General features: G+C 45.7%; 33 protein-coding genes and 1 tRNA gene (1 of these 34 running past the window's edge). 12 read left to right on the top strand and 22 right to left on the bottom strand.

What is annotated here, in order from left to right; genetic code table 11:
- From DXD25_RS09740 to DXD25_RS09730, 3 genes are all read right to left on the bottom strand, one after another.
- On the bottom strand, positions 1–992 hold the 5' portion of the coding sequence (locus tag DXD25_RS09740) for an ATP-binding protein (protein WP_117663318.1). 775 nt of this gene lie to the left of the window's left edge; 992 of the gene's 1,767 nt are visible here — the first part of the coding sequence; the start codon lies at positions 990–992; its stop codon lies off the left edge, out of view.
- A gap of 125 nt (positions 993–1,117) precedes the next feature.
- The gene (locus DXD25_RS09735) at positions 1,118–3,016 is read right to left on the bottom strand and encodes a GH32 C-terminal domain-containing protein (RefSeq protein WP_117663316.1); all 1,899 of its coding nucleotides are present in this window, start codon (positions 3,014–3,016) and stop codon (positions 1,118–1,120) included.
- A gap of 127 nt (positions 3,017–3,143) precedes the next feature.
- Positions 3,144–5,444, bottom strand: a complete 2,301-nt coding sequence (locus DXD25_RS09730; RefSeq protein WP_117663315.1) for a TonB-dependent receptor — start codon at positions 5,442–5,444, stop codon at positions 3,144–3,146.
- 245 nt (positions 5,445–5,689) lie between these two features.
- On the opposite strand from DXD25_RS09730, the gene dinB reads away from it, so the two are divergent.
- On the top strand, positions 5,690–6,811 hold the full coding sequence (dinB, locus tag DXD25_RS09725) for a DNA polymerase IV (protein ID WP_117663313.1): 1,122 nt from the start codon (positions 5,690–5,692) through the stop codon (positions 6,809–6,811).
- A 532-nt stretch (positions 6,812–7,343) separates the two neighbouring features.
- Here the strand turns inward: dinB and DXD25_RS09715 are convergent.
- Together DXD25_RS09715 and DXD25_RS09710 are read right to left on the bottom strand one after the other, a co-directional pair.
- Entirely contained in the window at positions 7,344–9,617 is a 2,274-nt protein-coding gene (locus DXD25_RS09715; RefSeq protein ID WP_117663309.1) for a GH92 family glycosyl hydrolase, read from the bottom strand.
- A gap of 54 nt (positions 9,618–9,671) precedes the next feature.
- Positions 9,672–12,473, bottom strand: coding sequence for a substrate-binding domain-containing protein (locus tag DXD25_RS09710; RefSeq protein ID WP_117663306.1), 2,802 nt, complete (start codon positions 12,471–12,473; stop codon positions 9,672–9,674).
- 282 nt (positions 12,474–12,755) lie between these two features.
- Here DXD25_RS09710 and DXD25_RS09705 point away from each other — a divergent pair, with 282 nt between their 5' ends.
- Positions 12,756–14,174, top strand: a complete 1,419-nt coding sequence (locus DXD25_RS09705) for an aspartate ammonia-lyase (protein ID WP_117663305.1) — start codon at positions 12,756–12,758, stop codon at positions 14,172–14,174.
- Positions 14,175–14,308: 134 nt separating this feature from the next.
- On the opposite strand, the gene DXD25_RS09700 is transcribed toward DXD25_RS09705, so the two are convergent.
- Together DXD25_RS09700 and DXD25_RS09690 are read right to left on the bottom strand one after the other, a co-directional pair.
- Positions 14,309–14,974, bottom strand: a complete 666-nt coding sequence (locus DXD25_RS09700) for an AraC family transcriptional regulator (RefSeq protein WP_187360466.1) — start codon at positions 14,972–14,974, stop codon at positions 14,309–14,311.
- Positions 14,975–15,427: 453 nt separating this feature from the next.
- Positions 15,428–15,501: transfer RNA gene (locus tag DXD25_RS09690), tRNA-Met, on the bottom strand.
- A 257-nt stretch (positions 15,502–15,758) separates the two neighbouring features.
- On the opposite strand from DXD25_RS09690, the gene DXD25_RS09685 reads away from it, so the two are divergent.
- The 9 genes from DXD25_RS09685 to DXD25_RS09645 all read left to right on the top strand — a co-directional run bounded on the left by DXD25_RS09685 (position 15,759) and on the right by DXD25_RS09645 (position 25,903).
- Positions 15,759–17,648 carry an LptF/LptG family permease gene (locus DXD25_RS09685; protein ID WP_117663299.1) on the top strand — a complete coding sequence of 630 codons (1,890 nt, stop codon included), beginning with the start codon at positions 15,759–15,761 and terminating at the stop codon, positions 17,646–17,648.
- A 20-nt stretch (positions 17,649–17,668) separates the two neighbouring features.
- Positions 17,669–18,880 (top strand): bifunctional 3,4-dihydroxy-2-butanone-4-phosphate synthase/GTP cyclohydrolase II, encoded by a 1,212-nt coding sequence (locus DXD25_RS09680; RefSeq protein WP_117663297.1) that lies wholly within the window; start codon positions 17,669–17,671, stop codon positions 18,878–18,880.
- Between the two features lie 113 nt (positions 18,881–18,993).
- Positions 18,994–20,187: a pyridoxal phosphate-dependent aminotransferase gene (locus DXD25_RS09675; protein WP_117663295.1), complete on the top strand. Its 1,194-nt coding sequence runs from the start codon at positions 18,994–18,996 to the stop codon at positions 20,185–20,187.
- Between the two features lie 265 nt (positions 20,188–20,452).
- A complete protein-coding gene (locus DXD25_RS09670) occupies positions 20,453–21,289 on the top strand; it encodes a MotA/TolQ/ExbB proton channel family protein (protein WP_117663293.1) in 837 nt (278 codons plus the stop codon).
- Positions 21,290–21,319: 30 nt separating this feature from the next.
- Positions 21,320–21,964, top strand: coding sequence for a biopolymer transporter ExbD (locus DXD25_RS09665; protein ID WP_089544800.1), 645 nt, complete (start codon positions 21,320–21,322; stop codon positions 21,962–21,964).
- The gene (locus DXD25_RS09660; protein ID WP_089544801.1) at positions 21,965–22,612 is read left to right on the top strand and encodes a biopolymer transporter ExbD; all 648 of its coding nucleotides are present in this window, start codon (positions 21,965–21,967) and stop codon (positions 22,610–22,612) included.
- A gap of 33 nt (positions 22,613–22,645) precedes the next feature.
- A complete protein-coding gene (locus tag DXD25_RS09655; protein ID WP_089544802.1) occupies positions 22,646–23,494 on the top strand; it encodes an energy transducer TonB in 849 nt (282 codons plus the stop codon).
- A 4-nt stretch (positions 23,495–23,498) separates the two neighbouring features.
- Positions 23,499–24,458 (top strand): PstS family phosphate ABC transporter substrate-binding protein, encoded by a 960-nt coding sequence (locus DXD25_RS09650; RefSeq protein ID WP_089544803.1) that lies wholly within the window; start codon positions 23,499–23,501, stop codon positions 24,456–24,458.
- A 23-nt stretch (positions 24,459–24,481) separates the two neighbouring features.
- Positions 24,482–25,903 carry a tetratricopeptide repeat protein gene (locus DXD25_RS09645; protein WP_117663291.1) on the top strand — a complete coding sequence of 474 codons (1,422 nt, stop codon included), beginning with the start codon at positions 24,482–24,484 and terminating at the stop codon, positions 25,901–25,903.
- Positions 25,904–26,060: 157 nt separating this feature from the next.
- Here the strand turns inward: DXD25_RS09645 and DXD25_RS09640 are convergent, their stop codons facing one another.
- Entirely contained in the window at positions 26,061–26,228 is a 168-nt protein-coding gene (locus DXD25_RS09640) for a 4Fe-4S binding protein (RefSeq protein WP_006849139.1), read from the bottom strand.
- Between the two features lie 228 nt (positions 26,229–26,456).
- On the opposite strand from DXD25_RS09640, the gene DXD25_RS09635 reads away from it, so the two are divergent.
- Positions 26,457–27,203, top strand: a complete 747-nt coding sequence (locus tag DXD25_RS09635; RefSeq protein ID WP_089544805.1) for a porin family protein — start codon at positions 26,457–26,459, stop codon at positions 27,201–27,203.
- A gap of 1 nt (position 27,204) precedes the next feature.
- Here the strand turns inward: DXD25_RS09635 and DXD25_RS09630 are convergent, their stop codons facing one another.
- From DXD25_RS09630 to DXD25_RS09560, 14 genes are all read right to left on the bottom strand, one after another.
- Positions 27,205–29,343 carry a family 43 glycosylhydrolase gene (locus tag DXD25_RS09630; protein ID WP_117663289.1) on the bottom strand — a complete coding sequence of 713 codons (2,139 nt, stop codon included), beginning with the start codon at positions 29,341–29,343 and terminating at the stop codon, positions 27,205–27,207.
- 118 nt (positions 29,344–29,461) lie between these two features.
- A complete protein-coding gene (locus tag DXD25_RS09625) occupies positions 29,462–31,825 on the bottom strand; it encodes a glycoside hydrolase N-terminal domain-containing protein (protein WP_233522258.1) in 2,364 nt (787 codons plus the stop codon).
- A 46-nt stretch (positions 31,826–31,871) separates the two neighbouring features.
- On the bottom strand, positions 31,872–34,847 hold the full coding sequence (locus tag DXD25_RS09620) for a family 43 glycosylhydrolase (RefSeq protein WP_370453414.1): 2,976 nt from the start codon (positions 34,845–34,847) through the stop codon (positions 31,872–31,874).
- Between the two features lie 519 nt (positions 34,848–35,366).
- Positions 35,367–37,973, bottom strand: coding sequence for a xylan 1,4-beta-xylosidase (xyl3A, locus tag DXD25_RS09615; RefSeq protein WP_117663285.1), 2,607 nt, complete (start codon positions 37,971–37,973; stop codon positions 35,367–35,369).
- A gap of 50 nt (positions 37,974–38,023) precedes the next feature.
- Positions 38,024–39,514, bottom strand: coding sequence for a family 43 glycosylhydrolase (locus DXD25_RS09610; RefSeq protein WP_117663283.1), 1,491 nt, complete (start codon positions 39,512–39,514; stop codon positions 38,024–38,026).
- 16 nt (positions 39,515–39,530) lie between these two features.
- Positions 39,531–40,235 (bottom strand): acetylxylan esterase, encoded by a 705-nt coding sequence (locus tag DXD25_RS09605; protein ID WP_117663281.1) that lies wholly within the window; start codon positions 40,233–40,235, stop codon positions 39,531–39,533.
- Between the two features lie 183 nt (positions 40,236–40,418).
- Complete coding sequence (locus tag DXD25_RS09600) at positions 40,419–42,221, bottom strand: RagB/SusD family nutrient uptake outer membrane protein (protein WP_117663279.1); 1,803 nt, start codon at positions 42,219–42,221, stop codon at positions 40,419–40,421.
- A gap of 18 nt (positions 42,222–42,239) precedes the next feature.
- On the bottom strand, positions 42,240–45,272 hold the full coding sequence (locus tag DXD25_RS09595; protein ID WP_117663277.1) for a TonB-dependent receptor: 3,033 nt from the start codon (positions 45,270–45,272) through the stop codon (positions 42,240–42,242).
- A gap of 327 nt (positions 45,273–45,599) precedes the next feature.
- A complete protein-coding gene (locus DXD25_RS09590; RefSeq protein ID WP_117663322.1) occupies positions 45,600–47,462 on the bottom strand; it encodes a sialate O-acetylesterase in 1,863 nt (620 codons plus the stop codon).
- A gap of 210 nt (positions 47,463–47,672) precedes the next feature.
- A complete protein-coding gene (locus DXD25_RS09585; RefSeq protein WP_233522257.1) occupies positions 47,673–49,895 on the bottom strand; it encodes an endo-1,4-beta-xylanase in 2,223 nt (740 codons plus the stop codon).
- 50 nt (positions 49,896–49,945) lie between these two features.
- Positions 49,946–50,929 (bottom strand): DUF5627 domain-containing protein, encoded by a 984-nt coding sequence (locus tag DXD25_RS09575; RefSeq protein ID WP_158556323.1) that lies wholly within the window; start codon positions 50,927–50,929, stop codon positions 49,946–49,948.
- 31 nt (positions 50,930–50,960) lie between these two features.
- Positions 50,961–52,754, bottom strand: coding sequence for a RagB/SusD family nutrient uptake outer membrane protein (locus DXD25_RS09570; RefSeq protein WP_117663273.1), 1,794 nt, complete (start codon positions 52,752–52,754; stop codon positions 50,961–50,963).
- Between the two features lie 22 nt (positions 52,755–52,776).
- Positions 52,777–55,611, bottom strand: coding sequence for a SusC/RagA family TonB-linked outer membrane protein (locus tag DXD25_RS09565; protein WP_117663271.1), 2,835 nt, complete (start codon positions 55,609–55,611; stop codon positions 52,777–52,779).
- Positions 55,612–55,665: 54 nt separating this feature from the next.
- Positions 55,666–57,627, bottom strand: coding sequence for a RagB/SusD family nutrient uptake outer membrane protein (locus tag DXD25_RS09560; protein WP_117663269.1), 1,962 nt, complete (start codon positions 57,625–57,627; stop codon positions 55,666–55,668).
- Positions 57,628–57,671 lie beyond the last annotated feature (44 nt).

The following is a 57,671-nucleotide window of genomic DNA, read 5'->3' as shown; positions in this document are numbered from 1 at the left end:
TTCATCTTGCCGTAATCGGTACGGGTATTCGGGTCTATCATCTGACGAGGAGAACATCCGTAATCCATGTAATTGCGAAGGTAATAAAGAACCATATCACAATTAAACATACGAGTTTTCTTCTTCAATGCTTCTTCTGCAAAGCAATAATTGTCATACCATGGCTTCATATCATTGACGATGGCATCAATATCACTATCAGCAGGAATACTACCATGTTCTTTATAATAGGTAAACATTTCCATCACATCAGTGGTAGAGAAGCCCAGCATCTCATCAAACTCCGGCTTGATAGAAATGTTCCAACCTATATTGAATCCACTCGTCACATCATCCAGGGTTACAGGGCTCACACCCATCATGAAGATACGCTCAAAATTACCCTTGAACTTCTTGAAGACATCACGATAAAAGCCGTCGGCATGGGTAATCGCATGATACACTTTCTCACCACGTTCGTTGAGTATGACATTCGTGAAGTTGTCATACTCATCTATGATGAGATACAGATGATACTGGTGCGCCTTGGCAGCCTTGAATATCAGTTCCATCTTTTCCTCGAAATCTTCCTGCGCCAGGATTTCTTCCATCTCTGCCTGGTAATATTCTGAGTATTGACGGACAAAAGCATCAAGGTTGATGCTGAGATAAGAATTAAACTTTGTCTCAAGCTTGTCGATATTACCCGTAATCTGGGAGAAATCGAGGAACAGCACCTGATACTTTCCCTGCAAAGGAGTAGGATGCTGGCCTATCCACAGATTTCCAAAAAGACTCTGGAACTTATGGCTCTGCGTACAGTCATAGTAAGAATAGAGCATACTCAAGAATATGCTCTTACCAAAACGACGAGGACGGATGAAGAAGAGATTGCGAGGCTGCTTCTCCAGCTCCGGGATAAACATCGTCTTATCCACATAATATAGATTCTGCTCTATTACCGTAGCAAAATCTGCCACCCCATAAGGTAGTAGTTTTACTTGCTGTTCCATGATAATCTATCTTTAAAAACACTATCTGTGTGCAAAGATAGCATAAAAAAACGAAAAAGCCACAGTTTGCGTTTACAAATTGCGGCTTTTATTATATTTTATCCGAAACACACGATTTTACGTGATTACAATCCAAGCTTATGAACCTTCAGGTTCTTGAACTCAGCCTTACCACCCTGGGTGTAGAGCTTCACATTCTCGTATGGAGCTACTGGGAAGACGAGGTTGGTCATGGCGATGCGACCGCCATCTACGAAGAGCTCAACAGATGACTTATCTACGAAGATATCAACATGATAGGTCTTCTTGCCATCCTCACAAAGACTCAATGGTGCCCAAGTAGCCAGAGCGAAATCGTTCTTGTAATTGATGGAGTTGGTGATGCGGGCAGGCTGTTTGCCTTCTGCAGCCAGCTGCTTGTCCCAAGCCAACTCGATATCGTGAGGAACTGCCTGCTTGCCAAAATCGGTCAAACCGCTCTCTGTTCTATCCATAACCACCTTGCCCTGCTTCATATCGAAATAAATCAGGGTGCGCTCACGCTTGTTGTTAGAAATCTCAATACCGGCAATGCCGTTGGCATCTGGAGTTACATCTGCCTCAATCTCGAAAGCTCCCTCCATATTAGCTGCAACACCAGCAAGCATCTTTTCGCCGGCAACAGAAGCATCTGCTACATTCTTGGTGTCCTTACGCAATGCATAAACCTCTGGAGCTACATCTTCTGAAATATAATACTTACCGTTCTTCTCGTAAAGTTTCAACTCTCGAGGCAAACCATTGGCACCACGGTTCTGCTTGAACGGAGTAAGGTTGGCATACTGCCAGTTGCTCATCCAGGTGATACCCAGGACTCGGTCGCCTGTGTTTGAGAAGGTAACGGTAGCATAGTGATCCTTACCCCAGTCGAGCCACTTTACTTCGTTGGCATCAGGACAAGTAAACTTCTTGCCATCGAAATCGCCTACGAAATACTCAGTAGCGCTGCCACCAAACCAGCAGCCTGGATTGATATTCATCGTCATCACCCACTTCATCTTCTTCTTATCACCATTTACAGGCAACTGGAAGAAGTCAGGACACTCATACTGACATGGCTGCTGACCTATACCTTTACCGAAGGCACTAACATAATTCCACTTCTTAAGATTCTTTGACTTGTACAAACGCATCTCCTTATCGGCAGAAACAATCATATACCAGCATTTTCCCTTCTCATACCAGAACACCTTAGGGTCACGGAAATCCTTCAAGCCATCGAATGGAGTCAACACAGGATTGCCCTCGTACTTGGTAAAGGTACGACCATTGTCATTGCTGTAGGCAATGCACTGCACCTCATCGTGGTTCACACTGTTGTTGGTATAGATAGCGATGATGGCATCCTTGCCGAAACCTGCCGTATTCTTCTTGTCGATGACAGAACTACCAGAGAAGATATGACCTACAGGGTCGCGGGCGATAGCTGGATCGAGATGCTCCCAATGAACCAGGTCCTTGCTCACAGCATGTCCCCAGTGCATATTGCCCCACTTACTTCCGTATGGGTTATACTGGAAATAGAGATGATACTCTCCATCCTTATATACCATACCATTAGGGTCGTTCATCCAACCATAGAGCGGAGTGAAGTGATAAGATGGACGATAGTAATCGGTATTGGTTGTATCGAATGTATTGCTGAGTTTTAGTAAGTTCAGTGCCAAAGCATCTTTCTTCAGACCTAGAATCTTGACGGTAGCAGTCTTACCCTTGCCCAAAGCAAAAGGCACATAGTAATCAGAACCATTCTGAGCCAGGCGAACGTCCATCCAGGTATCATCCTTAGAACCTGTATCGAGCAAAACCTGGGCCTCATCCTTCTCTTCCTGGATAGGGAGAAGAAGATACTTGGTAGGATTCTCCACCTTGATGATAGTAGTATCACCCTTGTGTTCGATATTCATCTTCTGTGCAAAGGCAGAAGTTGTAGCTGATGCCATCAACATGAGGCAGGCAGCCTTCAACATTTTGTTTGTTTCCATTGTAAAATTATTGTTAATTGTTATTGTTTATATCTATAACGTATTATTGTTTGTCTTATTACCGACAGCCCTATACATTATATTATATATAGGAGCTGTCGATGATGTTTATTGATATTTATATCGCTTAGAACTTCAAAGAAGCTGTAAACTCTACAGTGAATGGACGGAGATAACTTCCCGTCATAATCTGATTCTTGATTCCCTTAGCCTCTTCCTTGGTAATCAGCTCGGCACCTGCGATACTACCCTTGGCACCAGTCTGATTCAAGAAGTTGACCACCGTGCAACCGAGAGCCAAGCGCTTGGTTGCCTGCCAGTTCAAACCACCAAAGGTCTCCCAGTGACCATTGAAGTAATATGCCTCGTTGATATTGGCATAAGTCTTACTGAAGTAGCGGAAACTTGTCCAAAGCTTGATATCCTTTGTAATCATGTAGCTTGGATCCAACTCGATGAGAATCTCAGGAATCTCGGCAACGATATTGCCAGTGGCATTGATGTTGCCAACATAGCCATCGCTGAAGGTGATGCTGGTTTCATACTTCTTGTAAGTTGGCTTCTGATAAGTGAAGAGGAAGTGGAAATCGAATCCCTTGAAAGGATGAGCCACAGCATCGGTTGTCCAACCCCATGTCTGGATATCGTAAGTCATTGGCGCAGCCTTGATCTCCCTGCCATGCTGCAGGTTCAGAGTTGAGTTGTTGTTGGTCTTTGAGATGTAAGAGAACAACGATGTCAAACTCAGCCAAGAGTTGTTGTAGTAGATACCTGCACGACCGAGTGGCACAGAAATCTTACCTGTATTTGGCAATGTAGCTGGAGCAAAGGCCTCGAACTTAGGATGCTGCACAATGTAAGTGAAATCGCCCGTGAAGCCGAAGTTATCGGTCAACTTATAGGTTGCTGCTACAGAGAAATCGTAGTTCAACCAGTTGTAACTCAAGTCTGCTGGTGCAATCTTGGTTCCATCTGCTGCCGTAGCACCGAGACAATAATCGGCAAAACGACCTACGAAATCACCGTTTGCATTCTTCACTGCTGCATTTTCACCCTTCAGCTTCTGCCACTCCAAACGTGCACCATAGTAGAGGTTCAACTTATTGGTCACGTCCCAATCGTGGGTGAAGTAGAGAGCCAGTTTATTTTCGCTTCCCTTGTAATACTCAGAGGCGTTCTTGTTGAAATCGTAGAAATAGCTGTTGCGCTGGTTAGCATCCCAGACACGCAACGCATAACTGCCATCAGATGGAACGCTCTGATCATACATGGTTGTATTTGAGCAATAATCAATATGGTAGAACCACTCGTTCATGCCGATGCGGAAGGTGGAAGTACTGAATTTCTTGCTGAGTTCGGTGGTGAAGAGAGCCTCATCGAGGGTTCCGGAATTGAGGCAAGACATACGGGTCTGCACATACTGACCATCATAAGACTTGGTTTGTCCATCGATATCACGATACATATAATTATATACGCCCTTATTGGCATCGCTCTTCAAATCGATGATAGACATCGGAGTCTGATAAACCATCGCACCACGAGAATGGTCGTACTTCAGGGTTGCCTTCCAGTTCAAACCGTTGTCAAAACGGTAGTTGTTCATCAGGGTAACCTCGCTTGCCTTGTTCAGACAGGCATCATAGAGAGAAGTCTGCTCCAGTTTGCCGGTACGCATATTGCGATAAGTCATCTCGTTATCAATAGGAAGATAAGAGGTGGTACCGAGCTTGAAGTCACCATACTCCTTCACGCTTCCATCACCTACATAAATGAATGGAGCACTCTGGGTGGCATAGTTATATACATTATGACTGTTGGCATACTTATACATAGCGGTAAATTCACCACGGTTGCCGTTATACTTTTTGGTGAGGAGCGCCTTATAAATCTGAGTACGGTCCTGATAAGGAGTTGACTTGATTTTGAAGGTTCCCGGGTCGAAATCCTGATACATATTAAAGCTGTAGTACCAGTCCTTACCCAAATCACCATTCATATTCAAAGAGAATTCCTGCAATCCAAAGTGATTGCTCTTATAGTTCAGAGTACCATTGAATCCTTTCTGTCCCTTCTGGGTAAAAGAGTTCACGGCATAACCAATGTTACCGGTAGTGATGGCTGTCTCCGCAATCTTGAGCAATCCCTGATGGCTTAAACTTGCATCACCACGCCAGATGGTATTCACAGAATGAGGATTGGTTGCGTAAGTAACAGGCAAACCATTCTCCAAAACGTTGACATCGGCAGAAGGCAAGCCTATCTGAATCTCACGAGGACCATTCGCACTGGCTGCATTGAGCATCACATTACGATTACCCTCTTCCTTCGCACTAGAATTATCATCCTGTGCAAAAGCTGCTGTAACATTTACCAATGAAAGTGCAAGCATCATGGCTGCGCTCTTTCCATTTAAAAAGTTGTTCATACTTTAAATGTTTAATTTGTTAGCGTTAATGTTTTGATTTCTGCTGCAAAAATACATAAAGGTCTGAACAGCGGCTTAAAAAATCATTTCATAAGATACAAAAATTCGTTCAATGAAACATAATTACCAGCAGATGAACGAATATTAATAAGAATAAAAGAAAAGATTTGCATAAGAAAGAAATAATTCGTATTTTTGCAACAAACAAAGCACGCAATTAATAAAAAGTGCATAACATATAGACAATGGAAGAACGGAAGATTATACATATCGACATGGATGCTTTCTTTGCAGCGGTAGAACAAAGAGACAATCCCGAACTGAGGGGCAAACCCGTAGCGGTGGGCTTCGACGGACCTCGCGGTGTGGTTTCTACTGCAAGCTATGAGGCTCGCAAATGGGGCGTACACTCAGCACAATCTATTGCCCAAGCCAAGCAGCGCTGTCCTGACCTCATCATCGTGCCTTGTCGGCATTCTTATTATGCAGAAATATCTCATCAGATACATCAGATATTCCAGGAATACACCGATCTCATCGAACCCATCTCTATTGATGAAGCCTTTCTAGATGTAACACACAACAAAAAGGACATAGAGATGGCAGTAGATATTGCAAAGGAAATCAAGACTCGTATCAAGGAGGCAACAGGTCTCACAGCCTCGGCAGGCATCAGCTACTGCAAGTTTCTTGCCAAGGTGGCATCCGATTACCGGAAGCCAGACGGCATCTGCACCATTCATCCCGATAAGGCTCTCGATTTCATCGCCCAGCTCCCTGTAGAAGATTTCTGGGGCGTAGGTAAGAAGACCCTACAGAAGATGCACTTCATGGGCATCTACAATGGTGCCGACCTACGGAAAGTATCCGAAGAACATCTCGTAGAGGTATTCGGTAAAGCCGGACACATCTTCTATCATTTCGCTAGAGGAATAGACAAACGCCCCGTCATCACTTATCGGGAACGCAAATCCGTGGGATGTGAACAGACTTTTCTGGAGGACATCTATTCCAAGTCGGCAGTGATAATCGAACTCTACCATACGGTGCTTGAACTGCTGGAGCGAATCGCCAAGAGCGGTTTCGAAGGAAGGACCTTAACGCTGAAGGTGAAGTTCTCGGATTTCACCCAGATTACCCGCAGCATCTCTCAGGAGAAGATTCTGGCGAAAAAGGACGATATTCTTCCCCTTGCCAAGCGACTGCTTCAACTGGTGGATTACTCTTCGAGTCGTCCCATCCGTCTGCTCGGCCTGTCCATAAGCAATGCCTCCTCAGAAGAAGCCCGGAAGGAAGACAAGGAGAACAGTACCCTGAAACCTGAGTACCGAGAGTTGGAACTCGAGTTTGAGGAATGGAAAGAATGAGAAAAGAGCAGAAAGATGAGAAGAGAGATGAAAAGAAAGAAGGAAAGGAGATTCCCCCGAATAGAATGTGAAAAGCAGCTGACAGGCATATTCCTGCAGCTGCTTTTTCTTTTTTACTGTTTTTTCCAAAAACTAACTATTCATTTTCCCAAAACTAACATAAACCTATCTTAAACAACTAACTAACATTTTCCCAAAACAATCTTTTACCTAAAAGAAACTAATTACCTCTGAAAAACAATCCTATAAACCTAAATAACTAAAACCTATATACTTACTAAACCTATGAACTTACTAAACCTTAAACTTTTAAACCATTAAAACCTAAACTTAAAAACTTGCAAATATTACTACCTCAAATACTTGAAACACTTATTAACTTCAAATTTCTGGTGCAAAAGTATGAAGATTTAGCGAAAGTCATGGATAATTATCGTTCAAAAACTAGAAAAAAAAAGGTACTTTGCACTCTTTTCATCGAAAATGAACGATTTTTGCACCTTTCCCGAACGATTTTTTGAATCGCTATCGGTTATTTCCTTGAAAAAGAGTAAGGAGCATCATCTTTATGAGTACCTCGCTGCAAGTTTGGTTGCTCAGAAAGTCTATAGGTAATCTGTGTTCCCTGCATCAAAGAACGCATATCAAGATAGTTATGCTGGTAAGATTTGCCATTCAGCAACATTTCATCCACATAGCATCCCTTGCCTTCCGACTGGATATTTACTTCCTTGCCGTTCTCCAAATGAAGTTTCATCGACTTGAAATAAGGAGTTCCCAACACATACTGACCACTTCCAGGACAAACAGGATAGAATCCCATCGCCGAGAAAACATACCAGGCTGAAGTCTGACCATTATCTTCATCACCACAATAACCATCTGGAGCTGGCGTATAGAGCTTGTCCATCACCTGGCGAATCCAGTACTGAGTCTTCCAAGGCTGACCGCTATAGCCATAGAGATAGATGGCGTGCTGGATAGGCTGGTTGCCATGTGCATAATTTCCCATATTCATCACCTGCATCTCACGGATTTCATGAATCGTATATCCATAGTAACTGTTGTCGAAAACAGGAGGCAGGATAAAGACAGAATCGAGCATCTGATTGAAAGCATCCTTACCACCCATCAGCTGGATTAATCCATGAGGATCATGGAATACCGACCAGGTATAATGCCATGCATTACCCTCTGTAAAGGCATCACCCCACTTCAGAGGATTGAAAGGAGACATAAACTTGCCATCCTTCAATCTGCCACGCATCAGCTTCGTTTCCTTATCAAACACCTTCTGATAATTCATCGCACGCTTGGCAAAAGGCTTCAGCTCCTTAGCCGACTTACCCAAAGCCTTACCCAACTGATAGATGCACCAGTCATCGTAAGCATATTCCAAGGTACGGGCTACACTCTCATTGATCTTCACATCGTATGGCACGTAACCCAACTTATTGTAATACTCATATCCCAAACGTCCGGTAGAGTTTACCTGAGGATGAACAGCCTGGGTACCATGAACCACAGCCTGCCAAAGAGTCTCCATATCATAGCCGCGCAAACCGGAAAGATAAGCATCGGCTACCACAGAGGCTGAATTATTACCTACCATACAACCACGATGACCCGGACTCGCCCACTCTGGCAGGAAACCACTCTCCTTATAGGCATTTGCAAGACCTTCCTGAATCTTCACGTTTTCTGAAGGATACATCAGGTTGAGAAGCGGGAAGAGACAGCGGAAAGTATCCCAGAAACCAGTATCCGTGAACATATAGCCCTTCTGAACCGTACCATTGTAAGGACTGTAATGCACGATTTCGCCAGCAGCATCCTTCTCGTAGAAAGCACGAGGGAAAAGTAACGAGCGATAGAGACAGCTATAGAAAGTACGGAGATGATCGATATTCTCATCCTCTACCTCTATCTTTCCCAGAACTTCGTTCCAGCGCTGACGGCCCTGCTGTTTGAGCTGATCCATATCCGCCTGTCCCAGTTCCTTGAGATTCTGCATGGCCTGGGCGCTGCTGATAAACGAAGAAGCTACACGTGCCTGAATCTTTTCGCCACGCAGACTTGTTTTGAAAGTGATGATAGCACCCACGTGGTTTCCCTTCTGTTCGTTAGCAGAAATCAGTTGACCATCCTTCACACTGACAAATGCATCAAAGTCGTGATCGAACTCGATGACAAAGTAATTGCGGAAATTATCAGGTACTCCCCCACTGTTGCGGGTAGAGAAACCGATTACTTTCCGTTCAGCAGGAATCACCTGGATGCAACTTCCCTTGTCGAAGGCATCAATCACCACATTTGCCTGATCAGTCTTCGGGAAGGTGAAAGCCATCAAGGCAGCGCGCTCCGTAGGGCACAACTCTGCCGTTACATCATAGTCTGCCAGATAGACACTATAATAATAAGGTGTAGTCTTCTCTGCCTTGTGAGAGAACCAGCTGGCTCGCTTCGCCTCATCAAAGACCGGTTTACCCACGGTAGGCAAGAGAGAGAACTGACCGTAATCATTGATCCAAGGACTTGGCTGATGCGTTTGCTTCAATCCTCTGATTTTCTTAGCAGAATAGGTGTATTGCCATCCATCCCCCATCTTTCCGGTCTGAGGAACCCAGAAGTTCATACCCCAAGGCATTGCTATGGCTGGATAAGTATTTCCTGTAGAAAGCTCGGGATTGGAATCTGAACCCACGAGTGGATTGACGAAATCTACGGCATTCTTTACGTTCACCTTGACAGCATGTGCCAGCAAGGTGAGACATACAAATAGTAATAAAAGTGATTTTCTTTTCATTTTCTTCTGAAAATTAGTTATTATAAGAAACTACGTAAATTATATGATGTCATATTATACATTTCCTACATCTCCCGGCAACATACCATACTCATCCTTAAAACACTTGGTGAAATAAGAAGGAGCAGAGAAGCCCACATCATAGGCAACCTCGGAGACACTCATACTGCGGGATTCCAGCAAACGCTTTGCTTTCGCCAAGCGAGCCTTGCGGAGCAGATCAACGACAGAAGAACCCGTCATCGCCTTCACCTTGCGATAAAGCTGGACGCGGCTCAAGCCTATCTGCTTACCGATATCCTCGACGCCAAACTCACTATCCGAGAGATTCTTCTGAATGATGGCGTGAAGCTGTTTCAGGAACTGCTTATCGCGATCTTCCAGATGAGAATCGGCAATTTCCTGCTCTGCCTCCAGAGTACCCTGGAAAAGATGCTTCAGAAGCTTGCGCTGCCTCAGCAGATTCTCTATACGTGCCAGGAGCACCTTACTGTGGAATGGCTTGGTGATATAGGAATCGGCACCATGTTCATAACCTTCGGCACGATGCTCTTCCAGATTCTTAGCCGTAAGCATAATGACAGGGATATGAGAGGTTGCCGTATGGGTCTTCAGATTCTGCGTAAACTCCAGACCATCCATCACCGGCATCATCACATCACAGATCACCAGGTCAGGAACTTCCTTCTTGGCAACATCCAGACCTTCCTTACCATCGGCAGCTTCCAAAACAATATAATCATCCTGCAGGAGGGTATGTTCGTACTGACGGATATCATTATTGTCGTCAATTACCAAGACGGTTGGCTTATTCGTGTTATCGCTAAGCAACTGCTGTACTTTTCCACTTTTTCTCTCTCCATCATCGATATATTGCAGATTAGCCTCATCTACCAACGTTTTATCATCTGACAAAGAGAAACTTACAGAGTTATCCACATTATCCACATCAGTGTGGATAACTAGCGACTTATCCTCCTGCTCACGAGGAATCACCACGAAGAAGTCGGATCCCTTACCCAACTCACTTTCTACACGAGCCTCGCCATGATGCAATTCTACAAACGACTTCACCAAAGCCAAGCCGATGCCCGTACCGCTTGCTGCTCCCTTAGCCTGGAAGAAACGCTCGAAAATCTTGCCAGCCTCTTCCTGCGAGATACCCTTGCCGGTATCTCGCACATCCAGGCGGAACTTTCCATTCTCATCTTTCAGAGATACGAATATATCGCCACCGGCAGGTGTATATTTCAAGGCATTACTCAGAAGATTGAAGACAACACGAGCTATCTTCTCCTTATCTGCAACCACCTCCTGAGAACCGACAGAATCAGTTATATCCAAATGGAGCTTGATTTGCTTGCGTTCAGCAGTAAGCTGGAAATCGCCTACCCACATTTTCAAAGCTTTCACCAGGTCGAAGCGATAGAGCGTCAACTCCATCTTTCCGTTCTGAATCTTTCGGAAATCGAGGATGCTGCTCACCAGTTGCTGGAGAGCTACTGCATTACGCTTCACCATCTTCAAAAGTTCACGACTCTTTCCCTTGATACCACTGTCCTCCAGCAGCATTTCCACAGGATCGGCAATCAATGTCAATGGGGTACGAAGCTCATGACTGATATTCGTAAAGAACACCAGGCGGGAATGGGTGAGTTCCAACACCTCCTCGTTCAGTCGTTTCAACTCCGCGTTCTTGCTTTCCAATTCCCCATTCACTCTTTTCAACTCTCCATTGGTTCTCGCCAGTTCCTCATTCAGTTTAGCCTTCACCACATAACTGCGGAAAATCATAGCTGCAGCGACAATACAAACCAGCAGGAACAGGCACAAGCCTATCAACATCACTTTCTGGGAATTATAGTCAGAAAGATACCGATCCACCTGTTTATGCAAAGCCTTCAGATTATGTGCCTGTCGCTCAGCGTCTCTGGCTTCCATCAACGTAAGTTCCGCATTTTCCTGGGTAATGATAGATGTACTGAGATAGTTTTTCCGCTCAAAAGGCTGATGCTTCAGGATCTTCATCGCCAAGGCAATTACCTCATCACCCTTGGTAGGATAAAGATAGGAAGCTTCGAAGATGCCATCGCGCACCAGCTCCAGGCCACCACCCTTGGTAGCCATTCCATCAACACCCGTAAATTCATAACGATGCTGCAGCCCCATTTGCTTGGCTGCCTCGTAGGCACCCCATGCCAGACGATCGTTGTGAGCAAAGACATAATCAAAATCCTGTGTCTTCTTCAGGATGCGCTTCATTGCCTGAACGCCTCCTTCCTCCTTCCAGTTGCCTCCTTCAGAAGCAATCAACTGGATACCCGAATATGGTTTGATGGCATCCATGAAACCAAGATGGCGCTCCATGGCAGGCGAAGATCCATCCAATCCACAGATTTCAACAATGCGTCCCTTACCCTGAAGCTTTTGAGCTATAAAGGTACCCATCGACTTACCGATATGATAGTTGTCGCAGCCGATGAATGCAGTATATTTATCGGTATTGGAGAAACGATCATACAGAATCACCGGGATTCCCTTTTCGTAGGCACGCTCAACCGCCTTGGAAATCGCACTCAACTGATTAGGAGAGATGACCAGCAAATCCACGCCCTCATCCACAAACTGATTAACCTGCCTGTTCTGCAACACATTGTCATCATTAGAGGAAGCAAGCTTCACGATAATCGAATCATTGAGATACTCTCCCATCTTCAGCTCATCATTGAGCTTGTCGCGCCAGATATCCTCGGAGCATTGGGATACACCAATGACAAACTTCTTTGGCTGCTGCTTGCATGCTGCCAAAGAAAGTCCCAAACCTATATATACAATAAGGTATAAATATCGTTTCATATATATTGTATTGTTTAAATTTATAGATTGATAGGCTCTAAAAGAGTTGCCTCTATAAGAGTTACGGTGCAAATTTACTATTTTTTTTTGGATTTTAGCGCATTTGGTGCGTTTTTTACAAATTAAGGTTCATTTTTTATAAAGAGAATCTACAGAAATCATCGTATCTTTGCAGCGGACAAAGGAAAAACAACTCCTTCTTCCGAAAACAGAGAATCAATAAAAAAATACAATAACTAGAGAATAGATAACATTAGTATAAACAACAAAACTAACTATATTATGGCTGAAGTTAAAAATTTTAGAATAGAGTCAGACCTTTTAGGTGAACTCAAAGTTCCTGCTGAAGCACTTTACGGTGTACAGACACAGCGCGGTATCAACAACTATCACATTTCCCGTAAGACTATGAGAGCTTACCCTGATTTCATCATCGCTATCGCTTACGTGAAGTTGGCAGCTATCGAGACCAACCATACCCTCGGTGTGATCAACGATGAAATTTCGGGTTCTATCTCTCAGGCTTGCCGCGAGATCATCGAAGGCAAATGGCATGAGAACTTCCCTATCGACATGGTACAGGGCGGTGCAGGTACTTCTGTTAATATGAATGCCAACGAGGTGATTGCTAACCGTGCACTCGAAATCATGGGTCACGAGAAGGGTGACTATCAGTTCTGCTCTCCTAACGACCATTGCAACTGTGGACAGAGCACCAACGACGTTTACCCAACCTCTATCCGTTTGGCTTTGATTCGTATGAATACACACCTGGTAGGTGCTTTGACTGGTTTGATCAGCGCATTCCGCTACAAGGCAGACGAATATGCAGACGTTATCAAGATGGGCCGTACCCAGTTGCAGGATGCAGTTCCAATGTCTTTCGGTCAGGAATTCAATGCATACGCCAACAACCTGGAAGAGGAAATCCTCAATCTGGAGCGCAACGTGAAGCTCTTGCATGAGATCAATATGGGTGGTACTGCTATCGGTACAGGTTTGAACGCAGTTCCTGGCTTTGCTAAGCTTTGTGCTGCCAACCTCAGCAAGTTGACTGGCGAAAACTTCGAAACAGCTACCGACCTGGTAGAGGCTACCCCTGATACCGGTGCTTACGTAAGCTACTCTTCAGCTCTGAAGCGCTTGGCAATCAAGCTATCTAAGATCTGTAACGACCTCCGTTTGATGGCTTCTGGTCCTCGCTGCGGTCTGAACGAAATCAATCTCCCTGCCAAGGCACCAGGTTCTTCTATCATGCCAGGTAAGGTGAACCCTGTTATCCCTGAGGTAACCAACCAGGTTTGCTTCAAGGTAATCGGTAACGATGCTACTGTAAGCTTCGCAGCAGAGGCTGGTCAGTTGGAGTTGAACGTAATGGAGCCTATCATCACCGAGAGCCTCTTCGAGAGCTTGACATGGATGAAGAACGCTATCGAGACTTTGACTTCTGAGTGTATCCTCGGCATCACCGTCAACAAGGAGCGCTGCTACGAGATGGTAAAGAACAGTATCGGCATCGTTACTGCCCTCAATCCTATCATCGGCTACAAGAAAAGTACGAAGGTTGCCAAGGAAGCTCACGCAACAGGCCGTTCCGTTTATGATATCGTCATCGAACAGGGCATTCTGAGCAAGGAAGAGCTTGACAAGGCACTCGATCCTAAGGAGATGTTGCAGTCACACAAATTTACCCTGAAATAAATTTTCCATAACCAGTCAGCTGATTAACTGACAAACAAAAACCTGTAAGCGTATTCTCACCAAAAGAATATAGCTTACAGGTTATTTGTTATACATAAAGCTTAAACGCCGTGTAAGGGCAAAAGCCTTCAACATCAGCCTTGGTTCCGATATGCTAGCGGCGTCATTCCCGCTCTCATCTTAAAGAAATTCGTCATAGCACTCTGATCACTGAAATGCAGATGGTCTGCTATTTCTCCCATCGTCATATCCGATTGCTTCAGGAGATTACAGATTTCCTTATAGAGCAGGGAGGTGATGTGATCATTCACGGTGGTTCCCGAAATATCCTTGATCATCCTGGATAGATAAGGTGCTGAGACATTCAACTTGTCGGCATAGAACCTGATCTGCCGCTCGGTCTTGAAATGACGATACAGAAGATGAAGGAAAATCTCATAAACTTCCTTCTTATGACGTAAATCACGAGTCACCGATACATTCTCGTAAGGAAGTTCCGAAACCAGAAGCTTCAAAACATTCACCATCGACTGAATCATCTCTACCTTGTAGATGTACTGATGGCGCACGATATCACGAATCATGTGAAAGATATCAATGGCAGATTTCTGCTTGTCATCCGATAACTGATACACCACATCGGCCGTAATCTCCTCATCCACCAGGATGCACTCAGCCTCAAAATCCGCCGACATCTCGGAAAAAGCAATGACATACTTGGGCGAGACGACCAGCAATTCACCTGCCGAAAGCGTCCTGTCGGAATCATTGGCTTCAGTACTTTGCTGAAGTACCCCCATATTAATGTTTCCCCTAGTCACCAACACGAGTTTCGTGAACAGGGTGCGCTCTTGAGCCATCTCTATAAAATCCTTTTCGCATAGATCGTCTATATAAATATGTGCGGCATAAGCCCCAAAGATACTTTCAAGATGGTGTCGAGCGGCAAACTCTTTCAAATTATAAACTTGTTGCTGCTTCATAAAGACTCAAATTCTTAGTTGGGGACAAATTTACTATTTATTTTTGAAAAATGCAAGAAAAGTATGAATAAAAAATGTGAAGAACTTTTAGGAGATTCGGTTATCAACAATCGTTATCCGAACAAGGCTAAACTGATTATCAGGTACGTATATTTCTTTTCCACAGTTATCAACACCCCTGTGGAAAACTTTATCAAGACTTTTGTGGAAAAATGTGGAAACGTTTGGCGCACAAAAAAGACACTAACTAAATAAGTTAGTGTCTCAATGTAGCGGGAGGGGGCCACGATCCCTCGACCTCCGGATTATGAATCCGACGCTCTAACCAGCTGAGCTATCCCGCCATCCTTTACAAGTCATTTCTGATTTGCGGGTGCAAAGGTACAACAATTATTTGATTCCACCAAATTTTTTCGGAGAAATTTTCGAAAAAAGTTTGTTTTTTCTTTTTTTTGCCCAAATCTCAACCTATTTACACCTATTATATATATAAAAAAAGCGAAAAAGAAAGGATTTCTAATTTTTTTGTGTAACTTTGCAGGCTGAAACGATAGCTGTTCACCTCGAAATGATGAGAAAACAGCTTACTAGAAAAAAAGAAATGCTTAGAATTAAGAAATTAGACATATTTATAGCCAAGCAATTTGGACTTCTCTTCATGGGAACTTTCTTCATCTGCCAGTTTGTGCTGATGATGCAGTTCCTGTGGCGATATATCGACGATCTCATCGGAAAGGGAATCTCGATGGACGTGATGGCGCAGTTCTTCTGGTACATGGGTCTGATGCTCGTACCTCAGGCATTGCCGCTTGCCATCCTCCTCTCCTCACTGATGACTTTCGGTAATCTCGGCGAAAGTTCAGAGCTCACTGCCATCAAGGCTGCCGGCATCTCTCTGATGCAGGCTTTCCGCTCGCTCATCGTCATCACCGTCATCATTATGTTCGGTTCCTTCTACTTCCAGAACAATGTAGGTCCGCACTCCAACCAGAAGCTGGCACAACTCCTCATATCCATGAAGCAGAAGAGTCCGGAACTGGAAATCCCGGAAGGCATCTTCTACGATGGAATCCCGAACTGCAACCTCTATGTGCAGAAGAAGGATATGAATACAGGAAAGCTCTACGGCATCATGATCTATCGCATGACAGACAGCTACGAAGATGCCGCCATCATCCTTGCCGACTCGGGAATGCTGCAAAGTACAGCCGAGAAGAAGCACCTCGTGTTGAGTCTCTACAGCGGAGAATGGTTTGAGAATATGAAGAGCAGTGAATTCGGCAACAGTGCTGCCGTACCATACAGAAGAGAGACCTTCGTTTCCAAGAAGATCGTGCTCGACTTTGATGCCGACTTCAACCTTACCGATGCCTCGTCGCTTGCCAACAATGCCAAGGGAAAAAGTCTGTCGGAGATCTTCCACTCCATCGACTCCATCAACGGACTGTATGATTCCATAGGAAAGAACTATCTTTCGGAAGCCAATGCCCGATTCTACCGCACGGCGCAGGTAAACAAGGCAGATTCGCTGAAAGAAATCAAGAAGGGACAAACGGAGAATTTTGACACCTTATATAATAAGCTCTCGAACGACAAGAAACTCCGGGCACTCAATGATGCACAGATGACAGCACAGCAGGAGCTCACCGACCTCAACTTCAAGGCAATGGTTACGAGCGATGCCGACTATATCATCAGGCAACACAAGATAGAAGCTATCAAGAAGTTCACGCTGGCACTCTCCTGCCTGATTTTCTTCTTCATCGGAGCCCCACTAGGTGCCATCATCCGAAAGGGTGGATTGGGATTCCCGGTCATCATCTCCGTATTCGTGTTCATCATCTTCTACATCCTCGACAATACGGGCTACCGAATGTCGAGACTGGGAACCTGGACCATCTGGTTCGGTCAAGGACTGGCTCCAGCCGTACTGGCACCAATCGCCGTATTCGTCACCTACAAGGCAACCAACGACTCTACGGTGTTCAATATGGAGATGTATAAGATGTTCTTCATGAAACTGCTCGGTCTCCGTATCAAACGCCACGTCTTCGGCAAGGAGGTCATCATCGAAGAGCCGAAATATACAGAAGATGCACAGCGACTGGAAAAGCTCAACAGCGATATCTATATATATAATAAGGTACACGAGCTGAAGAAACTTCCAAACTTCATCAATGTGTTCTTCAAATACCAGCCCGACAACGAGATTGAACGCATCAGCGATGAGCTTGAAAACGTGATAGAGGATCTGACCAATACCCGGAACAAGATCATCCTTCACAATCTCAACCTCTACCCTATCCTCGCTACGAAGGCTCATACCCGCCCATTCGAACGCCAGTGGCTCAACATCCTCGCAGCCATCATCGTGCCTGTGGGCATCGTACTCTACCTGAGAATGTGGCGATTCAGAATCCGGCTCTACCGTGATCTGAACACCATCAAGCAGAGTAATGCAAACATCATCAGTCAGATAAAAGAAATGTAACTATAAAAAGTATCAAACAAATGGCAGATATCAAACTCAATAGCATCGAAGATGCAGTAAAGGACTTCCAGGAAGGTAAGTTTGTCATCGTTGTAGATGACGAAGATCGCGAAAACGAGGGCGACCTCATCATCGCCGCAGAGAAAATCGACGCAGAGAAGGTAAACTTCATGCTCAAGAACGCAAGAGGTGTGCTCTGCGCCCCTATCACCCTGAGCCGATGCGAGGAACTCGACTTGCCTCATCAGGTATCAGACAACACATCTATGCTCGGCACCCCATTCACCATCACCGTGGACAAGCTAGAGGGATGTACTACCGGTGTTTCAGCCCACGACCGTGCTGAGACCATCAAGGCACTCGCTGATCCGGCATCTACGCCACAGACATTCGGTCGCCCTGGCCACATCAATCCTCTCTATGCCCAGGACAACGGCGTATTGAGAAGAAGCGGACATACCGAGGCTGCCATTGACCTCTGCAGAATGGCAGGACTCTATCCTGCAGGCGCCCTCATGGAGATCATGAACGAAGATGGAACCATGGCACGCCTTCCACAGTTGATGGAGATGGCAAAGGAATGGAACCTCAAGATCATCTCTATCAAGGATATGATCGAGTACAGACTCAAGAAGGAATCGCTCATTGAGGTGGGCGAAGAGGTAGATATGCCTACAGAATACGGACACTTCCGTCTGATTCCTTTCCGCCAGGCCAGCAACGGACTTGAGCACATGGCACTCATCAAGGGTGAATGGAAGGAAGATGAACCTATCATGGTCCGTGTACACTCATCTTGCGCCACAGGCGACATTCTCGGAAGCAAGCGATGCGACTGCGGACAGCAGCTGCACAAGGCGATGCAGATGATCGAGAAAGCCGGAAAGGGTGTAGTCATCTACATGCAGCAGGAAGGCCGAGGCATCGGATTGATGAACAAGATTGCAGCCTACAAACTGCAGGAAGAAGGATACGATACCGTAGATGCCAACGTACACCTCGGTTTCAAGCCAGATGAGCGTGACTACGGATGCGGCGCACAGATGCTCCGCCACCTCGGCGTGCACAAGATGCGTCTGCTCACCAACAACCCTGTAAAGCGTGTTGGCCTGGAGGCTTATGGACTCGAAATCACAGAGAATGTGCCTATCGAAGTAGTACCAAATGAGTACAACGAGCGCTATCTCAAGACCAAGAGAGACCGCATGGGGCACACTTTGCACCTCGGATAATGTAAATTATGTTATTATTTTGCATCAAATCGCGAAATAACGAATAATTTTCTTCCGAAAAAGAAATAAAATGCTTAATTTTGCACACGATTAATTAACAATAAAATAAAATTATGGCACAATTATCTGATCGTCTTAACAGATTGGCACCATCAGCAACGCTGGCGATGTCACAGAAGAGTAGTAAAATGAAAGCTCAGGGTATCGATGTAATTAACATGAGTGTAGGTGAACCAGACTTCAACACGCCTGACAATATCAAGGAGGCTGCGAAGAAAGCTATTGATGAGAACTTCTCACGTTACTCACCAGTTCCTGGTTATCCTGACTTGCGAAAAGCTATTGTTGCCAAATTGAAAAAAGAAAACGGACTTGACTACACAGTCAACGAGGTAATCGTGGGCACCGGTGGCAAGCAGTGCGTGTGCAACGCTGTACTGGCACTCGTAAACCCTGGCGACGAGGTAATTATCCCTGCACCATACTGGGTAAGCTACCCACAGATGGTAAAATTGGCAGGCGGTACTCCAGTCATCGTAAACGCAGGTTTCGACCAGGACTTCAAGATGACAGCCGAGCAGCTTGAGAACGCAATCACCGAAAAGACCAAGATGCTCATTCTCTGTTCACCAAGCAACCCTACCGGAAGCGTATATTCCAAGGAGGAGCTGGCTGCACTGGCAGAGGTTCTGAAGAAGCACCCAGAGGTATTTGTGTTGGCAGACGAGATCTACGAGCACATCAACTATATCGGCAAGCATCACAGCATTGCACAGGAGCCTGGCATGAAGGAGCAGGTGATCATCGCCAATGGTGTATCCAAGGCATACGCTATGACAGGATGGAGAATCGGTTTCCTCGCTGGTCCAGAGTGGATCATCAAGGGATGCAACAAGTTGCAGGGTCAATATACCAGCGGTACCTGTTCAGTAAGCCAGAAGGCAGCTGAGGCAGCCTACACACTCGACCAGGGTGCTGTAGAGGAGATGCGCGTAGCTTTCGAGCGTCGCCGCAACCTCATCGTGAAGCTCGCCAAGGAGGTTCCAGGACTTGAGGTCAATATGCCACAGGGTGCCTTTTATCTCTTCCCTAAGTGCAACAGCTACTTCGGCAAGAGCAATGGTGAGAAGACCATCAACAACTCTACAGATTTCGCAATGTACCTCCTGGAGGAGGCTCACGTAGCCACAGTAGGTGGAGATGCCTTCGGTGATCCAGACTGCTTCCGCATGAGCTATGCTACAAGCGATGAAAACATCGTAGAGGCAATCCGCCGCATCAAGGAAGCTCTGAGCAAATTGAAATAAAAATAGGAGAAAAGAGTCCTAAAAAGGTCAACTTTGTAAGAAAAAAGCGAGATATTGGTAAAAAATGAGCCAATATCTCGTTAAAACTTCTTAATTAGGACGATAGTTTCTCAATATTTATTATCTTTGCCAAAGGAATTTGGATAACCTAAGCGTGTTTATTCAAGACAACACAAACTAGGCATACAAAACAACTAAAATAGAGCGAGAAATAAATAAGAAATATTAATAATTTATTAACTAATAATTTAAAAAAGTAAAAATTATGGCAACTACAAAACAAGCAGCCCCAGCTAAGAAGTCTGAGGGCTTTCAGGGAGTAAGAGGCGCATTCTGGATCATCGTGGTATGTGCTATCATCGCATTCACATTGTTCTTCACATGGTTCGGTAACGACATGCACTTCCAGGATCCAGGTATCCAGGATCACCCAGCAGACATTTGGGGTACAATTTACAAGGGTGGTGTAATCGTACCAGTTATCCACACATTGTTGCTCACAGTGTTGGCTATGACTATCGAGCGTTGGTTGGCTCTTAAGACCGCTACAGGTACAGGTGCTCTTCCTAAGTTCGTAGCAAACATCAAGTCTGCATTGAACGCTAACGATTTCGCTAAGGCTGAGCAGCTCTGCAACAAGCAGCGCGGTACAGTTGCTAACGTAGTATTGGCTTCTTTGAACGCTTACAAGTCTATGGAGTCTGGTGCTAATGCATCTTTGAAGAAGGCTCAGAAGGTAGCTAAGATCCAGCAGGCTCACGAGGAGGCAACTCAGTTGGAGATGCCAACTTTGACAATGAACTTGCCTATCATCGCTACAATCGTAACTCTCGGTACATTGACAGGTCTTCTTGGTACTGTAACCGGTATGATCAAGTCATTCCAGGCCATGGGTGAAGGTGGTGGCGCTGACTCAGCAGCACTTTCTGTAGGTATTTCTGAGGCGTTGATCAACACCGCATTCGGTATTTTGACATCTTGGTGTGCTGTAGTATCTTACAACACATTTACAAACAAGGTTGATAAGTTGACATACGCACTCGACGAGGTAGGTTACTCAATTGCTCAGACATACGAAGCTAACCACGCAGAAGAGGCTTAATTTTTGCTAACCCTTTTAAATTTTATCGCTATGGGTAAAGTAAAAATTAAGAAGAGTGACATCTGGATCGATATGACGCCTATGTCAGACGTTATGACCCTGTTGCTTACCTTCTTCATGCTCACCTCTACATTCGTAAAGAATGAGCCAGTGAAGGTAAACACACCAGGTTCTGTGTCTGAGATTAAGGTGCCTGAGAATGGTGTCTTGACCATCTTGGTAAGTCCTGAAAAGGACAAGGCCGGAAAACCAACCGGCGAGGGCCAAGTATTTATGAGTATTGATAATACCGATCAGTTGGGAGCAGCACTGAGCACAATGACAAGCAACTTCGGCGTGTCTTTGACCCCTAAGCAGATTGAGACATTCAAGAGCGAGGGTACATTCGGTGTTTCTATGAGTGACATGAGCACTTATCTGTCTATGAACGCAGCAAAGCGTCCACAGTATCTCCAGACTAAGGGTATTCCTCTCGACAGTATCAAGGGTGGCATGAGCGAGTTCCAGCAGTGGGTTGACGCTGCTCGTAACGCTAACGAAGAAATCAAGATTGCCCTCAAGGCAGATGCTTCTACACCTTACAAGACAGTGAAGAGAGTGATGAACGAACTCCAGGACATGGATGAGAGTCATTACTATATGATTACACAGTTAAAACAACAGGGGGACGAATAAATGGCAAAGAAAGAAAGCAAACAAAAGAAAATGAATGTCCGCGTAGACTTTACGCCTATGGTGGATATGCTCATGCTTCTTATCACGTTCTTCATGCTGTGTACATCTTTGAGCAAACCTCAGACTATGGAGCTGACTATGCCAAGTAATGACGAGAATACTCAAGATGACCAGAAGAACGAGGCGAAAGCTTCTGAGACTATTACCCTCTACGTAGCAGCTGATAACAAGATTTATTATGGTGCTGGTATCCCTAACTACAACGATCCTACATGGATCAAGGAGACAACATGGGGTAGCCAGGGTATCCGTAAGGTCTTGAGAGAGCACGCTACAGAGAATGGTACACGTCCAGTAGAAAGAATTGCGCTCGCTGTTAAGGAGTTGAACATGGATCGTCAGAAGAATCCTAAGCAGTATCCTGATAGCATCTATCAGAAGAAGCTCAGCGATTTGAAGGCAGGTAACTTGAAGGATGGTAAGATCCCTACTCTGACCATCGTCATCAAGCCAACCGACAACGCTTCTTACAAGAATATGGTTGACGCTCTCGACGAAATGCAGATTTCAAACATTGGTACTTACGTCATCGATAAGATTAACGCAGACGATGAGAAGCTTCTCGAGTCTAGACACGTTAAGATGTAAGATGAGTAACAAACAATTTTAAACAAGAAAGAAATGGCAAAAATAGATCTTTACGATCCTAAATGGGTCGAAATGGTTTTCGCCGGAAAGAACAAGGAGTATGGTGCATACCAGCTCCGTAAGGGTACTTCCGGTCGAAACATCAAGTCTCTTCTGATCTTGGTCATTGCTGCAGCTCTCGTGGGTGGATTCTTGGCTTGGAAAGTTATCGAACAGAAACAAGCTGAAGAACAGCAGGCATATATGGAAGCTATGGAGTTGGCTAAACTCCAGCAGCAGGCTAAGAAGGAAGAAAAGAAGAAGGAGCCAGTGAAGCCAAAGATTGAACCTAAGAAGGAGATACCTGTGGCTCGCGAAACTCAGAAATTTACTGCACCTGTCATCAAGAAGGATGAACTCGTAAAAGAGGAAAACCAGGTTAAGCAGATGGATAAACTGGACGAAAAGGTTGCTGTCGGTACAGAAAACAAGGAAGGTGTGAAGGACCGTACAGTGGAAGCAGTGAGAAGTGAGATTGCGGTAGCAGCTCCACCTCCACCACCAGCTCCAAAACCTGAGGTTGCAACTAAGGTCTTCGATGTTGTAGAGGAGATGCCTTCATTCCCTGGTGGACAAGGCGCTTTGATGCAGTATCTGGCTAGCAACATCAAGTATCCTGTCGTAGCACAGGAGAACGGCGTACAGGGTCGTGTTATCGTTTCATTCGTGGTAGAGCGTGATGGTTCTATCTCTGATGTGAAGGTAGCTCGTTCTGTTGACCCTTCACTTGACCGTGAGGCACAGCGTGTCGTTAAGAGCATGCCTAGATGGTCTCCAGGTAAGCAGAATGGTTCTACTGTACGTGTTAAGTATACTGTACCAGTTGTATTTAGATTGCAGTAATAGAATGAAAAGAATATCTTATATTTATATAGGATTAACAGTACTATCAATGGCTTTCTTCTCGTCTTGTGGCGAGAAGAAAGCCAAAGATGGTAGAACTGATACTCCTACTTCGGGCACAATTGAGTTTGTGGCTGATGAGAGTTTGAGTCCTATCATTGACGAAGAAAGAAGTCAGTTTGAGTTCGAGTACCCAAAGGCCAAGCTCAAACCAAAATACACAGATGAAGTCACTGGACTTCAGATGATCAAGGATTTCAAGACAGCACTCCTCTTTACTACCCGTAATCTGAAGGATAGTGAGATTGCATACTTGAAATCGAAGAGCAATGTGATTCCTTCCGTTTTCCCTATCGGATACGATGGTTTGGCATTCATTGTCAACAAGAATAATAGTGATACTTGCATCACAGTGAATGACATTAAGCGTGTCCTTACCGGAAAGGCGACCAAATGGAGTGATATTGTTCCTGGATCAAAGAGAGGTGATATCGAGGTCATCTTCGACAACACCCGCTCTGCAACCACCAACTTCGTGGTAGATTCCGTTCTCCACGGCGAAAAGATGGGTGCGAAGATCATGGCTGCAAAAACAAGTAAGCAGGTCATCGACTTCGTTGACCAGAATCCAGGTTCTATCGGTGTTATCGGATCAAATTGGTTGAACGACCGACGCGATTCCACCAACACAACCTTTAAGAAGAATATTCATGTAATGCAGGTATCCATCAAGGAGAAAGCTACCCCTATGAACAGCTGGAAACCTTACCAGGCATACCTGTTGGATGGAAGATATCCATTCGTAAGAACTATATACGCTATCGTGGTTGACCCTCATAAGGCATTGCCTTGGAGCTTTGCCAACTACATTTCCAATCCTAAGGGACAGCTTATCCTCTTCAAGACAGGCTTACTTCCTTACAGAGGTGATATTACGATTAAGACAGTTAATGTTAAACGTTAAAAGTTTAGATAGAAAGTAGAATTATGAAAGCAGTTAAATATTTAGTAGCAGGTTTGCTCGTCATGGGTTTGGCGGCTCCTGCAATGGCTCAGGACGTTAACTACAAGGATGCTCTGAAGCCAATAGAAGCAACTTTGAAGGCTGGTAACGTAGATGCCAAGGCTTTTGCCAAGGTTCTCAAGGAGTATCAGAAGGAGTACAAGAAGGATCCTAAGGCACTCGTTGCTTTGGGTAATGCCCTCGTCATCAACAAGGACTACACCAATGCCCTGGCTGTAGCTGATGCTGTCATCACTAAGTACAAGACCTGTGGTGATGCTTATATCCTCAAGGGCGATATCTACGCTATGCAGGACAATGGTGGTGAGGCTGCCTCTTGGTATAAGAATTGTATGACTATGGATCCTAAGAATCCTCAGGGTTACATCAGCTACGCTAACGTTTACCGCAAGATTGATCCACAGGCTTCTGCAGAGGCTTTGAACAAGTTGAGAACTGTAGATCCGAACTACCCTATCGAGGCAGAAACTGGTCACAACTACTACTCTATCGGTAGCTACGACAAGGCTTATGAGAACTTCTCTAAGGCTAACTTGAATACAATGGAAGAGTACATCTTCTACGAGTACTGCTTCACTACATACGTATTGAACAAGAAGGATGAAACTCTCAACCTTTGCAAGAAGGGTATGCAGAAGTATCCTAAGGATACAGCTTTCTTGATTCTGGCTATGCGTGCATCAGTTGATACACAGAATTTTACTGAGGCTCTCCAGTATGCTAACAGCATTATGGCTAACAACGATATCAAGAAGAACTCTAGTATCTACTCTTACTACGGTCTGGCACTCGCTGGCAACAAGCAGTTCGACCAGGCTTTGGAGCAGTACAACAAGGCTCTGGAGGTAAACAAGGAAGACTTCAAGCCATATCAGTACATCTCTGAGGCATATAAGGGTATGGGCAACGAGGATAAGGCTATCGAATTTGCACAGGCATATATGGATAAGAACCCTAACGTGTCACCATCAGACTATGTAAAGATGGCAGAGATCTACAATGCAAAGGCTCAGAAGGGTGGCGATCAGAAGGAGGCTAACGTTGATAAGGCTATCAACGTATATAACAGCTTCGCTGAGAAGTATCCACAGCTGAAGGCATACGCTCACCTCCAGGCTGCCAACATCGCATTCCAGAACGAGTTGGACGACAAGGCTCTTGCTAACTATGAATTGGTTATCAAGGAACTTGAGAGCAAGCAGTATGATGAGGATGAGAAGGGCTACCTGATGCAGGCTTACAAGAACGCTGGTTACATCTACTGGGGTTCTAAGAAGGACCTGACAACAGCTCAGCCATACTTCGAGAAGCTGATCAAGCTTGATCCAAACAACTCTCTCGCAAAGAAGGCCTTAGGTCTTGACGAGGAGCAGCAGGCACAGTAAATTACGAAACAAGAACATAATTAAAGGGGTGATAGCTATGTGATATGGCTTTCACCCCTTTTTTTGTGATATGAATCAGACCATAAACGAAAAGAGCGATTCCAAAGGAACCGCTCTCAATGTTTTATTGTAACTAAAAGTATCTTTCCATAATAAATTATGGAAGACTGATTGCCTCATTAGGACAAACATCAGCACAAGTACCGCACTCTGTGCAGAGATCTGGGTTGATTGAATACTTCTCGCCCTCAGAGATTGCACCTGATGGACACTCGTCAATACATGTACCGCAAGCGATACAATCGTCACCAATTACGTATGCCATAATTATAAATATTTAAAATGTTAATAATGTTTCTGTATCTATGCTAATCTAGAGATAGGTTATTACCTACTTTTGATGGTGCAAAGATAACAATTATTTTCGATATACCTACAAATAGGTATGACTTTTTTCTTGATTTTACTCAATTTATACTTTATCGAAATAAATTAGTACAATAAGAAGCCAACCTTGCCGTTTATTAATAATAACGAAGAACAAATAGCAAATATGAAGAGAATCATACTGATGGCTCTAATAGCCTTCTATACAGGTATCAATGGCATGGCACAGCTTAGGACGGTAGAGAATCGCCCTTATACCGATCTGCGCCCATTCCATTTCGGTGTACTCATCGGAACACATGCACAAGATATGGAATTCCAGAATACCGGAATCACCCAATACATCGATGCCAACGGTATCGAGCAGCCTTCTCATGTCACTGTAGATCAAGACCGTTGGGATATGGGATTCACCGTTGGCGTACTAGGAGAATTCCGTCTCAACAGAAGCTTCCAGTTCCGCATAGCCCCTGCCATGTACTTCGGTACTCGTCACCTCACCTTTTATAACCTCTTGGAGAAAGATGGTGCCGGAAACGCCATCGTGCAGCATCAGGAGATGAAGACTGCCTATATTTCTTCCGCTATGGACCTGATTTTCGCAGCCGAGCGGTTCAATAATCACCGACCTTACGTGATGGCGGGCATCAATCCGATGATGAACCTCAACAGCAGCAAGTCAGACTACATCAAGCTCAAGAAATCGGAAATATTTCTCGAACTGGGCGTAGGCTGCGATTTCTACATGCCATTTTTCAAGCTCCGTCCGGAACTCAAGTTTATGTATGGATTGACAGATTCCTTCGACAAGAAACATCCCGAGCACATCAAAAACAAGAATGAGCTCCCTTATGCCTTGGCAGCTAAAGGAGCTCATAGTAAGATAATTGCATTGACATTCTATTTCGAGTAGCCTACTCTACCACTTCCCAAGAGAAGACACAGCCATTTTTCATACCAGCATCAGCGCCCTGGAAATCAGCAGAATAAGGACTGCCGTCGGTAGGATGCTTGCCTATATACCGCTGGGTCTTCAGTGATAGAAGCATACAGCGGTTGTAAAGCATATCCTGCCATAAAAACTCCTCTGCATGAGAAGCATCAGAAGTAAGACGCACATCGCCTGACAAGCCAGCACCTGCGATATATACATATCGTCCATCTGCAGTTTTCAGTGCAATCTTGCCCTGTCCACGGTCTTCGATGATGAATTTCACTCCATTGCTCATCTCCTTTATGTTCGAGGAGCTATGCATCAGTCCATGACCGGTAGCATTCATCAGGTTACCATCAGCAAGATTAAAGAGTCGGATGGTCTTTCCGATAGGCAGATTAGCAGTTCTGTCAGCCATCGGTTCCTCTACCTTGAAGTCATCAAAATCAGCCACGCCGCCGTTCACTCCCGTCTTGTTAAAGGCATACAGCGCTACACGCACACCCTGGAAGGTCTTCAACTGATAAGGAGAAAGCATCTGCTCTCCGATATTCTCCCAAGTCTTTCCATCAAGAGAGTAGGAACATTGCAGCAGACTCTTATCATAATCACCCCAAAGGCGCAACCATATCACCTTGTTCTTGGCAATCGGTTTCAGCACCTCCTTGTTGGTATTCTGGTCGTAGCATCTCAGACTTAATCCCTTTTCCGTCTTCATCACGCCCAATGAAGCATATGGCGTATTCATAGCACCGAGTCCAGCCTCATCCCCCATCTTCAGTCGGGATACATCCAGCTTGACAGATGTATAAGATACAGGACCGATGGCACGTTGCGTCAACGAATTCTTTGCCCAGAGCAGCTGCTTGGCAGGCATAGAATGCAAACGGAGCCATCCTTTTCGCTCCTTGTTCTGCGACCACATCTTGTCGTTCGGATTATGATTCCACTGCCAAACCGGCTTGAAAGTCTTTCCCGAGAAATCATCACATCTATCGTATGGAGCCTGTGGTGTCTTCACCGCATCATTCGGTTTGAACCAGGTTCGAGGCGAGCGACCCAGGTTCTTCTCCAATCCGAAGTAAGGCCAGCCATCCACCCATGTGACAGGCGAAAGGCATACCGTTCTACCCACGGCATTGAAGTCCTGCATCGAAACGCCCCACCATTTTCCGTCCGGAGCCTGTACGATACCGCCTTGGTGAATGGTAGCACAACCCAGATTAACTCCATTAGGCTGGTTGTTTTGGAATCTGAAACCATCTTCCGGCAAAGGACGACCGATACCCATGTTACCTACGCTCCATCCAGCAGCATAACCATACGATTCGCGTTCGCTGATTACACAGGTTTCGTAAGGTCCCCAGATACTCTTGCTTCGGGCACACTGCATACGCCCCATCGGTGAATAATCGGCAGAGAGGATATAGTACATACCATTGATTTTATACACATGATGTCCCTCCCCCATCGCATTGCCTTCCGGAATCACCACCTTGCTGCTGCCCTCTACCGGACCGCTCAAATCGGGCTTCAACTCCGTAACGGTCACGTTGCCATACTTGTGCACGGCATAAATCTTACCATCCTCATCGAAGAGCACAGAGAGGTCGTAGATATCGCCATTGATCTTATGATGTGTCCAAGGTCCCTTGGCACTGTCCGAGATATACACCTGCAATCCATGCCCGTTGATATTGGAGAAGATATAGAACTTGCCGTTATGATATCGGATAGCAGGCGCCCAGATACCCTGTCCGTAAGCCTCCTTGCCATTGCGGAGATTGAAATCATCAGAATCATCGAATCGGTCGAAGCAATAGGAAGAGAACTCCCAATTTACGAGATCCTTGGAATGGAGCACTACCAATCCTGGAACACTGTGCATCGTGGTACCCGCCAGATAATAATCCTCCCCCACTCTGATGATATCAGGGTCAGAAAATTCGTCGTAAAACAAAGGATTGGTAAAGGTACCATTACCGTTATCAGCCGACCAAGACTTCCCTTTCAAAGTCTGTGTCAGAACCTTCTTGGCTGCAGATTTTTTCTGCGCCGCTGCTCCCAAAGAACCGCTCAAAAAAGCGATGCAACAGGTTGCAAATAATAATTTCTTCATTCTCATTTATAGGTTTAAAAGATTATTATAAAAAATATTGCCACAAAAGTACGAATAATTATCCAACCAGAGGTGGACAAAATGATACTTTTATGGCAACAAATGTAATTTTAGAACATTATTTAATCAGATAAGTCTTTCCTGGTTCTGTTTCCAAGTCATATTCATATACGTCAGGAATAGGGGCCTTCACTCCTTCTGCTATCCGATGCTGTTCCATTACAGGCTTCACTTCTGCAGATGCAAAAAGGATATTGGGACATATTCCTTCAGCCTTCTTCAGATTCTTCGCCTTAAGCGGAACGTAGGAGCGGAGACGCAGCACACCTCCGATGGTGGAGCGAATCTTCGCCTTCATCAGTCTGCCATTCTTCCAGTCCATATCCACCACAAAGCCGCCACGGGCACGAAGTCCCTTTACACTTCCCTCGTTCCAGGCATCAGGCAATGCCGGCAAGAGATGCACGGCTCCATCATGACTCTGTAGGAGCATCTCTGCGATGCCGGCTGTTACTCCGAAGTTACCGTCTATCTGGAATGGCGGATGGGCATCGAAGAGATTCGGATAGGTTCTGCCCTCAGGATACTCCTTTACCTGCGCATCTGATGGCAACAGGCGAAGCATATTGCTGATGATTCTGAAAGCATGATTGCCATCGAGCATGCGTGCCCAGAAGTTCGTCTTCCAACCCAGACTCCAGCCCGTAGCCTGGTCGCCACGATGCTTCAGAGTGGTGGCAGCGGCATGGAACAGTTCCGGATGAGAGAAAGGAGAAATCTGATTGGATGGATACAATCCATAGAGATGCGAGATATGGCGATGCTCATTCTTCGGATCATCCGCATCCACAAGCCACTCCTGCAACTGTCCGTATTTTCCTATCTGCATTGGCGGAATCTGAGAAATCAGCTGCTGCATCGCCTTGCGTTCAGCCTCATCAACCCCCAATATCTCAGAAGCCTTCACAGCACTGCTCAAGGCATCGAAGGCTATCTGGTTATCCATCGTGCAACCAGCCGTTACGGCAGTTCTCTTACCCATAGGTCCCTGTTCCGGACTCACCGACGGCACGGTTACCTTCCATTCGGTGCCCGGCAACTTCTGCATATAGTCAAGATAGAACTCAGCAGCACCTTTTATTACCGGATACCACTGCTTGAGGAAAGCCTTGTCGCCCGTATAGAGATAATGCTGCCAGAGATGGGTGGTGAGCCAGGCTCCGCCATTCGGGAACATGCCCCACTGCGCACCGTCCACCGGACCTGCTATGCGCCAGATATCGGTGTTATGATGTGCCATCCAGCCACGGCAGCCATACATTTCCTTAGCCGTCTGTGCTCCCGTTACACTCAAATCCTTAATCAGCGAATACAGAGGCTCCGTGGTGTTACCGAGATTCGTTACCTCGGCAGGCCAGTAGTTCATCTCCGTATTGATGTTGATGGTATATTTACTGTCCCAAGGTGCATTTTTGCTGTCGTTCCAAACGCCCTGCAGGTTTGCCGCCTGTCCACCAGGCTGTGAAGAGGAGATGAGCAGATAGCGACCATAGTTATACATCAGCGCTACCATCGCCATATCCTTGCTGCCCGCAAATTTCTCCAGGCGTTGGTTGGTAGGCAACGAAGCATTGATATCGGCTGGCAGAACCAGAGAAGAAGTAGCGAACTGCTTCCGGTAAGTCTCCACATGGCGTTTCTCCAACTGTGCATAGCTCATCAGTTTCACCTTATTTATATAGTCGGCATTGCGTTGGGCTGCATTGCCCGACACATCATGATAGTTCACAAAATTAGTGGCAGCACTCACGATGATGGTTGCCTCGGTGCCATCCGTCTTCACATCCGCCACACATTCGGCAGTGAGAGCCGCCTTGATGCCTTCCTGGTCTTGTCCCTTCACCTTCAGCATAATCCCTGAAGGCGTTTTCTGAACTTGATGTTCAAAAGGCGAATCCAGGGTAACATCGATATTCAGGGCACCCTTTCTACTCGCCTTGATGTGGCAAACGATGACGCCATCAGCCAGCGAAGCAAAGGTAGTACGGGTATATCTTACGCCATCCATCACGAAAGAAGTCGTGGCAATCGCCCTCTTCAAATCCAAGTCGCGCACAAACTGCTCAGCCTTTCCCTGATTCTTCATGGTGATATGCAGATTTGCCATCGGCAGGAAGCGCATACCATGAGGACCTGGGATGAAGGTCTGGTTGATGAGAGCAGCCGCCTCCTCTTCCCTGCCATTGAAGATGAGTTCCCTCACCTTTGGCAGATTCTCCAGGGATTTCTTGCTATTGTTGTTATGAGGACCGCCACTCCAGAAAGTCTCCTCATTCAACTGGATATTCTCGTCCGTGGTTCCGCCATACACCATACCTCCCAGATGAGAGTTTCCGATAGGCAGAGCCTCCAGCCACTGCTGGGCTGGGGCGTTATACCAAAGTAGGGTGCTATTATCAGAACTGCTAGCCTTAGCCATCATCTTTACCGGAAGAAGGAACGCCAAAGCCATAGTTCCCACTATTATTCTATTTCTCACTACTATTCTGTTTTTGATACTCAAAACTATCCACATCCACATATCCACCAGCAGCCTTTGTGGCATAATTGTAGATGGCGATACGGGTACCCATGAAGAGGCGGCGATAATCATACTGCATCTTGAAATCCTTGATGGCAGGAATCCAGGTCTTGCCGTCTATACTATATAATAAGGTGGCGAGATCCTGATGAAGACGGAAATCGCAACTCATCTTCAGATAGATGATGCTTGATTTCGTTGCCTTATCCTGCTTCAGATTCAAAGGCTGGCGATACACCTCCTCACGCTTCACATCGGTCACCGCCTTTTCCTTTTCAGTCAAAGCTACACTCTCCTTGGTACCCACCACAAAGAGTTTCTTGCCTTCCTTTACAATAGAGAGCAAAGCCGCATCACCCTGGAAGGCAGACAAGCCAGCCACATCGCCATCTTTCATCTTGCTCACATCCATCTTGATGATTCCCTCGCAGGTTGGTCCTTCGGTACGGGTACTGATGGTATTGGGAGCCAGGAAGATGTTAGGAACAACGCGGGATGTCTTCAGGCGGAGCCAGCCCTTGCGCTCTGTGAGCGACCAGGCGTCATCCACAGGATTGTGGTTCCACTGCCACTGCAGTTCCAGTTTATCCTTCGAGAAATCGTCGCTATACACGAGTCCCTTGCCATCGTAGCCCAGCACAGGCTTCTGCATCTGGGCAGGAATATTTCCCTTCTCATCGGTCAGCATAGGCCATCCGTCCTTCCAGGTACATGGCTCCAGCGTGAGCACTCTGCCCACACCACCACGGTCTTGGAATACGATGCCATACCAGTTGCCATCCTTATCATCGACAATCGTACCTTGTCCCACGCCGTTAAATCCGGCAAACTCCGTTTCCAGAATCACCTTCTTTTCGTAAGGACCCGTTATTTTATCAGCACGATAACAAACCTCACGACGAGGATGTCCCTGTGGCCACGAAATCATCAGGAGATAATACTTGCCGTTGTGCTTGATCATGCGGGAGCCTTCGAGCAAACCCGTTTCATCAGCATCACGCTCAAAGAGTTTACGATGGCTGCCCGGCATCACATCCGTCAGGTCGGCATTCAGCTGCACCATCTCGCCTGTACCATAAACCACATACGCCTTGTCGTCGTCATCGAAGAAGAGAGCGGCATCATGGAAATGCTGTAAACGGCTGTGGATAGTCCATTTGCCCTCGATATCATCGGCGGTGCAGATATAAGTCTCTCCACCAGGATTATCATTCGGAGCAAAGAGCGCATAGAACTTGCCACGATGATACTGCAGCGAAGTGGCCCACTGACCACGACCATACACCGTACCCTCCTTCATGTCATACTTAGGTGAATCGGTAAGTTTAGGGAAGATATAGTTCACGGTTTCCCAGTTCACCAAATCCTTCGATTTCATGATAGGCGCACCCGGCATCAGATGCATGGTGGTGCTTACCATATAGAAGCTGTCACCCACACGGATTACATCCACATCAGGCACATCAGCCCAAACAACCGGGTTCACGAAATTCTTCTCAAACTTCCACCAGTCAAAATTGAAGAGTTTGCTTCCCTTCAATCCCTTGAACACGAAGTATATATCATGCTTTCCTGTCACTTTCTTTAGCATTTGTGCCGAGAAAGTCTTCCACTTTTCCCAGCCACCAGTCTTGCTGACATCTAACTTTGCAACCAGTTCGCCATCTTCCTTATCGAGATGAACCTCCAGCGAACCGCCGAGCGAAGAGCACGCTGCAGAGATGGCAAATGCATCCGGACTCTCATTTCCGAAATCCACCTCGCGTACCTTGATATAATCACCTGTATGAATTTCAGAGATATAAACACCCGTATCATCGGTCTGCTCCGACTTCACTCCCTTAGAGAAAGCGATGGTTTCAGCCTCCTGACGCTTGTAAGGATTAAGGGTTGCGATAGGAGCCACTCCTTCCTGAGTATGGTGGATAATTGGGAATGTGCCGTCGGCATTATATTTGAATTCTTCCACAGCCACACTGCGTCCGAATCCGCCACCCAGTTTACCCGTATGATAGAAGAAATAAGACTTGCCCTTGAAGTCGGTCACACCGCAATGGTTAGTAAAGGAACCCGTATCTTCCAATGGCATGATTTCGCCCATATACTTCCATGGTCCGAAAGGCTTCTTGCTCATGGAATAAGCGATATGCTCAGGCACTCCACCTGCAGCATAAAGCATATAATAGTTCTTGCCACGCTTCATGAACCAAGGTCCCTCTGTGTAGCAATCCTTATATTTTCGGGTTGAATCGCGCTTCTCCACGTCAGGCGAACCGAATCCCTCCTCAGTCATCACGATTCTGCCCACTTCACGCTTTTCATCAACAGCTGCCTTAGCATCTATACCACCCTTGAAGCTGATCATATCTTTATTCAGTTTGGCATAGTAAAGATGTGGATTACCCCAATAGAGATAAGCCTGACCATCCTCATCCATCCAGACGGTTGGGTCGATATTGTCCCAACTTCCATTATCGAAAAGCGGTTTGCCCAACGCATCCTTGAACGGACCGGTAGGAGAATCTGCCACAGCTACGCCGATAGCCATTCCGCCCGTCAGTTTAGAGTGCGCACAGATATACCAGTAATACTTACCATTACGTTCGATAGTCTGTGCTGCCCAGGCACGGTCGTCTGCCCAGGAAAAAGAACTGAGGTCGAGCGGAGAACCATGGTCTGTCCAGTTCACCATATCCTTGGTGGAATACACACGCCATTCGTTCATCCAGAAGAAGTCAGCCTTATCTTCATCATGACCGGTATATACATAGAGACGGTCTCCGACAACCAGAGGTGCCGGGTCGGTAGTTAACTGTGTTTGCACGATTGGGTTCTGTGCATAGGCAGCTCCCTGCATGGCAAGCAGCCATGCGCTTATCAGTAACGGCTTTCTGAGAGCCAAGATTTTCGTTGTATTCATCATTATGATTGTTTTTTCGTTTAATGCTGCAAAATTACGAAAAAATAATCATAATGACTTTATCGAATGTTTCAAAAACCTTATTAAGTTTATCTTACTACACAAACTCTATTGGTGATTGATGCACTTGGGCTCATTCTTGAGTTGAATATATGCTAACATATAGTTTTATGAAATTGATAGTGTCTACCTTTCTAGTTTATAAAGTAAAAAAGTGTCTATTGAAATCAGGAAAATTCAGTTCATCAGATGGTCCCTCTATGCCCTCCGGTTGGTCTGCTTGTGCCCGTTACACGGGCATCCGTAGCCCACCAAGTGGGCATCGACAGCCCCAGTACTGGGCACTCATTGCCCACAATGCGGGCAATGAGTGCCCAAACATCGGACTTATTTTTGGGCAATATTCTTTTGATTCTTTGCGATATTTAGCATGTCCACGGCGACCGAGAAGGGTGTGTCATGGACTTATGACACACCCTCTTTTCATATTTACTCAGCTCCTTGATGATTTTCTCAAGTTACTTAATATTCAATAGAAACATCCAGTTTCTTCAAATCCTTATCAGCCGAACTGCTGCCGTAATAAACCTCATACTTTCCTGCCTTGGCACGGACGGTATTGGTTGCAGCATCGAAGAGTTCGAAGTTTCTGCTATCCAGCGTGATGACAGCCTCAGCAGTCTTTCCTGCCTTCACCTCCACTCTCTCGAAAGCCTTCAAGCTCTTCAATGGTCCTTCGGTATCGGCAGGATCCTTCACATACACCTGCACCACCTCGGTTCCATCCTTCTTTCCTACATTGCTTACCGGTACCTTCAGCGTAATCTTCTCACCCTTCTTCAAGATAGAGTTGGAAAGTGTAGCATCACCCATACGGAAAGAAGTGTAGCTTAAACCATATCCGAATGGGAAGAGCGCATCGTTCATATAGCGATAGGTTCTGCCCTTCATGCTATAATCCTTGAAATCAGGCAACTGCTCTGAATTCTTATAGAACGTAATAGGCAACTTGCCGGCAGGATTGTACTCTCCGAAGAGTACACGAGCCACTGCCTCTCCACCTTCCTGACCAGGATACCAGGCCTGGAGAATGGCATCGCAACTCTCTGTTTCTGGAGTCAAGGCGACAGCTGAACCAGAACAGTTGACAAAGACAACCTTTTTGCCCGCCTCCTTCAAAGCCTTCAGAAAATTGCGCTGAACCTTAGGCAATTCGATGTTGGTGCGGTCACCACCTTTGAAGCCAGAAATCTCGATAGGCATTTCCTCACCTTCCAACTGTGGAGAGATGCCACCTACGAAGACAACTGTCTCGCAATCCTTCAACTGCTTGAGCGAAGCCTGATAGTCGATAGGATTCTCATGACCGATATTGAACTTCATGTCCGCATTATAGTTAGGCATCTCGTGATAGCGAATCTCTATCTTATACTCCTTGCCCTTCTCGGCTTGGAACTCGATACGACTCTCGGTAGTGCGCCAGATAGAATGCTCTGCCTTCTTCTCACCATTCAGATAAACCTCGTAGTGACCGCAACCAGCCACATCGAGCAACACCTTGTCTGTCTGCTTAGGACGGAACACGGTTTCATATTTTGCAGAGAAGCCCACCAGCTTCACATTAGGAGCGAAGGAGTGCTGACCATAGGTCGTTACCTGCACAGGATTCTTCTCCTGGGTGATGACAACAGGCTTGCCTTCCATCTTGCGATTGTTCCAGAAAGTGCCCTTAAAGCCCATCTTGCCATCCATGCTACACTGGTCGAAGTAAGAATTCAAAACTTGGTCGTTCACCAAGTCGCATCCATTAAAGGTGACAACCTGGTTTTTCTTCAAACGACTTCTGATACCATCCAGGATGGTAATTGTCTGTCGTGGAGTACCATTATAGTTTCCCCACATCATCGGTTCGTTATCCACATTCGGTCCGATGAAAGCAATCTTCTTTACTTTTTTATTGAGAGGCAAAACCTCATTATTGTTTTGGAGCAGCGTCATGGTCTGCAGAGCCATATCGAGCGAGAGCTGGCGATGCGCCTTACTGCAAAGCACCGATACTGGAATCTTCGACCATGATATGATCTTGTTGTCATCCATCTCGCCCAAATCGAAACGACCTTCGAGCAGACGAATCACATGCTTATCAACTTCATCTTCAGTCAAGGCACCATACTTCACAGCCTCAGGCACAGACTTATATGCATAATTATATCCACACTCCACATCTGTACCAGCCAGAACGCCCTTGGCAGCCGCATTTCTGGCATTACTAGAAACTTTATGGCTGGACCAGAAATCAGTAACAGCGCCACAGTCGGAAACTACCAGGTACTTGAATCCCCATTCATCCCTGAGAATCTGCTGCAAAAGGCGGGTGTTGCCGCAGCATGGTTCATCATCCCAACGCTGATAGGCACACATCACCTCACGCACCTTTGCATCCTGCACCAGTGATTTGAAGGCTGGCATATAAGTTTCCCAAAGGTCGCGCGGTGTAACATCGGTAATATTGTCTGTATGGCGAGCCCATTCTGGTCCGCTATGAATTGCATAGTGCTTGGCACAAGCCCAGAGTTTGCGGTATTTCGTATCTTCAGGTCCCTGCAATCCGCGCACCACGGCACATCCCATCCTACTGGTAAGATAAGGATCCTCGCCATAGGTTTCCTGTCCACGTCCCCAGCGAGGATCACGGAAGATATTCACGTTTGGAGTCCAGACAGAGAGGGCATGGAAACGGGTTACATCTCCTCCCTTCTGCTGCAGTTCATTCCATTTGGCACGCATTTCATCAGATGTTGCATCAAAGACTCTATACACCATTCTGTCGTTAAACGAAGCTGCCATTCCGATAGGTTCCGGAAAGACGGTTACATCTCCCATGTTCGCCACACCATGCAGTGCCTCGCTCCACCACTGGAATCTCTTGATTCCCAATCGTGGGATAGCCGGCGAATCATCCAGCATCAGAGAAGCTTTCTCTTCCAGCGTGAGACGTCCACACAAATCTACCGCTCTCTCATAAGCCGAGAGGGCTGGATTCTGATAAGGCAACTGCTGCGCTGAGGCTTTGCTGGAGGACATAGTTACCACAAACATCAAAGCTGCGTATATAACATTCTTGTTCATTGTAATTACTATTAAGCTATTAGTATATTAAATTGGGATTCATCATGAATTTATTGTTGTCTGAAATTCCATTTAGAATTATCGCTGTTGAAATCGAAGGAAGCCAAGCCTGGGGTACAGTCGCCGAGTGAAACCAATGCCAGTTTCTCTTCTGTGCCTGGCACAGCCTTCGGCATGATGCGATAGGTGCCATCGGTGAGCTGCTCGATGCGCCAAAGCTGGGCATCTTCACCCGTAAACTCAGGTTTGGCAATGACATCATGCTGAGCGGTTGCGGTAAGATAGCGAGTAGTGCCTTCTATGCAGATCTTATAATAAGGACCACCCAGATAACCACCCTTTCCGGCAGGCATGATACTCCACTTCTGATGAGGACGGAACATGTAATCGTTCATTCTTACCTTCACCTCGCCCTTAGGCCATTCTGCCTCTACCTCCTTCAAGGTCTGAGGTTCAATATTCTTCAGAGGCTTGGTTGGCTTGATCCAGAAAGGTTCGATATCACGTTGCATTCTCACGAAATCTACGGCAATCTCCAGGGCATAGCCTCTTCGTTCCGATTCTATCTCGTAGGTTCCGGTATGAAATTCATCACCAGCCACAGGCCAGTCGTTCTTCCACAATAAAGGACGGATAGCCAACACGCTTCGTCCTCCCTGTTTGAAATCAGACTCATAGTGGAACGACATCTTTTCTACACCCTCTTCCTCAATATAGCGTCCGAAGTGACCGGGACCCGTCTTCAGATTATTGGCAGCAATCACCATCTTTCCACCGCCCTGCAACATCTCTCTGCCCACATTATCTACGTATGGACCGGTTATCTTTCGCGAACGTCCCACCACGATATTGTAGGTAGAATTAGGACCATCGCAACAGGTGCCATGAGTGCCGAGAAGATAATACCAGCCGTTGCGGTAAATAAAATCAGTAGCTTCGCAGTCGATGGCGATATTGACGGGTTCGTTGCCTTCCATCCGCTTACCCGTCTTCGGGTCGAGTTCTACCAGACGGATAAATCCGAAATAGGTTCCGTAACTGAGCCAGAGTCTGCCGGTAGTAGGGTCGAGCAACAAGCCCGCATCAATGGCATCACAGTCTTCATCATCCAATGAAGAAGCTACCACCACCGGTTCAGTATATTTGAAATCAGGCGATTTCGGATCGAGCGTTTTGTTCCACATCGTCAGGACATCACCACGATGACTGCCTCCCAATCCACCACCCGTAGCACTGTAGGCTACAAGATAACGGTCGCCAATCTTCAACACATCAGGAGCCGCTCCTCTGCCGGGACGAACAGCACCACCCTGCCAGGTCCAGCCATCCTCCGACCAGAGTCCACCTTCACCCGTTCCAAAGGTATAATACTTTCCATCACACAGGGCAATGGTAGAAGGATCATGAATGAAAGGTCCGCCCACCTGGGCTTCTGCCTCGTAAGCAGATGAAGACAACAAAGCAACCAAAGCAGCGGCATAAAGTTTCTGCTGAGCAGCAACCGGGCTAAAATATCTGAAAAATATATTGTTCTGTTTCATAACTTTATTGATTGCACTACTTCACGTGAATAGAGAGGTTTCTGACAGGCTTGCCCTGTCCGTCGATGAATCGGACACAGAAGTCGCTCATGCCAGGACCATTGATGACTGCACCACGAAGGATATTCCTACCTTTCTTCAAGGTAAGCTTCTTAGAAACCACATCATCGCGAACCATTCTTCGGTCGCCTTCGAGCATCACCGCCTCCTCACCATTGAGCCACCACATGGAAGCACCATTCGAGCCAACAGACAAGCGGACGTCTTTCATCTCCTCAGGGCAATCGATAATGGTAACCGCCCAGAACAAGACACCATACTTGGGCTTTTTAAACGAAGTAGCGAAACGGAAGAGCTTCACATTAAACAGTTTACTATCCAGCGCATGCCATTTCAGCTTTTCCTTTCCCACCTTCACGATGGCTCCATCCTTAGGAACTGTTTCCATCTGTTTAGGGAAATACTGCGTATGGAATATCTCCTTCAGATAAGAATCAGTAAAAACGACATTGCTCTTGACCGGCATAGAGATTGGCTCCAAGAGCAACCATCTCTGAATAAAGCCAGCCGCATTAGGCATGACAGCCTGCTTGCCGACTGGTCCGAAATAAGGATTGATGTCTGCAGGTAATTCCTTATTTTGGGCATCCGCAGAGGAATGCCCAAAAAGGAATACACATAAACAAAACAATCTAACTATTTTATTAAAAAAGTTGTACATAGACTATTCTTTTTATTTTTGAGGTTCGATAATCTGATAACGGCCACTCAGATGCATGAAGGCGAAGAGACAATTCCCTTAAAGAAGAAAAAAGGGAGTGCTTCTTTTCAAAACACCCCCTAATTATCAAACTAACCTATAGCTTATTAACCAAAAGCCTTATATATCGAAACAACTTCATGATTACCAACCAGGATTCTGAACCAAGTTAGGGTTCATGTTCTTCACTGTTTGTGGATAAGGGAAGTAATCATGTTTTCCCTCTTGGTAACCAACAGTGAAACCAGCATCCTTTGCTGCATGAGAAGAAACTGTATAGAAGCGGCTATTTGCCTCTGTGCCATGCTCCCAGTGCAACTTCTCGTCAGAAGGCTGAGGTGCGCGGAACAACTTGTCAAAGAGGTGAGGTACATCAGAACCCGCATTCTTGATGCGATTGATGGCAGTAGCATCCTTCCATCTCTTGATGTCGAACCAACGGCAACCTTCCATCCACAACTCGTATGATTTCTCCTTCTTGAGAACATCCATATCTACTGTGCTACTGATGGTCTTGGAACCTGCACGCTCCTGAATCATATTGATGTACTTCTTGGCCTCACTCGGATCGCCGGTCTGGAGACAAGCCTCAGCATAGTTCAAAAGAACCTCGGCATAACGCATCACGAGATAGTTGTTCAAACGGATGTTATCACCATATTTCTTACCATCAGAGTCAGCTGCACGCATCACAGTCTTAAATGCCAACCAGGTAGAGTTGCCATAGAGTCCCTGTACTTGATCCTTGATGCCCACTTCCTTGCTGGTTTTCTTCTGCTCTGGAGTCATTTTATTTAACTTTTCCTTAGCATATTTCATATTATAAACGGCATCATCAATGTGCTTCAAGGTAGCCTTGAAACGATAAGAATCACCATCATTCTCATGGAACTCATCACCAAACCACTGAGGTACACCTAAGCCACCCCAACCATCGATGCCACTATATACAGACTGAGGAGAAACTACGAAGTTACCAGCACGCCAGTTCATTGCATTAGCCTCCATCCAGCTAGAACGCTGAATCATACCGCCCCATGCACCCTTACCAGCATTGTACTCGAAGTTGATTTCGAAGACCTTCTCCTCGTCGCCATCACCCTCAATATGGAAGTTGTCCATGTACTTGTCGCCTGGAACAAGGGCATACTTGCCAGAGTCAATAACCTTCTTGAGAGCGGTCTTTGCCTGATCATACTTGCCAGCGAAGAGGTAAGCCTTACCAGCCAATGCATTAGCAAAGCCCTTGGTTACCTTTACAGCACCATCCTTGTCATCCTTGCTCTTACGCTCATCAAGATCAGCCGCAGCTGCCTCACACTCAGAAGCCACCCAGTCTATCAACTGTTCATGGGTCATAGGATTCTCTGGGTCCTTGTCGCTATTGAACGGAAGATCTTGAGCTGACAAAGGATGCAAAACAAATGGTGGAGTTCCCCAGAAGTTTGCCAACAAGAAATAGTCGTAAGCACGAAGCACACGAGCCTCAGCCACACAACGCTTCTTGACTGGTGTATCTGGATTAGCAAACTTGTTAATGACCAAGTTGCAAGTATACACAGAAGAATAGAGACCTGAGTACATCAACTTAGGAACCAAGGCATCAGTATCATAGCGGAACTCATTGAGGCAACCAGCGTCCTCATGGTCTCCATAGTTACCACTGGCATAGTAAACGTCATCACCACACATGTTCATAATCAACTTGTGAGGAGTATAGATACCCAAACTTCCCTGGATGTCTGGCTGACGTCCTACTACATTACACATAAAGCCTTCGTATGCTGCCACCAAAGCAGCCTCTGCATCGGCATCAGTCTTATAGAACTGTTCCTCATAAGTAGTACCCTTCTGCTCAATATCGAGCTGACTCTCACAGGAAGTAAAGGATACTGTTCCTGTCAACGCAAGGGCTAATATACTAGAATATAATAAATACTTTTTCATTGCTGTATCATTTAATAATTAGAATGTCACATTGATACCAAATACCATCTTCTTAGAAGTTGGATAAGTACCATTATCAAAACCACGAGACTGAGCACTGTTCATAGAAGCTGTCTCAGGGTCGGCTCCTGGATACTTGGTGATAGTGAAGAAGTCATCCAATGAGCAATATACACGTACACCGTTGATACCAATCTTGCTTGTGATAACACGTGGCAAAGTGTAACCCAACTGAATCTGCTTGATCTTGAAGTAAGAGCCGCTGAACACAGCTGCTGAAGAGCTGAAGAATGTCCAGTCGGTTGCCACCTTCTTCATATCAGGATACTTTGCACCAGTATTGCCCTCTGTCCAAGAATTTTTCCAATATTCATCGATACCATTCAAGAGAGGACGGTCGGCAGATACCATCAAGTTATAAATCTTGTTGCCGGCTGCACCTGTACCAAAGACGGTCAAGTCGAAGCCCTTATACTCTGCATTGAGGGTGATACCATAAGTAAACTTAGGAATACCTACACCCAAATCCTGCTTATCGTTATCAGTTGGAGCGTTGGTGGTGTTACCATCCTTGTCATAATACAAAGCACTACCATCCTCAGCTACACCAGCATACTTATAACCACGGAAGTACCAAATGGAGTGACCTACCTCGAAGGTTGGCTTCAAACGGCTGTTGAATCCATCGATACCTACACCTTCGATACGGCTGATAAATGAAGTAAGATCCTTTACCTCATTCTTCAAGGTAGAACCGTTGAAAGACACAGAGTACTTGAAGTCATTGATATGATCCTTCCAACCTAACTCAAAGTCGAAACCTGTGTTGAGCACCTTACCTGAGTTGACTGTATATTTACTGACACCAATTTCAGGAAGAGGGTTGATTTCTACCAAGAGGTCCTTGGTGTTCTTGCGATACCAGTCGAGGGAGAAGCTCAAGCGGTCGTTCAAGAAACGAGCATCAAGACCCAAGTCCACCTGCTCCGAAGTCTCCCAAGTCAAATCTGGATTTGCCAAACCTGTTGGCTTAGAACCATAAGACAACTTACCGTCACCAATAGATGGATTGTACTGATAGAAGCTCTGGTTGATAGCAATAGGAGAAGCATACTTGTAACCGCTCAATACATTGACGTTACCATTCTTACCCCAAGATCCACGAAGCTTCAAGAAGGAAACAGCATCACGGCTGATATGGTCCTTAAAGAACTTTTCGTTACTAATGCTCCAACCGGCAGAAACAGATGGGAAGTTACCCCAACGAGCATCCTTTGAAAGCTTAGATGAATCGAATGCATCACGACGGAAGTTGAACTGCAAGAAATAACGATTGTCGTAGCTATAAGACAAACGACCGAAGTATGAAAGTTCTGTAGCGTCGTTAGGAGCATTGCCTACACTCTTGGTTGCATCAGCGAGCAAATAGTCGATGTAACGATAGTTAGGAGCATAGTTTGAAAGAATATTCGTACCCTCAGATCCTATGCTAGCGTTGTCCCAATGGTTCTTGGTGAACGACATACCCACCATGGCTCCTACAGTATGCTTGCCAAATGTATTCAAATAGTTTGCAAAGTTCTCCCACTGATAGTAAAGACCATTGTTGGTACGAGCCTCAATCTTGTACTGTGTGGAGTTGGAGAGTGTATTGATGTAATATGGCTGCTCATAGTTGTGGTAGTTGCTCTGCGTGATGCGGTAACCCAAACGAGATGTATAGGTGAATCCCTTGAACGGCTTGATGTTGGCGGCAACGGTACCACGTACATTGATACCCTGGTTGTAAGAGCCCACGCGGTCGCGCTGTGCCAATGGGTTACCAGTAGCATCCTCTACATAGTGGGATGTACCATAGAAATCATTATTATGGGCAGCATCTCTCATCACAGGGGCGCCATTCTGATAAGCGTTATAAACATTGGTTGGCAACTTAGCAGGGTCGCTTACATAGCAAGGAGTCAATGGATCTATAGAAACAACAGAGTTCAACACAGAACGATAACCTTTGTTCACTCCCTTGGTCTTCCACTTCTCGAAAGAGGTGTTTGTCGAGATGTTCAACCACTTATATACATCGTAGTCTGCATTAATCTGACCTGTAAAACGCTTGTAAACATCCTTATCTCCCTTGACGATACCATTGTTATTGAGGATATTCAAGTTGGCAAGGAAACGGCCCTTACCATTGCTAGCCTGGATGGTAAGGCTGTGCTGATGAGCCAAACTATTTTCAAAAGCCTCATCATACCAGTCGGTGTTCTCTCCATTATATCCCTCTGCCTTCAACTTATCATCCGTCAAGTCGCCCAAGTACTTATGGTATGAAATATACTCTGGAGCGTCGAAGAGCTTAGCCTTTCTACCAATAGACTGGATGGTAAACTTGCTGCTATAAGAAATCTCAGCCTTACCGCCATTGGCAGCACCACTCTTGGTAGTGATGATGACGACACCATTACCAGCCTGCGCGCCATAGATGGCAGCAGAAGCGGCATCCTTCAATACCTCCATGCTCTGAATCATAGATGGATCAAGATACTGGATATTGTCCACCTTCAAACCATCAACAATGAGCAATGGACTGATATTTCCACTGTTAGAAGAATAACCACGCACACGGATATCTGCAGCCTCACCTGGACCACCCGAGTTGATGATTTGTACACCGGCAGCCTTACCCTGGAGGGCAGCACCAGCATCTGTTGTTGACAAGCCCTTGATATCATCACTCTTGATAGATGCAACGGCACCAGTCAAGTCGCTCTTCTTCTGCACACCATAACCGATGACTACCACATCATCTATCACCTTGGCATCATCTTTCAGTGAGATGGTAAGCGTCTTGCCAGCCTCAGCCTTGACGGTCTTTGGCTCCATACCTAGATAAGTAATGGTTAATGTTGCGTTTGGCGCAGCATCAATGCTAAACTTACCATCCATATCGGTTACCACACCCTTTTTGCTACCATTTACCTTTACGGTTGCACCAATAACAGGTTCGCCACTTGGATCGGTTACTACTCCTTTTACAATACTCTGAGCCGACATTCCCGCTGGGAATAAACAGAGAAAGGATAGTAAAGCTAACGGCTTTTGAATCTTTCTAAAGTTCCTCATAAGAGAATAGATTAAAATTGTTTATTTTATTAGTTTATGATTGTGTACGTGTTCAGTAAAAACATTCTTTTGCAAAGCACGCTGCAAAATTAATAATTATTTCGTAAAATGACTTTCTTTTATGTTACAATTACTTTGCGAAACATAAAAAAAAACAAAAAGAAACATAAGATATTAGAAATATAACAAAAAGAAATCCCGAAACTGCCAGGCAGTGTCGGGATTTCTTTTATATTATCTTATTGATTTCCTGTCTTGTTACTTGAACAGATGTGGCACAAATTCCTTCAGGCAGCGGCGCCAGGTGAGCCACTCGTGATGAGTACCTGGAGAAACATAGACATCAAGCTTGATGCCCAGGTCCTTCAGTTCCTTCGCCATCTTCTCCGTACCGAAGTTCTCTTCTGAACCGCAGCCCATAAACATATAGTTAATCTGGCTGTTGAACTTATTGGCATCGGCAAACACACCATTGAAGCAAGTCTTTACATCCACGCCAAAAAGCGCACCACTGAATGTGCCAAAGGCTGAGAACTTATCCATATTGTTCAATACGGTATTGAAAGTCTGGCAACCGCCCCACGACAAGCCAGCCATCGCACGATGCTCTCTGTCGGTATAGGTTCGGAACTTCTTATCTACCATCGGAATCAGATCCTTGATAATCACATCATAGAAAGAAGCACCATAGAGCTTGCGCTCCTCATCCACATCCTTGCCAGGACGTGGCACGAAAGGCAGCTTCACATCACCACTCTCCATCACCACAATCATAGGCTCAGCCTTGCCTTCGGCAATGAGATTGTCCATGATGTGCTGCATATAGCCCTGATGGCTCCAGCCCGTCTCGTCCTCGCCCATGCCATGCTGCAGATAGAGCACAGGATAGCGCTTGTTCAGATTGGTTTCATATTCTGCCGGCGTATAAACCATGGCTCTGCGGAATTTACCCTGAGAAGCGGCATAATAGGATACAGAGCGAACCTGACCTTGTGCCACTCCCTGCTGAGGACGATAGTAATTGCCTTCTGTTCCCTCAGGAACCTCCAAGCCACTCGCCTCTCGGCAGCAACCAAAGTAGGTTTCGCTGGCAGGATCTACGACCTGTACGCCATCTACATTCAGGAAATAATAGTGGAAACCCACAACCAGAGGGTCAGATACGCCATACCAGTCGCCATCGAAATCCTTCTTCATCGGATACTTCTTTCCGCAGATATCAAAGATTACCTGCTTTGCCTCTGGTGCATGAAGCTTGACATAAGCACGGCGGTCTTTATCTACACGTGGATATTTGGCATCGGGAATGATACCGAGCAGAGAAAGCATCATGTTGGCATAACGTTTACCCATGGTGCGATAGCTTTCTGCTATGAAATGCAAACCATCACCACGCTGCGGACACCCTTTGGAAGAAATGACATGAGCTGTAGGAATTGTCTTGGCAATATCATCAACAACAGCGATATGCTGCCAGCAACTGCCGCCTTGATCTTTCTGAACGGTCTCACCCACAAGCAAAGGAACATCTTCTGCCTTCAGATTCAAATCTTTCAGAATATCATTATATACGGTCTTTACACGGTTAGGCCAGTTGGCATCTCCATTGTTGTTTTCACCCTGATGCAGAAGGATGCCCTTGATGACACCCTGCTTCTTGGCAATCCTGGCAAGCTCGATGAGTCGGGCATAAGGATTACCATGATACTGGGATGCGAAATTCTTCATCCAGTCTGGCTGCTTCTTCAGGTAAGCCTTATAGGTACGCTTATCGAAGAGGTCAATGCTAGCACCACCCACAGCCACGGTGATGGTTCCCACCTTGATGCTGTCTGGCAGGTTATCCACCATCTTTCTTCCGAAATAATCTACAGGAGTGAGGCCAGTGTCTGGTCGTGCCTGAGGAGGAACGGCAGTATGCCACTGTCCTTTTTTCCATCCAGCTTTTTCATCATCCACGGCATACATAGCCATGAATCTTGGATTCACTCCTGTTCGGTCGATGTCTTCAATGGCGGCATTACCCTCCATGTTCGACTGTCCGAAACAGAGATAAATCTGAAAATTGGGGTCTGGGCTTACACTCCCCCCTTTCCCCCCATTACTAGCCTGTGCTCCCATAGGGAGGCACAGAGTCATGAGAAGAGATGCTATAATTGTTAAACGTCTCATTTGCTAATACAATTGAAATATAAATAGTTGGTCGTGTCTTCACGACACGACCAACCTTAACGACTAACATCATTTCGGTTAATTCTTTATATGATAAAAACCTAAACTAATGTCTTTACAATTTATTCTATATTTGATACTTATGCTAGGAAATATCTTTTACTTAGCATCGTTCCACAACTCTGGAGCACCCAATCCGGCAGCAAAACCAGCGTAAGTATGCTTGCGGTAGTAGTCCTTGTCCCAAAGACCAGTAGGAGCACCAGCACGCCATCCGCTGTTAGCAGGAGAGTCAGTAGGACACCACTGACAGATACCCCACTGCTGAGCCTCAGGGATGATTTCGAAGTACTTCTTGATGACGAACTCATAAAGCTCACGCATCTGCTTGTGCTGCTCCTCAGTCATATCGTTGGTGTTTACACTCTTGTCTGTTTCATCCACATAATTCATATCCAACTCAGAGATACGAACCAACTTGCCAGACTCAGCCATCAACTTCAACATGTTGACAATAGCATTCTTCTTTGACTCCTGCGTCTGAGGATTACCATAGCAAGAGATGTGCATCTGGCTACCGATACCATCAATCTTGGTAACACCATCAGCCTCCCAATCCTTGATCCACTGAATCAAGCTTTTGAGCTTGCCATTGTTATCCCAATCGCTCTCCAAGTTATAGTCATTGATGAAGAGTTTGAGATCCTCAGGGTTACCATTGTGAGCGGCAAAGCCTTCACGAGCAGCCTTTACTGCTGTGCGAACATAGTCGAGGTCGCCGAGGTAATCCTGCCAGTAGAAGCTGTTAGGAATATCAGCTTCTAGGGCTGTACCACGAGTTGCAGACTGAAGATCATACTTACCGTCACCGTCAGTATCAGCACCAGAGAGAGCCTCGTTGACAACATCCCAAGCCCTTACCTTGCCTTCTGTTGCTTCCATCATACCAGCAATCCACTTGTCCAAGGCAGTAGTCAGAACTTTCTTCTTTTCCTTGTCAGACAATGGAATGCCACTACCAATCTTCTCACACTTGAAGGTAGGACCCTGCCAGTTGTTGCCCCAACCTGCGGTAGCATTCTGGGCGAAGTCACCATTTTCTACAAGATTGTCCTCAGTGCCTTCTTTAACGAGAGTAATATCATCCATGCTTACGCTCTCGCCATTCTTCAACATACCGAAGCAGAACTGCAACAAATCATGAGTAAACTGAGCCTCAAACTCCCATTTAAGAGTTGTCCATTTGGTAGAGATGTCTTTGTCCTCACAATACTGGACATCATTACTGCCACCCCACTGGTTCTTGTTAGGGCTGGCGTTCCAGATAGGCCAGAAAGCAAACTTGGTCTTAGAAGTAGACTTCACCTTCATGGTCAACACATACTTAGCACCCTGCACCAAAGGCTTAGCCAGTTTGTAAGTAGCCTGATGATCCCAAAGGTTGGCACCATCCTTAGTAGTAGTATACTTGATGCAGAAATTACCACCAGCACTTTCTCCAGAACCTTGCTTGATAGCATAAGCAGGACCCTGCCAGTTGTTGCCCCAAGCAGAGATGTCATCTGTAGCGAAATCACCGTTGGCTACCAAATTAGCATCAGAACCATCCTTAACAAGTTTGATATCATCAAAATCAATTGTGCCACCCAACTTACCGAAGCAGAACTGCAACATATCATGGGTAAACTTTGCATCAAACTTCCAAGTAAGAGTAGACCATTCAGTAGTGGCTTTTAGAGCCTCGCAATACTGAACGTCATTACTACCACCCCACTGGTTCTTGTTAGGACTGGCATTCCAAATAGGCCAGAATGCGAGGTCGCAATCAGCAGAAGCCTTCACTTTCATAGTAAGCGTATAACTAGCTCCCTTTTCCAATGGTTCAGAAAGTTTAAAGTTGGCTTGGTTATCCCACAAATTGGCTCCAGCTGCTGCCGTTGTGTAGCGAATATACTTGTTATCACCACCAGGAACCTCTGGAGCAGGTCTATCTGCGATCAAACCATTCAGATACTTCAAAGGCTGTTGTGAATGCCATGCCAAAGTATGTCCATACACGGAGAGACCTGCATCAGTGGCATTATTCACGTATGTGCTGACTTTTTCGAAATCCATGCTTCCATCATCTGCCACACAAGAAGCCATTTTCATGGCATTGCCTGCCACGGTCTCATTGAAGTTGCTATTGGTCAAGGCATATACCAACTCCTGCTTGTTGTATTCATCCACAGAAGTTCCGATACCCAGATGGAAGTTTGGCTTGTCAGCAATGTAATCCTTGAGAGCATCATACTTTTCCAAATAGCCATATTCAGCCAACTTATCAGGACGCACAGTCTCGAAGTTCTGGTCGAAGTGGTCTGCACATGAGGCCAATAACATGGCCCCAAATGCAGATACTATGATTTGTTTTTTCATAACTTATACGATAATTAATTATTATAGGTAAATGAGAACTCCTCCTTGGTTACTCCACTACGCCACCAAACGAGTTTCTCGTTGAGATTCTTCTTTACGCCACCGGCGAAAGTAATCTCAGCATTCAGCTCCATCAAGTCACGATTCTTGTTGTTCCAAGACAACAAAGCATCGTCAGCCCAAGAACCAGTACCTGTTGCAGTAACACCATCTGTCAATGAAGTGATGGTACACTTCTCATTGGCATCGAATGTAAGCAAGAGGTCAGCCTTCAAGATTTTGTCACCTTCCTGGAACTCTACAGAATAAACAGAGCTGTTCAAGCTGCGAGTGGTAATCTGAACTTGTGAAGCCTTCTCGATATTGTCAGTGCTTGTATTATGATTGGTCAACCACCAACCACAATACTTGTTCTGGAACTTCACACAATACATCACGTAATCCTGAGGAGCCTTCTCCCAAACAGAAGTATTGGTACGAGAGCCTGTTCTACCTTCCTTCAAAATACCAGTAGCGATTCTATCGAAACCAGTCTGATTCTGCATGACCAAAGGAATCACGTATGTATTCTTGACAGCTTCAGGATCATTGAAGAAAGCATCAGTGAGCTGTACCTCTGTACCACCCTGCATACCACCATTGAAATTGAATGTTGTGGTAGCGAGCTGATAATACTCAGCAGGCATTGCCTTCACTGGAGTGCCATCGGCAAATGTCAAGTGATCACACAAGCTGTTGTCAACGGCAACATTAACCGCAGCTTTTCTGCCATTGTATGAGCCACCGAAGGTTGCCAAGATTTTGCACTTGTGCGCCTTGTCCAATGTTGTATCGTACTCATCATCACCCAGCACGATAGTTCTTACTGGTGACTGATAAGCAAAGTAAGCTGTAGTTCCGCCCTCGTAATCATCGAAAGACTGGTCTCCATTCTCACATGCGGTGAAAGAAGCCATCAGTCCCAAGAGGACAGCTACCATTTTGATATAACGTTTCATAATCATTAGTCGTTTTTATATTAGTCGTTTATTATTTCCAACCCTCGTTCTGCTTGAGATTGCTATACTTCAAAATCTCAGAGTAAGGAATTGGACCATAGTTCATATAGTCGTCATACTTACGCACCTCTGCATCGAAGGTCTTATAGACGAAGGCACCAGTTGCCTCGTCTGTTGTGATGTTGATACCCTTGGCAGCCTCATTGAGATTAGCCTTCCAGCGACGCAAGTCCCAGAAGCGATGGTTCTCGAAGCAGAGTTCCAGGCGACGCTCATTGCGAATCAACTCGCGCATCTTCTCCTTGCTCTGTGCGCACTCTTCCAAGTATGGGTCTTCACCAAACTCACCAATGCCTGCACGCTCACGGATAGCCTTGATGACATCGTAAGCAGAATAGTTGGCTCCACCTACATTAGCCTTTGGACCCTGAGCCTCATTAGCAGCCTCAGCATAGTCAAGAAGAATCTCGGTAGAACGAATGCGAGCGTTCAAGTGCTTCTGCTTGGTGGTTGAGTTAGGGTTGAGGTTGATGTCTGAGCGGAGCAACTTACGGAGATAGTAACCCGTCTTGGTTGACTTACCATTCTCCTTGTTCAGACCATCAGTGGTCTTAGAGTCAGCTGCTGAGTTAACCACACCATCAGTAGAACCCATCTTATCGCCATTTACCAGGATGTAAGCCTTCAAACGAGGGTCACGGTTGGCGAATGGATCATTGGCATTATACTCAGAGTTGGCATCAGAGATAGGATAACCATTAGCCATAGGGAAAGCATCCACCAAGTTCTGGGTTGGGTTGATACGACCCTTACCATAGAGAGAAGGAGGATAGTTGTCGCCTTCCAATGAGTTGTTCTCGTCAATGGCACCACGCCAAATAATCTCCTTAGGATTATCTGTAGTAGCACCCAACTTATCGATTACGCTCTTATTGTTGAACCACTTCCATCCATCAGGGTCACAAGCTGTCAAGCCACCAAACTTCTTCAAACAGTCAGCAGCAAGCTTGGCTGCATCCTCGTATGTGAAAGTCCCAGCAGAAGCGTAGGCTGGAGAAGCAGCCATGATGGCAACCTGAGCCTTGAAGGCAGAGATGATTCTGCCATCAATCTTACCACGATGGATAGAACCAAAGGCACGGTTATACTCTGCATTAGAAGCACCTTCCTGTGCATACTTGGCAGGAACCTTGTCCTCATCCACATCACCATACTGCTCTGGGAGATACTTCAAAGCCTCGTCAAAGTCGGAAATAATCTGGTCGATGCACTCCTTGAAGGTATTACGAGGCAGATTGAAATCAGATGAAGAAGTCTCTGATGCGAGATGGAGAGGCACACCCATCAACTGTCCATCTACCATTCCGGCATGTGCACGGAGCAGGTAGAAGAGGTGCAAGCCACGCAGTGCATAGGCATTGCCCTTATAGTTGTCGGCATACATCTTATTGAGCACCTTACTAGAGTAAGACCACTCCACCTTATCACAGTTCTCCAACATCAAGTTACAGTACTGGATAGCGTGATAACGACCATCCCACTGTGATACAGGGTTCATATTTGCAGCCCAAGAACCTGTAGCCATCTTTTTGTAGTTATCAGAGTTGTCGTTGGTGACAGCATCATCGGTAGCCACATCGGTAGATGGAGTAGTGCTATATGGCAAAGCCAAGTAAGCATTGTCAAGAATGCCACGAGCAAACTGTGGATCCTTGTACATCTGGCTGATATCTTGGTTATTTTCCAAGGCAGGTTCAAACAAGTCATCACAAGATGTGAGTGAGATTGCGACTGCACTTATCAATAATAATCTTGATAATTTCATAATTTTATTCTTTTTATAAATCTTAGAATGATACCTTAGCACCGATGCTATAGAAGCGATTCAAAGGTGCTGCACCTTTATTGTTAACATTCATCTCCAGTATCTTGCGCTCCTTGGCGATGGTCAGCAAGCTGTTACCATTTACAAAGAGTTGGAGACCACGAACGAAGCTCTTCATGAACATTGACTTAGGGAAGTCGTATGTAAGCTGTACCTTCTGCAGGTCGAAGCGGTCTGTAGAGTACATCCAGAAGTCTGATGTCTGGTAGTTGTTTGTACCAGCCTCTGTTGTCAGACGTGGATAGGTAGCAGTAGCTGCTGTCTCTGGAGTCCATCTGCCACGCATTTCTGCTGTGTACTTAGCGTCACCGCCCACCCAGTAGTAGGTAGAGTTCTTCACTGCCTTGGCACCGAAGTTGCCTGTACCGAGCAAGAAGAGCGTGAAGTTCTTGTACTTCAATGTTACGTTGATACCGAGTGTGGTAGGAGTACCATACCAGCCTCCCTTGCCCAAGTAAACTTGGTCCTTGCTATCGATAACGTTATCACCATTCTGGTCCTTGTACTTCAAGTCACCAGGACGGATGGTACCACCGATAATCTGCTTAGGAGAATTTGCGATATCGTCATCATCCTTGAAGAAGCCTTCGCACTCATAACCCCAGATGGCATCCAGAGGTTGTCCCTGACGATACTGATAAGCATCAGCATACTGGGAGTCATCACGCTTGGTTGCCTTGGTGGTGTAGTAAGTCAAGTTAGCACCGACACCAACACCAAACTCGCCAATCTGCTTCTTGTAGTTCACACCCAAGTCAAAACCTGTACGCTTATCCTCATTGTAGTTGATATATGGTACGAATGAAGACTCTGGATAGTAGCTAAACATATAGCTAGGCATCTGGTTGCGAGCCTGGATGATACCATTGGTCAACTTAGAGAGGAAGTAAGATGCATCAAAACTCAAAGACTTATCGAGCACCTCTGCATGCAGATTGACCGAGAATTCCTTGCGATGCAAGTAGTTGAAGTCATCATTTCCACCTCGCTTAGCCTGAACTGCTGGATGGCCAGAACCACCATTCCAGTCCCACCAGCCACCATTCTGATAGGTGCCCAAGTACATGTAGTAATTATCAATACCCAGGTCGGTCTTCATATCGGTGTAGCTTGCGCTGAGTGTCAAGTCATCGAAGAAAGAATTCTCCATGAACTTCTCCTTAGACAAGCGCCAACCCAATGTAGCGGATGGAGACAAGCCCAAACGCTTGGCAGAAGGCAACTTGGCTGACCATGGTGTAGCCAACGCAAAGTCGGCATAGTACTTATGGTCGAAGTTGTAAGAGAGCTGCAAGCCCATGTTGGCATTGCTGGTCTTATGATACTCACCCGACTTAGTCTGCTGATAACCATTAGCCACCAACATAGCACTTACATTGTGCACATCATTGAAGGTGCGGTCGTAATCGAAGTGAGCATTGAAAGCGATAGTCTGATTATCGGCAGAGCCAGAGATGTTCTGCACACCCGACTTTTTATCCACTGTACCATTGTTGTTAAGACCTACGATAACATCCTTGCCATTATAGTTAGCCCATGTTGGCTGGAAGGTAGCGTAAGTATTATTAAATGATGTGGTATAGAGCGTAGCATAGTCGATAGCCACCATGGTGTGGAAGCTCAAGCCCTTGAGTACAGATGAGAGGTCGAAATTAAGACCTGCATCAAACTGGAACTGACGGCTATGATATACATTGGTACCAGAAGCATAGATATCACCAAAGACATTGCTCTGATCCAAGTTGGATCCACCCAAGAAATACTTGCCATCGATGATGTTGTTGGTTGCACCAATCATGGTCAAGGCATTCTTCGCATTAGGGTCAATCATGTCAATCGGAATCAGCGGAGCCACACGGTTAGGACGGAAGGTACGAGCCAACTCCCAATACTTATAACTATTGTTGGCAGACTTAGAGCTATAATAGGTAGCATTGGCATTGACGTATGCACTGATGGTTTTGCTCAACTCGATGTCCACGTTACCTCTCACGTTAAAGCGATCGGTAAAGTCTTTCTTAGCCTCACCAAAGTTCAAGTTGTCGCCTGCACGGTTATAACTGATATTGGCATAGAAGCGCGCACGCTGGTTACCACCTTCTATCTCTGCAGACACCTCAGAGCGATTGAAAGCCTTCTTGATATAATCAGAAGAATAGAAATCTACGCTTGGGTAGCGATAAGGGTTCTGACCAGAAGCATAATTATAGATGCTCTCTGGGCTGTATGGCAAGTTGTTTGGATTACCTCCATCGTTGAGGAAAGCCTCGTTGTAAAGGCTCATGTACTCGGCAGAACCGAGATACTCAGGATAAGCCTTAGCCACATTCCAACCCGTATTGGCATTCACCTTTACCTTCAAGCCATCGCTTACTCGACCACGCTTGGTGGTAATCATGATTACACCATTGGCAGCACGGCTGCCATAAAGCACAGAAGCCTGTGCACCCTTGAGGAAAGAGATGCTCTCTATCTCGGCAGGGGTTACGTTGCTTGCCTCACGTGGCACACCATCAATGAGGACAAGTGCGTTAGAATATCCCCACATGCCGTTGCCATTGTAACCTGACACATAGCCTTGCATATTGTCAAGGCTATAGGTATTATAGTTTTTCTCTGTCAATTCTCTGACATCGACGGTGCTGACACCACCGAGCACGTCACTCTTCTGAGCCTTCTTAAAGGCTACGTTGACCATTGCGCTGTCAGCAGTCTCCTGTGCAGTTGCTGGCAACTGGGCAAGTAGAGCCGTCACTACTGTCAAGGCAGAGTATATTGTTTTCTTATTACTTTTCATATATGATATGATTATTTCGAAGTTTATGTTTTAGAAAAACACTAAGCTGACGAATTACCATCCTGGATTCTGTCCGAACTCTGGATACAAGTAGACATCGTCTTCCTTGAGTGGCAAGAGATAGTGCTTCTCTGTGAAATCACGAGTTACGATGGTCTTCTCACTCCATCCTGTTACCTCAGCGTCACGTGGGTCGTTCTTGGTGAAGTCATAATCGCCTACACGCTTAAACTCCTGTGAAGTCTTGATGTTGTAAGGATATTCGGTAAGGAGCAACCAACGCTGCAAGTCGTTCCAACGGAAGCCCTCGAAAGCCAGCTCAACGGCACGCTCACGACGAACCTCGTCCATAAACTTATGCTGATCAGCAGCAAATTTAGCAGCCACATGACCTGCCTCTACACGATCACGAAGTACATTGATGGCATCTTCTGCAGTCAGATTACATTTGCTGCTCTTATAGGTTGCACCCTGAGCGGCTGCACCAGCCTCAGCATACATCAAGTAGATGTCGGCAAGACGCATATAAGGCAAATCGCACTGCAAAGCACCACCCCAGTTGTACATACCATCATATTTGTTAGCCTGATGAGGAACCAACTTCTGGCAGTAATAACCAGTACGGCAACCATTATCAGAAGAACTGCGCAAATTACTGCCAGAATACATCTGAACATACTTAAACTGATAATCAGGATGATCCTTGGCAATCGTTGTATTGATGTATTGGAATCCATCAAACACGATGTCGTGATAGAAACGTGGATCACGATTCTTGAACGGATGCTTTGGATCGAAACCAGACTCTGGGTCATCCAAAGGAAGACCATTTGCCATACCATAATAATTAACATAGTTGGCGGTAGGCTGATGAATCAAAGCATCATGCTCCACAATACCATTCATCTTGATACCCCAAAGCTTGGTAAAGTTCCAGTTAGAACCATTCGCACCAATATAAGGAGCACGCAGGATGGCCTCGGTAGAACCAGGCTGTTTCCAACCCTGGCCTGTTGTACGGAAGATGTCAGAGAAGTTGGAAGAAGAACCATCGGCAGCCTCATGATCATAAATATTAGAATATTTATACTCAGCCAAAGCATAAGGAGTCTTTCCTGAGTTTACCTCAGAAAGAGCCTCACCCAAAGCATCGGCAGCCTGAGCAGCCAACTCTACATTATACTTATAGGTATCGCCATTCTTAGAAGCACCTAACTCTGCACCAATGTTATTCAATGGAGAAGCAGCCCAAAGAAGCACCTTGCCCATATAGCCTAAGGCACAAACCTTGGTGATGCGAAGGTCGTTTTTGCCTAATGTTTTCTTACCAGTTGTGGTCTTATCCCAATCGTTTGGCAGAAGATCGGCTGCAGCTCTAAAGTCTTCAGCACATCTCTTAGCACACTCTTGGAAAGAGAGACGAGGCAATGTCAATGTCTGGCTACCATCCAATACGGTATCTACGTATGGCATACCACCAAAGAATTCCATCATCTCCTCATGCCACCAAGCACGGAAGAAGAGCAATTGACCCTTGATGATGTTCTTCTCTTCCTGTGTACAGTCTGTCATCTTGTCCAGATTCGCAAGACCTAGATTACACTTACGAATGCAATACCAAGAATGCTCCAAAGAATGTGCAAACTTGTTGGTAGAAGTTGGGTCTAGAAAGCTACCTGGATCACCACTCTTTGGTCGGAACAAGAAACTCTGGTTATTGGTGTACCAGTTACGATAGTCTCCCAAATCAAAATGGGCTGTTACATGGCTATCACCCTTACCTGTATTCATAATTTCATCTTCACCCCAGTTAAAAGTAGTACACCATCCGTTTGACTCCTTGTTAGGGATACAGTTGTACATTTCCTCTACATAACCCTGAAAATTGGTGAAGTTCTTGAACGCCTGGTCAGCACTCACGGTAGAATCAGGGCTCTTGTCCAAATAGTCTGTACAAGAAGCGAATCCACAAGTAAGACTCAGCGCACAAAAAAGTTTTACTATATTTTGTTTCATTTTATTTACAATACTCTGTTAATTCTTATGTAATCGATTGAAAA

Origin of the sequence: Prevotella sp. TF12-30 (genome assembly GCF_003436715.1) — a bacterium.
Taxonomy (GTDB): Bacteria; Bacteroidota; Bacteroidia; order Bacteroidales; family Bacteroidaceae; genus Prevotella; species Prevotella copri_A.
Note: the sequence above shows the minus strand (reverse complement) of the source record. Positions and strands in the feature narration are given on the sequence as shown.

Coding starts and splice junctions, on each gene's coding strand:
- DXD25_RS09715 (WP_117663309.1), bottom strand. CDS start 9,617: ATGAAAAGAAAATCACTTTTATTACTATTTGTATGTCTCACCTTGCTG.
- DXD25_RS09610 (WP_117663283.1), bottom strand. CDS start 39,514: ATGAAACAGAACAATATATTTTTCAGATATTTTAGCCCGGTTGCTGCT.
- DXD25_RS09730 (WP_117663315.1), bottom strand. CDS start 5,444: ATGAACAACTTTTTAAATGGAAAGAGCGCAGCCATGATGCTTGCACTT.
- DXD25_RS09665 (WP_089544800.1), top strand. CDS start 21,320: ATGGGTAAAGTAAAAATTAAGAAGAGTGACATCTGGATCGATATGACG.
- DXD25_RS09595 (WP_117663277.1), bottom strand. CDS start 45,272: ATGTCGGCTCAGAGTATTGTAAAAGGAGTAGTAACCGATCCAAGTGGC.
- DXD25_RS09560 (WP_117663269.1), bottom strand. CDS start 57,627: ATGAAACAAAATATAGTAAAACTTTTTTGTGCGCTGAGTCTTACTTGT.
- DXD25_RS09700 (WP_187360466.1), bottom strand. CDS start 14,974: ATGGGGGTACTTCAGCAAAGTACTGAAGCCAATGATTCCGACAGGACG.
- DXD25_RS09670 (WP_117663293.1), top strand. CDS start 20,453: ATGGCAACTACAAAACAAGCAGCCCCAGCTAAGAAGTCTGAGGGCTTT.
- DXD25_RS09735 (WP_117663316.1), bottom strand. CDS start 3,016: ATGGAAACAAACAAAATGTTGAAGGCTGCCTGCCTCATGTTGATGGCA.
- xyl3A (WP_117663285.1), bottom strand. CDS start 37,973: ATGAACAAGAATGTTATATACGCAGCTTTGATGTTTGTGGTAACTATG.
- DXD25_RS09625 (WP_233522258.1), bottom strand. CDS start 31,825: ATGATGGCTAAGGCTAGCAGTTCTGATAATAGCACCCTACTTTGGTAT.
- DXD25_RS09680 (WP_117663297.1), top strand. CDS start 17,669: ATGGCAGATATCAAACTCAATAGCATCGAAGATGCAGTAAAGGACTTC.
- dinB (WP_117663313.1), top strand. CDS start 5,690: ATGGAAGAACGGAAGATTATACATATCGACATGGATGCTTTCTTTGCA.
- DXD25_RS09605 (WP_117663281.1), bottom strand. CDS start 40,235: ATGTACAACTTTTTTAATAAAATAGTTAGATTGTTTTGTTTATGTGTA.
- DXD25_RS09600 (WP_117663279.1), bottom strand. CDS start 42,221: ATGAAAAAGTATTTATTATATTCTAGTATATTAGCCCTTGCGTTGACA.
- DXD25_RS09570 (WP_117663273.1), bottom strand. CDS start 52,754: ATGAAATTATCAAGATTATTATTGATAAGTGCAGTCGCAATCTCACTC.
- DXD25_RS09645 (WP_117663291.1), top strand. CDS start 24,482: ATGAAAGCAGTTAAATATTTAGTAGCAGGTTTGCTCGTCATGGGTTTG.
- DXD25_RS09710 (WP_117663306.1), bottom strand. CDS start 12,473: ATGAAACGATATTTATACCTTATTGTATATATAGGTTTGGGACTTTCT.
- DXD25_RS09660 (WP_089544801.1), top strand. CDS start 21,965: ATGGCAAAGAAAGAAAGCAAACAAAAGAAAATGAATGTCCGCGTAGAC.
- DXD25_RS09575 (WP_158556323.1), bottom strand. CDS start 50,929: ATGAAACGTTATATCAAAATGGTAGCTGTCCTCTTGGGACTGATGGCT.
- DXD25_RS09685 (WP_117663299.1), top strand. CDS start 15,759: ATGCTTAGAATTAAGAAATTAGACATATTTATAGCCAAGCAATTTGGA.
- DXD25_RS09655 (WP_089544802.1), top strand. CDS start 22,646: ATGGCAAAAATAGATCTTTACGATCCTAAATGGGTCGAAATGGTTTTC.
- DXD25_RS09705 (WP_117663305.1), top strand. CDS start 12,756: ATGGCTGAAGTTAAAAATTTTAGAATAGAGTCAGACCTTTTAGGTGAA.
- DXD25_RS09590 (WP_117663322.1), bottom strand. CDS start 47,462: ATGGGAGCACAGGCTAGTAATGGGGGGAAAGGGGGGAGTGTAAGCCCA.
- DXD25_RS09650 (WP_089544803.1), top strand. CDS start 23,499: ATGAAAAGAATATCTTATATTTATATAGGATTAACAGTACTATCAATG.
- DXD25_RS09630 (WP_117663289.1), bottom strand. CDS start 29,343: ATGAAGAAATTATTATTTGCAACCTGTTGCATCGCTTTTTTGAGCGGT.
- DXD25_RS09620 (WP_370453414.1), bottom strand. CDS start 34,847: ATGATGAATACAACGAAAATCTTGGCTCTCAGAAAGCCGTTACTGATA.
- DXD25_RS09640 (WP_006849139.1), bottom strand. CDS start 26,228: ATGGCATACGTAATTGGTGACGATTGTATCGCTTGCGGTACATGTATT.
- DXD25_RS09585 (WP_233522257.1), bottom strand. CDS start 49,895: ATGTTATTGGCCTCATGTGCAGACCACTTCGACCAGAACTTCGAGACT.
- DXD25_RS09635 (WP_089544805.1), top strand. CDS start 26,457: ATGAAGAGAATCATACTGATGGCTCTAATAGCCTTCTATACAGGTATC.
- DXD25_RS09675 (WP_117663295.1), top strand. CDS start 18,994: ATGGCACAATTATCTGATCGTCTTAACAGATTGGCACCATCAGCAACG.
- DXD25_RS09565 (WP_117663271.1), bottom strand. CDS start 55,611: ATGAAAAGTAATAAGAAAACAATATACTCTGCCTTGACAGTAGTGACG.